The sequence below is a fragment of the Micromonospora sp. NPDC005194 genome, from assembly GCF_040608335.1.
Lineage (GTDB): Bacteria > Actinomycetota > Actinomycetes > Mycobacteriales > Micromonosporaceae > Micromonospora.
On record NZ_JBEXIA010000013.1, the window covers coordinates 57672 to 111470 of the forward strand.

61 protein-coding genes and 1 tRNA gene (2 of these 62 running past the window's edge) are annotated in these 53799 nt (G+C 71.7%); 29 read left to right on the plus strand and 33 right to left on the minus strand.

Features of this window, described 5'->3' with window-relative positions; translation table 11 throughout:
* Positions 1 to 144 carry the 5' end (the start) of an ROK family transcriptional regulator gene (locus ABZU53_RS13940; protein WP_354857006.1) on the minus strand. It extends 1095 nt beyond the left edge of the window, so the window shows 144 of its 1239 coding nt (coding positions 1–144); its start codon is at positions 142 to 144; its stop codon lies off the left edge, out of view.
* Positions 145 to 222: 78 nt separating this feature from the next.
* Here ABZU53_RS13940 and xylA point away from each other — a divergent pair, with 78 nt between their 5' ends.
* From xylA to ABZU53_RS13955, 3 genes are all read left to right on the plus strand, one after another.
* Positions 223 to 1410 (plus strand): xylose isomerase, encoded by a 1188-nt coding sequence (gene xylA, locus ABZU53_RS13945; protein WP_355066082.1) that lies wholly within the window; start codon positions 223 to 225, stop codon positions 1408 to 1410.
* A 9-nt stretch (positions 1411 to 1419) separates the two neighbouring features.
* On the plus strand, positions 1420 to 2844 hold the full coding sequence (gene xylB, locus ABZU53_RS13950; RefSeq protein WP_355066084.1) for a xylulokinase: 1425 nt from the start codon (positions 1420 to 1422) through the stop codon (positions 2842 to 2844).
* An 83-nt stretch (positions 2845 to 2927) separates the two neighbouring features.
* Positions 2928 to 4361, plus strand: a complete 1434-nt coding sequence (locus ABZU53_RS13955) for an MFS transporter (protein WP_355066086.1) — start codon at positions 2928 to 2930, stop codon at positions 4359 to 4361.
* A gap of 323 nt (positions 4362 to 4684) precedes the next feature.
* On the opposite strand, the gene ABZU53_RS13960 is transcribed toward ABZU53_RS13955, so the two are convergent.
* From ABZU53_RS13960 to ABZU53_RS13980, 5 genes are all read right to left on the minus strand, one after another.
* Positions 4685 to 6355 (minus strand): glycoside hydrolase family 13 protein, encoded by a 1671-nt coding sequence (locus ABZU53_RS13960; protein WP_355066216.1) that lies wholly within the window; start codon positions 6353 to 6355, stop codon positions 4685 to 4687.
* Between the two features lie 95 nt (positions 6356 to 6450).
* Positions 6451 to 7497 (minus strand): LacI family DNA-binding transcriptional regulator, encoded by a 1047-nt coding sequence (locus ABZU53_RS13965; RefSeq protein WP_354863137.1) that lies wholly within the window; start codon positions 7495 to 7497, stop codon positions 6451 to 6453.
* Between the two features lie 67 nt (positions 7498 to 7564).
* Complete coding sequence (locus tag ABZU53_RS13970; protein ID WP_354863136.1) at positions 7565 to 8533, minus strand: carbohydrate ABC transporter permease; 969 nt, start codon at positions 8531 to 8533, stop codon at positions 7565 to 7567.
* Between the two features lies 1 nt (position 8534).
* A complete protein-coding gene (locus ABZU53_RS13975; RefSeq protein WP_355066088.1) occupies positions 8535 to 9581 on the minus strand; it encodes a sugar ABC transporter permease in 1047 nt (348 codons plus the stop codon).
* Positions 9582 to 9651: 70 nt separating this feature from the next.
* On the minus strand, positions 9652 to 10998 hold the full coding sequence (locus ABZU53_RS13980; RefSeq protein WP_354860934.1) for an ABC transporter substrate-binding protein: 1347 nt from the start codon (positions 10996 to 10998) through the stop codon (positions 9652 to 9654).
* Between the two features lie 250 nt (positions 10999 to 11248).
* On the opposite strand from ABZU53_RS13980, the gene ABZU53_RS13985 reads away from it, so the two are divergent.
* A complete protein-coding gene (locus ABZU53_RS13985) occupies positions 11249 to 12022 on the plus strand; it encodes a peptidoglycan DD-metalloendopeptidase family protein (protein ID WP_355066090.1) in 774 nt (257 codons plus the stop codon).
* Positions 12023 to 12074: 52 nt separating this feature from the next.
* Here the strand turns inward: ABZU53_RS13985 and ABZU53_RS13990 are convergent, their stop codons facing one another.
* The 5 genes from ABZU53_RS13990 to ABZU53_RS14010 form a co-directional block, all read right to left on the minus strand.
* Positions 12075 to 12569 (minus strand): TspO/MBR family protein, encoded by a 495-nt coding sequence (locus tag ABZU53_RS13990; protein WP_355066092.1) that lies wholly within the window; start codon positions 12567 to 12569, stop codon positions 12075 to 12077.
* A 151-nt stretch (positions 12570 to 12720) separates the two neighbouring features.
* Positions 12721 to 12864 (minus strand): GPGG-motif small membrane protein, encoded by a 144-nt coding sequence (locus ABZU53_RS13995; RefSeq protein ID WP_165947907.1) that lies wholly within the window; start codon positions 12862 to 12864, stop codon positions 12721 to 12723.
* Entirely contained in the window at positions 12855 to 13631 is a 777-nt protein-coding gene (locus ABZU53_RS14000; RefSeq protein WP_354860928.1) for a metallophosphoesterase, read from the minus strand. Before ABZU53_RS14000 ends, ABZU53_RS13995 begins: the two co-directional genes overlap by 10 nt.
* Positions 13632 to 13641: 10 nt before the next feature.
* Positions 13642 to 13917, minus strand: coding sequence for a hypothetical protein (locus tag ABZU53_RS14005; RefSeq protein ID WP_354860927.1), 276 nt, complete (start codon positions 13915 to 13917; stop codon positions 13642 to 13644).
* Complete coding sequence (locus ABZU53_RS14010; RefSeq protein WP_354860937.1) at positions 13914 to 14561, minus strand: nucleotidyltransferase; 648 nt, start codon at positions 14559 to 14561, stop codon at positions 13914 to 13916. Before ABZU53_RS14010 ends, ABZU53_RS14005 begins: the two co-directional genes overlap by 4 nt.
* Before the next feature lie 50 nt (positions 14562 to 14611).
* On the opposite strand from ABZU53_RS14010, the gene ABZU53_RS14015 reads away from it, so the two are divergent.
* Complete coding sequence (locus ABZU53_RS14015; RefSeq protein ID WP_355066094.1) at positions 14612 to 15460, plus strand: thymidylate kinase; 849 nt, start codon at positions 14612 to 14614, stop codon at positions 15458 to 15460.
* Here the strand turns inward: ABZU53_RS14015 and ABZU53_RS14020 are convergent.
* Positions 15445 to 16137 carry an SDR family NAD(P)-dependent oxidoreductase gene (locus tag ABZU53_RS14020; RefSeq protein ID WP_355066096.1) on the minus strand — a complete coding sequence of 231 codons (693 nt, stop codon included), beginning with the start codon at positions 16135 to 16137 and terminating at the stop codon, positions 15445 to 15447. The genes ABZU53_RS14015 and ABZU53_RS14020 overlap by 16 nt on opposite strands.
* Before the next feature lie 104 nt (positions 16138 to 16241).
* Between ABZU53_RS14020 and ABZU53_RS14025 the strand changes: the two genes are divergently transcribed.
* The 4 genes from ABZU53_RS14025 (at position 16242) to ABZU53_RS14040 (ending at position 20591) form a co-directional block, all read left to right on the plus strand.
* Positions 16242 to 17258 carry an NAD-dependent epimerase/dehydratase family protein gene (locus ABZU53_RS14025; protein ID WP_355066097.1) on the plus strand — a complete coding sequence of 339 codons (1017 nt, stop codon included), beginning with the start codon at positions 16242 to 16244 and terminating at the stop codon, positions 17256 to 17258.
* A 75-nt stretch (positions 17259 to 17333) separates the two neighbouring features.
* Positions 17334 to 18248 (plus strand): MurR/RpiR family transcriptional regulator, encoded by a 915-nt coding sequence (locus ABZU53_RS14030; RefSeq protein WP_354860921.1) that lies wholly within the window; start codon positions 17334 to 17336, stop codon positions 18246 to 18248.
* Positions 18245 to 19201 carry an N-acetylmuramic acid 6-phosphate etherase gene (gene murQ / locus ABZU53_RS14035; RefSeq protein WP_355066099.1) on the plus strand — a complete coding sequence of 319 codons (957 nt, stop codon included), beginning with the start codon at positions 18245 to 18247 and terminating at the stop codon, positions 19199 to 19201. Before ABZU53_RS14030 ends, murQ begins: the two co-directional genes overlap by 4 nt.
* 400 nt (positions 19202 to 19601) lie before the next feature.
* Positions 19602 to 20591 (plus strand): sigma-70 family RNA polymerase sigma factor, encoded by a 990-nt coding sequence (locus ABZU53_RS14040; RefSeq protein WP_354860919.1) that lies wholly within the window; start codon positions 19602 to 19604, stop codon positions 20589 to 20591.
* A gap of 71 nt (positions 20592 to 20662) precedes the next feature.
* On the opposite strand, the gene ABZU53_RS14045 is transcribed toward ABZU53_RS14040, so the two are convergent.
* Positions 20663 to 21595: an NlpC/P60 family protein gene (locus tag ABZU53_RS14045; protein ID WP_354860935.1), complete on the minus strand. Its 933-nt coding sequence runs from the start codon at positions 21593 to 21595 to the stop codon at positions 20663 to 20665.
* Between the two features lie 582 nt (positions 21596 to 22177).
* Between ABZU53_RS14045 and ABZU53_RS14050 the strand changes: the two genes are divergently transcribed.
* Complete coding sequence (locus ABZU53_RS14050; RefSeq protein ID WP_354860918.1) at positions 22178 to 22660, plus strand: DUF6232 family protein; 483 nt, start codon at positions 22178 to 22180, stop codon at positions 22658 to 22660.
* Between the two features lie 21 nt (positions 22661 to 22681).
* Here ABZU53_RS14050 and ABZU53_RS14055 read toward each other — a convergent pair whose 3' ends face one another.
* Positions 22682 to 23008, minus strand: a complete 327-nt coding sequence (locus ABZU53_RS14055) for a DUF3817 domain-containing protein (protein WP_266245607.1) — start codon at positions 23006 to 23008, stop codon at positions 22682 to 22684.
* A gap of 25 nt (positions 23009 to 23033) precedes the next feature.
* The gene (locus tag ABZU53_RS14060; RefSeq protein WP_355066102.1) at positions 23034 to 23468 is read right to left on the minus strand and encodes a hypothetical protein; all 435 of its coding nucleotides are present in this window, start codon (positions 23466 to 23468) and stop codon (positions 23034 to 23036) included.
* Positions 23469 to 23598: 130 nt separating this feature from the next.
* Between ABZU53_RS14060 and ABZU53_RS14065 the strand changes: the two genes are divergently transcribed.
* From ABZU53_RS14065 to ABZU53_RS14075, 3 genes are read left to right on the plus strand one after another with little or no spacing between them, the layout of a single operon-like run.
* Positions 23599 to 23937 carry a DUF6158 family protein gene (locus ABZU53_RS14065; RefSeq protein WP_354860915.1) on the plus strand — a complete coding sequence of 113 codons (339 nt, stop codon included), beginning with the start codon at positions 23599 to 23601 and terminating at the stop codon, positions 23935 to 23937.
* On the plus strand, positions 23937 to 24263 hold the full coding sequence (locus ABZU53_RS14070) for a hypothetical protein (protein WP_354860914.1): 327 nt from the start codon (positions 23937 to 23939) through the stop codon (positions 24261 to 24263). The genes ABZU53_RS14065 and ABZU53_RS14070 overlap by 1 nt, the downstream gene beginning before the upstream one ends.
* A 50-nt stretch (positions 24264 to 24313) precedes the next feature.
* Positions 24314 to 24853, plus strand: a complete 540-nt coding sequence (locus ABZU53_RS14075) for a DUF1360 domain-containing protein (RefSeq protein WP_354860912.1) — start codon at positions 24314 to 24316, stop codon at positions 24851 to 24853.
* A gap of 57 nt (positions 24854 to 24910) precedes the next feature.
* On the opposite strand, the gene ABZU53_RS14080 is transcribed toward ABZU53_RS14075, so the two are convergent.
* The 3 genes from ABZU53_RS14080 to ABZU53_RS14090 form a co-directional block, all read right to left on the minus strand.
* On the minus strand, positions 24911 to 25105 hold the full coding sequence (locus tag ABZU53_RS14080) for a hypothetical protein (protein WP_354860911.1): 195 nt from the start codon (positions 25103 to 25105) through the stop codon (positions 24911 to 24913).
* Positions 25106 to 25128: 23 nt separating this feature from the next.
* The gene (locus tag ABZU53_RS14085; RefSeq protein WP_354860909.1) at positions 25129 to 25353 is read right to left on the minus strand and encodes a hypothetical protein; all 225 of its coding nucleotides are present in this window, start codon (positions 25351 to 25353) and stop codon (positions 25129 to 25131) included.
* Positions 25354 to 25766: 413 nt separating this feature from the next.
* Positions 25767 to 26861 (minus strand): 3-deoxy-7-phosphoheptulonate synthase, encoded by a 1095-nt coding sequence (locus ABZU53_RS14090; protein ID WP_355066103.1) that lies wholly within the window; start codon positions 26859 to 26861, stop codon positions 25767 to 25769.
* Between the two features lie 274 nt (positions 26862 to 27135).
* On the opposite strand from ABZU53_RS14090, the gene ABZU53_RS14095 reads away from it, so the two are divergent.
* The gene (locus tag ABZU53_RS14095; RefSeq protein WP_354860907.1) at positions 27136 to 27351 is read left to right on the plus strand and encodes a hypothetical protein; all 216 of its coding nucleotides are present in this window, start codon (positions 27136 to 27138) and stop codon (positions 27349 to 27351) included.
* Here the strand turns inward: ABZU53_RS14095 and ABZU53_RS14100 are convergent.
* Complete coding sequence (locus tag ABZU53_RS14100) at positions 27321 to 28076, minus strand: phosphodiesterase (RefSeq protein WP_355066105.1); 756 nt, start codon at positions 28074 to 28076, stop codon at positions 27321 to 27323. The two genes, ABZU53_RS14095 and ABZU53_RS14100, sit on opposite strands and share 31 nt — an antisense overlap.
* 101 nt (positions 28077 to 28177) lie before the next feature.
* Here ABZU53_RS14100 and ABZU53_RS14105 point away from each other — a divergent pair, with 101 nt between their 5' ends.
* The 4 genes from ABZU53_RS14105 to ABZU53_RS14120 all read left to right on the plus strand — a co-directional run bounded on the left by ABZU53_RS14105 (position 28178) and on the right by ABZU53_RS14120 (position 32601).
* The gene (locus tag ABZU53_RS14105) at positions 28178 to 29470 is read left to right on the plus strand and encodes a pitrilysin family protein (RefSeq protein ID WP_355066107.1); all 1293 of its coding nucleotides are present in this window, start codon (positions 28178 to 28180) and stop codon (positions 29468 to 29470) included.
* Positions 29467 to 30804 carry a pitrilysin family protein gene (locus ABZU53_RS14110; RefSeq protein WP_355066108.1) on the plus strand — a complete coding sequence of 446 codons (1338 nt, stop codon included), beginning with the start codon at positions 29467 to 29469 and terminating at the stop codon, positions 30802 to 30804. The genes ABZU53_RS14105 and ABZU53_RS14110 overlap by 4 nt, the downstream gene beginning before the upstream one ends.
* Before the next feature lie 195 nt (positions 30805 to 30999).
* The gene (locus tag ABZU53_RS14115; protein WP_354860901.1) at positions 31000 to 32025 is read left to right on the plus strand and encodes an aspartate-semialdehyde dehydrogenase; all 1026 of its coding nucleotides are present in this window, start codon (positions 31000 to 31002) and stop codon (positions 32023 to 32025) included.
* Positions 32026 to 32160: 135 nt separating this feature from the next.
* Positions 32161 to 32601 carry a PPOX class F420-dependent oxidoreductase gene (locus ABZU53_RS14120; RefSeq protein ID WP_355066110.1) on the plus strand — a complete coding sequence of 147 codons (441 nt, stop codon included), beginning with the start codon at positions 32161 to 32163 and terminating at the stop codon, positions 32599 to 32601.
* Positions 32602 to 32679: 78 nt separating this feature from the next.
* Here ABZU53_RS14120 and ABZU53_RS14125 read toward each other — a convergent pair whose 3' ends face one another.
* Positions 32680 to 33261: a nucleotidyltransferase family protein gene (locus tag ABZU53_RS14125; protein ID WP_355066112.1), complete on the minus strand. Its 582-nt coding sequence runs from the start codon at positions 33259 to 33261 to the stop codon at positions 32680 to 32682.
* Positions 33262 to 33477: 216 nt separating this feature from the next.
* Between ABZU53_RS14125 and ABZU53_RS14130 the strand changes: the two genes are divergently transcribed.
* The 4 genes from ABZU53_RS14130 (at position 33478) to ABZU53_RS14145 (ending at position 37484) form a co-directional block, all read left to right on the plus strand.
* Positions 33478 to 33894, plus strand: a complete 417-nt coding sequence (locus ABZU53_RS14130; protein ID WP_355066114.1) for a CBS domain-containing protein — start codon at positions 33478 to 33480, stop codon at positions 33892 to 33894.
* 304 nt (positions 33895 to 34198) lie between these two features.
* The gene (locus ABZU53_RS14135; protein WP_355066115.1) at positions 34199 to 34570 is read left to right on the plus strand and encodes an SCP2 sterol-binding domain-containing protein; all 372 of its coding nucleotides are present in this window, start codon (positions 34199 to 34201) and stop codon (positions 34568 to 34570) included.
* On the plus strand, positions 34570 to 36630 hold the full coding sequence (locus ABZU53_RS14140; RefSeq protein WP_354858745.1) for a glycogen debranching N-terminal domain-containing protein: 2061 nt from the start codon (positions 34570 to 34572) through the stop codon (positions 36628 to 36630). Before ABZU53_RS14135 ends, ABZU53_RS14140 begins: the two co-directional genes overlap by 1 nt.
* A gap of 101 nt (positions 36631 to 36731) precedes the next feature.
* Positions 36732 to 37484 (plus strand): lysophospholipid acyltransferase family protein, encoded by a 753-nt coding sequence (locus ABZU53_RS14145; RefSeq protein WP_354858746.1) that lies wholly within the window; start codon positions 36732 to 36734, stop codon positions 37482 to 37484.
* 31 nt (positions 37485 to 37515) lie between these two features.
* Here ABZU53_RS14145 and ABZU53_RS14150 read toward each other — a convergent pair whose 3' ends face one another.
* The 5 genes from ABZU53_RS14150 to ABZU53_RS14170 form a co-directional block, all read right to left on the minus strand.
* Entirely contained in the window at positions 37516 to 38229 is a 714-nt protein-coding gene (locus ABZU53_RS14150) for a hypothetical protein (protein ID WP_355066117.1), read from the minus strand.
* 71 nt (positions 38230 to 38300) lie between these two features.
* The gene (locus tag ABZU53_RS14155) at positions 38301 to 39014 is read right to left on the minus strand and encodes a response regulator transcription factor (protein ID WP_354858750.1); all 714 of its coding nucleotides are present in this window, start codon (positions 39012 to 39014) and stop codon (positions 38301 to 38303) included.
* Positions 38987 to 40096 (minus strand): hypothetical protein, encoded by a 1110-nt coding sequence (locus ABZU53_RS14160; RefSeq protein WP_355066218.1) that lies wholly within the window; start codon positions 40094 to 40096, stop codon positions 38987 to 38989. The genes ABZU53_RS14155 and ABZU53_RS14160 overlap by 28 nt, the downstream gene beginning before the upstream one ends.
* A 97-nt stretch (positions 40097 to 40193) precedes the next feature.
* Positions 40194 to 41372 (minus strand): ATP-binding protein, encoded by a 1179-nt coding sequence (locus ABZU53_RS14165; protein ID WP_355066119.1) that lies wholly within the window; start codon positions 41370 to 41372, stop codon positions 40194 to 40196.
* A 118-nt stretch (positions 41373 to 41490) separates the two neighbouring features.
* Complete coding sequence (locus tag ABZU53_RS14170) at positions 41491 to 41886, minus strand: VOC family protein (RefSeq protein WP_355066121.1); 396 nt, start codon at positions 41884 to 41886, stop codon at positions 41491 to 41493.
* Positions 41887 to 42010: 124 nt separating this feature from the next.
* Here ABZU53_RS14170 and ABZU53_RS14175 point away from each other — a divergent pair, with 124 nt between their 5' ends.
* Complete coding sequence (locus tag ABZU53_RS14175; RefSeq protein WP_355066123.1) at positions 42011 to 43030, plus strand: hypothetical protein; 1020 nt, start codon at positions 42011 to 42013, stop codon at positions 43028 to 43030.
* 24 nt (positions 43031 to 43054) lie between these two features.
* Here the strand turns inward: ABZU53_RS14175 and ABZU53_RS14180 are convergent, their stop codons facing one another.
* Positions 43055 to 43948, minus strand: coding sequence for a septum formation family protein (locus ABZU53_RS14180; RefSeq protein ID WP_355066125.1), 894 nt, complete (start codon positions 43946 to 43948; stop codon positions 43055 to 43057).
* A gap of 150 nt (positions 43949 to 44098) precedes the next feature.
* On the opposite strand from ABZU53_RS14180, the gene ABZU53_RS14185 reads away from it, so the two are divergent.
* A complete protein-coding gene (locus ABZU53_RS14185) occupies positions 44099 to 44536 on the plus strand; it encodes a VOC family protein (protein ID WP_355066127.1) in 438 nt (145 codons plus the stop codon).
* 56 nt (positions 44537 to 44592) lie between these two features.
* On the opposite strand, the gene ABZU53_RS14190 is transcribed toward ABZU53_RS14185, so the two are convergent.
* A complete protein-coding gene (locus tag ABZU53_RS14190) occupies positions 44593 to 45531 on the minus strand; it encodes a superoxide dismutase (protein ID WP_355066129.1) in 939 nt (312 codons plus the stop codon).
* Between the two features lie 221 nt (positions 45532 to 45752).
* Positions 45753 to 46133: a VOC family protein gene (locus tag ABZU53_RS14195; RefSeq protein ID WP_355066220.1), complete on the minus strand. Its 381-nt coding sequence runs from the start codon at positions 46131 to 46133 to the stop codon at positions 45753 to 45755.
* A 278-nt stretch (positions 46134 to 46411) separates the two neighbouring features.
* Here ABZU53_RS14195 and ABZU53_RS14200 point away from each other — a divergent pair, with 278 nt between their 5' ends.
* Positions 46412 to 47002, plus strand: a complete 591-nt coding sequence (locus ABZU53_RS14200) for an alpha/beta fold hydrolase (RefSeq protein ID WP_355066131.1) — start codon at positions 46412 to 46414, stop codon at positions 47000 to 47002.
* Positions 47003 to 47022: 20 nt separating this feature from the next.
* On the opposite strand, the gene ABZU53_RS14205 is transcribed toward ABZU53_RS14200, so the two are convergent.
* On the minus strand, positions 47023 to 47553 hold the full coding sequence (locus ABZU53_RS14205) for a hypothetical protein (RefSeq protein WP_355066132.1): 531 nt from the start codon (positions 47551 to 47553) through the stop codon (positions 47023 to 47025).
* Positions 47554 to 47800: 247 nt separating this feature from the next.
* Here ABZU53_RS14205 and ABZU53_RS14210 point away from each other — a divergent pair, with 247 nt between their 5' ends.
* Entirely contained in the window at positions 47801 to 49078 is a 1278-nt protein-coding gene (locus tag ABZU53_RS14210; protein ID WP_355066134.1) for a hypothetical protein, read from the plus strand.
* Here ABZU53_RS14210 and ABZU53_RS14215 read toward each other — a convergent pair.
* Positions 49058 to 50092: an NAD-dependent epimerase/dehydratase family protein gene (locus tag ABZU53_RS14215; RefSeq protein WP_355066136.1), complete on the minus strand. Its 1035-nt coding sequence runs from the start codon at positions 50090 to 50092 to the stop codon at positions 49058 to 49060. The genes ABZU53_RS14210 and ABZU53_RS14215 overlap by 21 nt on opposite strands.
* A gap of 158 nt (positions 50093 to 50250) precedes the next feature.
* On the opposite strand from ABZU53_RS14215, the gene ABZU53_RS14220 reads away from it, so the two are divergent.
* Positions 50251 to 50874 (plus strand): hypothetical protein, encoded by a 624-nt coding sequence (locus ABZU53_RS14220; protein WP_355066138.1) that lies wholly within the window; start codon positions 50251 to 50253, stop codon positions 50872 to 50874.
* A gap of 59 nt (positions 50875 to 50933) precedes the next feature.
* Here ABZU53_RS14220 and ABZU53_RS14225 read toward each other — a convergent pair whose 3' ends face one another.
* The gene (locus ABZU53_RS14225; RefSeq protein ID WP_355066140.1) at positions 50934 to 51119 is read right to left on the minus strand and encodes a hypothetical protein; all 186 of its coding nucleotides are present in this window, start codon (positions 51117 to 51119) and stop codon (positions 50934 to 50936) included.
* A gap of 146 nt (positions 51120 to 51265) precedes the next feature.
* Here ABZU53_RS14225 and ABZU53_RS14230 point away from each other — a divergent pair, with 146 nt between their 5' ends.
* Positions 51266 to 52051, plus strand: a complete 786-nt coding sequence (locus tag ABZU53_RS14230) for a hypothetical protein (RefSeq protein ID WP_355066142.1) — start codon at positions 51266 to 51268, stop codon at positions 52049 to 52051.
* 156 nt (positions 52052 to 52207) lie between these two features.
* Here the strand turns inward: ABZU53_RS14230 and ABZU53_RS14235 are convergent.
* Positions 52208 to 52280 (minus strand) — tRNA-Arg (locus ABZU53_RS14235).
* Positions 52281 to 52438: 158 nt separating this feature from the next.
* Here ABZU53_RS14235 and ABZU53_RS14240 point away from each other — a divergent pair.
* On the plus strand, positions 52439 to 53134 hold the full coding sequence (locus tag ABZU53_RS14240) for a hypothetical protein (RefSeq protein ID WP_355066144.1): 696 nt from the start codon (positions 52439 to 52441) through the stop codon (positions 53132 to 53134).
* 25 nt (positions 53135 to 53159) lie between these two features.
* Here ABZU53_RS14240 and ABZU53_RS14245 read toward each other — a convergent pair whose 3' ends face one another.
* Positions 53160 to 53799 carry the 3' portion of an alpha/beta hydrolase gene (locus ABZU53_RS14245; protein WP_355066146.1) on the minus strand. 413 nt of this gene lie beyond the right edge of the window, so the window shows 640 of its 1053 coding nt (coding positions 414–1053); its start codon lies beyond the right edge, outside the window; it ends in the stop codon at positions 53160 to 53162.

Consider the following 53799-nt stretch of genomic DNA (forward strand, 5'->3'; position numbering starts at 1 on the left):
GCGGGTCAGGCCGGTGGCGGTTGCCAGGTCGGCCCGGGACGGGGGACGCTCGGCGGCGGCGATCCGGCCGAGAACCAGGGCGAGGTTGAGCTCGCGGAGGCTGCCCTGACGGGCTGCGCCGGCCGGGGCGTGGGTGGGGCTCACCCCTTGACAGTGCCATAGGGCGGGCAAATAATTCAATCGCTGAACAAATACCTGACACCACCACCCCGGAGGTTGCTCATGGCACCCCGTCCCACCCCCGCCGACAAGTTCTCCTTCGGGCTCTGGACCGTGGGCTGGCAGGCCCGCGACCCGTTCGGCGACGCGACCCGTCCCGAGCTGGACGCCGTCGAGGCGGTGCACCGGCTCGCCGAGCTGGGCGCGTACGGCATCACCTTCCACGACGACGACCTGATCCCGTTCGGGGCCGACGCCGCCACCCGCGACCAGCGCATCGCGCGGTTCCGCAAGGCGCTCGACGAGACCGGCCTCGTGGTGCCGATGGTCACCACCAACCTCTTCACCCACCCGATCTTCAAGGACGGCGGCTTCACCAGCAACGACCGCGACGTCCGCCGGTTCGCGCTGCGCAAGGTGCTGCGCCAGGTCGACCTGGCCGCCGAGCTGGGCGCCATCACCTTCGTGATGTGGGGTGGTCGCGAGGGCTCCGAGTACGACGTCGCCAAGGACGTCCGCGCCGCCCTGGACCGTTACCGCGAGGCGGTGGACCTGCTCACCCAGTACGTCATCGACAAGGGCTACACCATGCGGTTCGCCCTGGAGCCCAAGCCCAACGAGCCGCGCGGCGACATCCTGCTGCCCACCATCGGGCACGCGCTCGGCTTCATCTCCCAGCTGGCCCACCCGGAGATGGTCGGTCTCAACCCGGAGGTCGGCCACGAGCAGATGGCCGGGCTCAACTACGCCCACGGCATCGCCCAGGCGCTCTGGCAGGGCAAGCTGTTCCACCTGGACCTCAACGGCCAGCGCGGCATCAAGTACGACCAGGACCTGGTCTTCGGCCACGGTGACCTGATGAACGCGTTCGCCCTGGTGGACCTTTTGGAGAACGGCAGCCCGAACGGCGGGCCGATTTACGACGGCCCCCGGCACTTCGACTACAAGCCCTCCCGCACCGAGGACATGGACGGTGTCTGGGCCTCCGCGGCGGCCAACATGAGCACCTACCTGCTGCTCAAGGAGCGGGCCGCGGCGTTCCGCGCCGACCCCGAGGTCGTCGAGGCGCTCGCCGCCAGCAAGGTCGACGAGCTGAACACGCCGACGCTCGGCGACGGTGAGGGCTACGAGGAGTTCCTGGCCGACCGGTCCGCGTTCGAGGACGTCGACGTGGACGCGGTGGCCGCGCGGGGCTTCGCCTTCGTCCAGCTCAACCAGCTCGCCGTCGAGCACCTGCTCGGCGCTCGCTGAGGCCCCGCCATGCCGTTGGTCGCGGGCGTTGACTCGTCCACCCAGTCCTGCAAGGTGGTCATCCGGGACGCGGAGACCGGCGCCCTGCTCCGGCAGGGCCGGGCACCGCACCCGGACGGCACCGAGGTCGACCCGGAAGCCTGGTGGCAGGCGCTGCGCAGCGCCGCCGACGAGGCCGGCGGGCTGGCCGACGTCGCGGCGGTCTCCGTCGCCGGCCAGCAGCACGGCATGGTCTGCCTCGACGAGGCGGGCCGGGTGGTGCGCCCGGCCCTGCTGTGGAACGACACCCGCTCCGCCGACGCCGCCGCCGACCTCATCGAGGAGGCCGGCGGCGGCTCGGAAGGGCGGCGGTTCTGGGCCGAGGCCACCGGCAGCGTGCCGGTGGCGAGCTTCACCATCACCAAGCTGCGCTGGCTGGCCCGGCACGAGCCGGATCTGGCCGCACGGGTGGCGGCCGTCTGCCTGCCGCACGACTGGCTGACCTGGCGGCTGGCCGGTGCGCCGGGGCTGGCGGGGCTGCGGACCGACCGGGGTGACGCCAGCGGCACCGGCTACTGGTCCCCGTCCACCGGTTCCTACCGTCCGGACCTGCTGGAACGGGCCTTCGGTCGGCAGCTCGTGGTGCCCGAGGTGCTGGGCCCGGCCGAGTCGGCCGGCACGCTGGCCGACGAGCTGGGTGGGGGCGGCGCGCTGCTCGGCGCGGGCACCGGCGACAACGCCGCCGCCGCGTTCGGCGTCGGCGCCGGTCCCGGTGACGTGGTCGTCTCGATCGGCACCTCCGGCACGGTGTTCAGCGTGGCCGACGTGCCGGCCGCCGACGAGAGCGGCGCGGTGGCCGGCTTCGCCGACGCGTCGGGCCGCTTCCTGCCGCTGGTCTGCACGCTCAACGCCGCCCGGGTGCTGGACGCCGCCGCCACGATGCTGGGCGTCGACCTGGACGAGCTGGCCGAGCTGGCGCTCTCCGCGCCGGCCGGCGCGGACGGGCTGGTCATGGTGCCCTACCTGGAGGGTGAGCGGACGCCCAACCGTCCGCTGGCCACCGGCGCGGTGCACGGGCTGACCCTGCGCACGTCGACCCCCGCGCACCTGGCCCGGGCCGCCGTGGAGGGCATGCTCTGCGCGCTCGCCGACGGCCTGGACGCGCTTACCGCGCAGGGCGCCACCGTCCGCCGGGTCATCCTCGTCGGCGGCGGGGCACGCTCGGCCGCGGTCCGCCGGATCGCACCGCAGGTCTTCGGCTGCCCGGTGGTCGTTCCGCCCGCCGGGGAGTACGTCGCCGACGGCGCCGCCCGCCAGGCCGCCTGGGTCGCCCTCGGCGGTCCGACCCCGCCGCAGTGGGAGGTCAAGGGCACCGAGGAGTACGCGGCGGAGCCCGTCCCCGCCGTCCGTGACCAGTACGCCGCCGCCCGCGGGTTGGTCCTCGACCGCCGCTGACCGTCGGAGTCGACGCGGGTGGGAGCCGACCGGCACCCACCCGCGTCGCGACTTGCGTACCGGAGTCTGGTTGGCTGCCCGTCATGAGCGTGACCAGTGGCGGGCCCGGCCAGCGCCGGAGTGGCCGGGGCGGCGGCCGGGCGCACCGGCTGTACAGCGTCGTGGTGTTCGTGCTGCTCGCCTCGCTCGACAACGTGGCGATCGGGCTCGTCCCACCGCTCTACAAGCCGATCGCCGGCGCGTTCGACGTGTCGGGGCGGCTGCTCGGGCTGGTCACCGCCGTCAGCTTTCTGGTCAGCGCGGTGGCCGCGGTCGGCTGGGCGTACGTCGGGGACCGGAGCAACCGCAAACCGCTGCTCATGGTGGGCACACTGCTCTGGGCGGCGGGCACCGGCGGCAGCGCGCTCGCCGGCGGGTACCTCACGTTCCTGGCCGCCCAGCTCGTCGCGGCGGTCGGTCTCGGTGCGGTCGGCTCGGTGGGCTTCTCGGTGGTCACCGACCTGATCTCGCCGACCCGGCGCGGGCTGGTGATGAGCTTCTGGGGGCTCTCCCAGGGCGTCGGCACGCTCGCCGGCACGCTGTTCGGCGGGCTGCTCGGCGCGGCCGACTGGCGGCGGCCGTTCCTGCTGCTGACCGGGGTGGGCCTGGCCGCCACCCTGGCGTACCTGTTCACCTACGACGTCCGGCGCGGCCAGAGCGAACCGGAGCTGGCCGACGCATTGGACGCCGGCGCGGACTACGACTACCGGATCAGTCGGGCCGACGTGCCGAGGATCCTGGCCCGGCGTACCAACCGGTGGCTGATCCTGCAGGGCCTGACCGCGCAGGCGGCGTTCGGCTCGCTGGTCTGGCTGCCGGTGCTGTTCGCCGAACGGGCCGAGGCCCAGGGCTACTCGGAGTCGACCGCGGTGGTGGTGGGCAGCGTCTTCGCCACGCTGTTCCAGCTCGGTGGGGTGCTCTCCATCGTGGGTGGGCTGGTCGGCGACGCGGTGCAGCGGCGTACCCCTGGCGGTCGGGCCCTGGTCGCGGCGGTCGGCATCCTCGCCGCGCTGCCGTTCTACCTGGTGCTGTTCTTCGTGCCGGTGACCATCGACGTGCCCGACGGCGGCAGCGCCGGCGCGGTGGTCGGCGCGGTGCTGTCCAGCGTGGTCACCGAGCCGTCGGTCGGACTCAGCCTGCTCACCGCCGTGGTGGCGCTCGCGTTGACCTCGGCGAACTCGCCGAACTGGTTCGCGCTGATCGCCGACGTGAACCCGCCGGAGCACCGGGGGACCGTCTACAGCCTCGGCAACCTGGTCAACGGGGTGGGCCGGTCGGCCGGCAACGGGCTGGTCGGGGTCGCCTTCCAGGGTCTTCGCGCGGCCTTCCCGCCACCGCTGAACTTCGCCGTCGGGCTGGCCGCGTTCCAGCTCTTCTTCATTCCCACCGGCATTATGTACTGGCTCGCCTCGCGTACCTCACCGGCGGACATCGACAACGTGCACGACCTGCTGCACACCCGAGCCGACCGCCTCTGACGGGCCCTCGCACCGTACCCGCGCCGGCTCGTTGGCTGGTTGTTCCGGAGCGGCCTGGACCTCCTTCTCATCACCCGATCATCGGGCGGCCGCCAGGTCCGCGTAGTGCCAGCGCCGCCTTTGCTCTGCTTCAACCCACGCAACACATAAGGGCACCGACTGTCGCCTCGGTTGAAGCAGAGCAAAGGACGTGATGCGCAGCGGTCCCCGTCCCCGACCCCCCCACCGGCCCGGCGCTGGAAAGCGGTGGGGCGGTGGGGCGGACTCCATTCAAACGGCAGCGGAGCAGGCCGCGGCGGCGGGAGAGGGCTCGACCGGACCGGTCAGCCGCGGAGCCAGACCGTGACGTCGGTCGGGACCGCGCCCTCGTCCAGCGGTGCGCTGGCGGCGAGCACCTCGGCGCCGGCCGGAACCGGCACCGGAGTGTCGCCGAAGTTGGTCAGCACCGTCAGCTCGCCGTTGCGGAAGGTCAGCACCTCGTCGTTGGAGGACAGCCACTCCAGCGTGCCCCGGCCCAGGCCGTGGGCACGGCGCAGACGCAGCGCCGTGCGGTACAGCTCGTACGTCGAGCCGGGCACGTCGCGCTGCCGGTCCAGCGCGTACTCCGCCCAGGACGGGGGTTGCGGCAGCCAGCTGGCATCGGTGGGCCCGAAGCCGTACGACGGGGCGTCGGCCTCCCACGGGATCGGCACCCGGCAGCCGTCGCGGCCCCGCTGGGTGTGCCCGCTGCGGGCCCAGGTCGGGTCCTGCCGGGCCTCGTCGGGCATCGTGGTGTGCTCGGGCAGGCCCAGCTCCTCGCCCTGGTAGAGGTACGCCGAGCCGGGCAGGGCGAGCATCAGCAGGGTGGCCGCCCGGGCCCGGCGCAGGCCGAGCGCGGCTTCCGGCTGCGGGTCGCCGATGCCGATGCCGTTGGGCCGGCCGCCGCCGATCGCCAGGCCGAGCCGGGAGGCGTGGCGTACGACGTCGTGGTTGGACAGCACCCAGGTCGTCGGCGCGCCCACCGAGTCGGTCGCCTCCAGGGAGCGGGTGATCACCGCGTACTGGGCCGGCGCGGTCCAGGCGGCGAGCAGGTACTCGAAGTTGAACGCCTGGTGCATCTCGTCCGGGCGGACGTAGCGGGCCAGCCGCTCGGCCGGCTCCACCCACGCCTCCGCGACCAGCACCCGCTCGCCGGGGTAGCTGTCCAGGACCCGCCGCCACTGCCGGTAGATCTCGTGCACGCCCTCCTGGTCCCACATCGGCGGGCGCGGCTTGTCGATCTCGTTGCCGGAGAGGATCTCCTGGGGCTCCTGCCAGTCGGCCAGGTCGGCCTGCTTGACGAGGCCGTGCGCCACGTCGACGCGGAAGCCGTCCACACCGCGGTCCAGCCAGAACCGCAGCACGTCCAGGAACTCCTCGTGCACCTCCGGGTTGTCCCAGTTGAGGTCGGGCTGGCCGGTGTCGAACAGGTGCAGGTACCACTGGCCGGGTCGGCCGTCCGGGTCGACCGTCCGGGTCCAGGCCGGACCGCCGAAGACGCTCTGCCAGTCGTTCGGCGGCTGGTCGCCGGCCGGGCCGAGGCCGTCGCGGAAGATGTACCGGGACCGCTCCGGGCTGCCCGGCGCGGCGGCCAGCGCGGCCTGGAACCAGCGGTGCGCCGACGAGGTGTGGTTCGGCACCAGGTCGACGATCACCCGCAGGCCGCGGGAGCGGGCCTCGGCGATCAGCTTGTCCGCGTCGGCGAGGGTGCCGAACAGCGGGTCGACGTCCCGGTAGTCGGCCACGTCGTAGCCCGCGTCGGCCTGCGGGGACGGATAGAACGGGGAGAGCCACACCGCGTCCACGCCCAGCTCGACCAGGTGGTCGAGGCGGGCGGTGATGCCCGGCAGGTCACCGATGCCGTCACCGTCGGAGTCGGCGAACGAGCGTGGGTAGATCTGGTAGATGGCGGCCTCGGTCCACCAGCCGGTGATCGGGTGACCGGAGGAGGTCTGCTGCGTCGGATCGGTGTTCAGGGTTGTCTCCCGTGTCGCGCGGTGGGTGGACTGCCGGCGGTGCTGCTGCCGGCCGCGTCGCCGCCAGCCGCCGGCCGGCGGCGGATGGTTGGGGTTCAGTGTGCCCGCGGCGGCGCGGTGGACTCTCGGACCACCAGCCGAGTGGGCAGGATCACCGATGTGTCGCCGCCGGCGGTTCGTTGACCGACGATCGGGCTCAGGTTGCGGGCCCCGAGCGGGTCGAGCAGCATCCGGGCGGCCAGCCGGCCCTGTTCGGCGGCCGGCTGGGCGATGGTGCTGAGCCCGAGCACGCCGGCGAGGTCGTGGTCGTCGATGCCGACCACGCTGACGTCCTGCGGTACGCGCAGCCCGGCGTCGCGCAGCGCGGTCATCGCGCCCATCGCCATCTCGTCGCAGGCGGCGACGATAGCGGTCGGCGGAACACCGCGGGCCAGCAGTTCGGCGGCGGCCCGGTTGCCGCCGTCGATGGTGAACGACGACTCGACGTCCAGGCTCGGATCGGGTCGCAGGCCGGCGGCCCGCAGCTCCGCCTGGTAGCCCCGGCGCCGGTCGAGGTGGGTGGTGAAGGCCAGCTCGTCGTCGGGGTCTCCGGAGATGTGCGCGATCCGCCGGTGGCCGAGGTCGAGCAGGTGGCGGGTGGCCATCCGCGCGGCGGCCACGTCGTCGATCCGTACGCACGGCCAGTTGGGCACCCTGCTCCCCGAGCTGATGGTCACGCCGGGCAGGTCCAGGGCGGCCAGCGCGGTCAGGTCCGCCGGGCGCAGCGGCGTGGCGACCAGCATCATGGCGTCGACCCGCTTGTGCAGGTTGGCGGTGCGCAGCACCCGCTGGCGGATCTGCTCCCGACCGCCCAGGTTGTAGAGCAGCAGGTCGTAGCCGGAGTGGTGCAGATACTCCTCGACCGCCTCGACGACCGTGCTGAAGAACCAGCGGGTGATCCGGGGTACGACCACCGCCACCGTGCCGGTGCGGCCACCGGCGAGCCGGGACGCGCTCGGCGAGACCGCGTAGTCGAGCTGCTCGGCGGCCGCGAGGACTCTGCGTCGGGTGGCGGCCGAGACCGTCGGCAGCCCGCGCAGGGCCCGCGAGACGGTTGCCGTGGAGACCCCGGCCAACCGGGCGACATCATCAATCTTCGTCATGCTTCCCCCGCTCGGTACCCGTCGCCCGCCGCCGCCCTCAGGGGCCAGGCGGCGGCGGGCAAGCGGGTCAGCCCTTGACGCTGCCGGCGAGCAGACCTCGCACGAAGAAGCGCTGCAGGGACAGGAATACGACGAGCGGTACAACGATCGAGACGAACGCGCCCGCGGTCAGCCGCTGCCACTCGTTGCCCCGGGTGCCGGCCATCTCGGCCAGCCGAACCGTGAGCGGGGCGGTCTCGTTGCCGCCACCGGCGAAGATCAGCGCGACCAGCAGGTCGTTCCAGACCCAGAGGAACTGGAAGATGCCGAACGCGGCCAGCGCCGGGGTGATCAGCGGCAGCACGATGGTGCGGAAGATCTTCGGGTGGGTGGCCCCGTCGACCCGGGCCGCCTCCATCAGGTCGCCGGGGAGCTGCGAGATGAAGTTGTGCAGCAGGAAGACCGCGAACGGAAGCGCGAAACAGGTGTGTGCGAACCACACCTGGGCGAACTTCTGCTCGTCGACCAGGTCCCATGCCGGCATCAGGGTGACGCCGCCGAGGGTGACGCCGGTGGAGAAGAACTTCAGCAGCGGCACCAGGGCCATCTGCAGCGGGACGATCTGCAACGCGAAGATCGCGATGTAGAGCCAGTCCCGCCCGCGGAAGTTGATCCACGCCAGCGCGTACGCGGCCAGGGCCGCGAAGGCGAGCGGGAAGAGCACCGACGGGATGGTGATCGCCAGCGAGTTGATGAAGTAGCTGGCGAGCTGCCCGGACGACGCCGACCGCCCGAAGAGGACCTGCTGGTAGTTCTCCAGGGTGAACTGCGGATTGGTGAAGGCCGTCCACCAGCCGGTGGTCTTGATCTCGTCCTCCGGACGGAGGGAGGAGACGAACAGGCCGAAGGTCGGGATGGTCCAGACCACCGCGATGACGATCGAGACGAGCGTGGCCGTACGGCTGTTGAGTCGCCGACGTACCCGCCCGGCGGCGGTGGACGCGGTGCCGTCGGTCTTCTGGACGCCGGCGGCGACGGTGGGCGTTGCGGTCGTCATCTCAGCCCTCCCGCTGTTGACGGAGGTTGCGGATCTGGTAGATCACGACCGGGATGACCAGGATGAAGAGGAAGACCGCGAGCGCGGAGCCCTGCCCGTTCTGGCCGTACCGGAACGCCTGGTTGTACATCTCGCTGGCGATGACGCTGGTGTCGTAGTTGCCGTTGGTCGAGGTCCGGACGATGTCGAAGACCTTGAGCGTGGCGATCGTGAGCGTCACCGCCACCACGATCAGGGCCGGCCGGATGCTCGGCATGGTGATCTGCCAGAACATCTGCCAGGGGCTGACCCCGTCGAGCCGGGCGGCCTCCACGATGTCGCCGGGGATCGCCTTGATCGCGGCGGAGAGCACCACCATGGCGAAGCCGGCCTGGATCCAGACCATGATGACGATCAGCAGCAGCGTGTTCAGGGGTGATTCCAGCAGCCACTGCTTGGGCTCGCCGCCGAGGCTGGTGACGATCTGGTTGAGCAGACCGATCTGGTCGCCCTCGCCGCGGTAGGCGTAGACGAACTTCCAGATGATGCTGGCGCCGACGAAGGAGATCGCCATCGGCAGGAAGATCAGCGACTTGGCCACGGCCTCGAACCGGGCCTTGTCCACCAGGACGGCGTAGATCAGGCCGAACGCGGTCGCCACCAGCGGGACCAGAACCACCCAGACCAGGGTGTTGATCAGGACCCGGAGCATCGAGTCGTCGGAGAACATCCAGCCGTAGTTGCGCAGCCCCACCCAGCTGGTGCTGCTCCCGTCCATCAGGGAGAGCAGCACGGTGCGAATGGCCGGCACGACCAGGCCGATGGTGAGGAGCAGCAGCGTGGGCAGCAGGAAGAAGAGCGCGAAGATCCCCTCCCGTTGCCGGGGGCGGCGGGGAAGTGGAGCTCCACTCACCGAGGCGGCCACGAGCTGCGCCTCCCGTCGCCGGGCAAACCAGGCCGGGACGACGTCGAGCAGCAGGAGCAGACCGCCCACCACCACCACGAAGGCGACCAGCCCGTACATCAGCATGAGGAGCTTCGGCTGCTCATCGGCGAAGTCGAACTCCATCAACCCTCCCTTCCGGGTCCGGTTCGGCCGGTGGCCCGGCCCGCGACCGCGGGCCGGGCCACCGCCGGGATCACTTGGGCCAGCTGCTCTCGATGCCCTGGAGCACCGGGGCGGTCGCCTTGCCGTTCAGCCAGTCGACCATGCCCTTCCAGAACGTTCCCGCGCCGACGGCGGCCGGCATCAGGTCGGATCCGTCGAAGCGGAAGACGCCGGTCTTGTCCTGCAGGATCTGGACGGAGAGCTTGTCGATCGGGCTGGCGACGTTGGCGATGTCGAGCTTGTTGTTCGCCGTGACCCAGTTGCCGAGCTTCGCGCGGCTGTTGACGTACTCGGCGGAGGCCAGGTAGGTCTGCACCGCCTGCACCTCGGGACGGTCGGCGTAGGCGACGACGAACTCGCCCGCGCCCAGCACCGGCTTGCCCTTGGCCGCGTCGATGGCCGGGAAGTAGAAGGCGAACGCGTCGCCGTCCTCGGCCACCTTGGTGCCCTCGGGGAACTGGTTGGCGTAGAAGGACGCCTGTCGGTGCATCGCGCACTTGCCGGTGGTCACCGGCAGGCCCGCCTCCTGGAAGGCGGTGGTGGTGATGCTCTTGACGCCGCCGAAGCCGCCGTTCATGTACTTCTCGTTCTTGAGGATCGTGCCGGCGCGGTCCACCGCGTCGACGACCCGCGGGTCGTTGAACGGGATCGCGTGGGTGGTCCACTGGTCGTAGACCTCGGCGCCCGCCGTACGCAGGAGGACGTCCTCGATCCAGTCGGTGGCCGGCCAGCCGGTGGCGTCACCGGACTCGACGCCCGCGCACCACGGCTTCATGCCACTGGCGGCGATCTTGTCGCTCAGGGCGATGAGCTGCTCCCAGGTGGTCGGGACCTCCCAGCCCTTCTCCTTGAACGTCTTCGGCGAGTACCACACGAAGGACTTGACGTTCGCGCCGAGCGGCACGCCGTAGAGCGTTCCGTTGACGGTGCCGTACTTCAGCCAGTCGGCCGGCATGTTCTGCTCGGCCAGGGCCTTGGTGTCGGCGCCGAGGGACTTCAGCTTGCCGGCGTCCGCGAACCGCTTCACGAGGCCCGGCTGGGGCACGAAGGCGATGTCGGGCGCGTTGCCGCCGTCGACCCGCACGGGGAGCTGGGCCTCGAACTCGCCGCTGCCCTCGTACGCGATCTCGATGCCGGTGCAGTCGGTGAACTGCGACCACGACCGCTCGAGCAGGTCGGCCTCGGCGTCACGGATGGACGCGTAGATGGAGACCTTCTTGCCGTCGTGGCCCTGGTACTTCTCGTATGGGGCGCACTCCGCGGAGCCCGCCTTGTCGCTCTTCTTGTCGTCACCGGTACCGCAAGCGGTGGCGCTGAGCGCCAGCCCGAGCACACCGGCGATCACGAAGGCCTGGCGTGGTCTGGTAAAGACCGCCATGCCGTCCTCCTTCCTAGCCGGCGTGGTCTCCGCTGGTGACCCTCGCCGGTCCGATTGGGCGTGCACACATGTAAGCGCTTGCATCCGGTCTGGTCCACCCCCTGTCAGACACGAGCGAGTAACAATCCCGAAACCTCGTGTCCGGCGGCTGGGCGCGCTCCCAGTCGTGGATCCCGGCTCTTTCGAAGAGTGGCGATATCTGTCAGGCTGAGGCCACTTCATCGAAGGTTTTGAACATAGGGGGAGCTGGATGCGTAAGCGGTGGATCAGCCTGCTGGTGACGGGCCTGCTCGTCGGGGGAGTCCTCGCACCGGCGAGCCCGGCGCTGGCCGCGCCGACCTTCAAGGTGCCGTTCCCGTGCGGCCAGTCCTGGTCGGGGCAGACCCGGTCGGACCACAGCCCGGCGTACGCGGTCGACTTCAACCGCACCGACGACCTCGGCGACCCGGTGGTGGCCAGCGCCCCCGGCACTGTCGACCGGGTCACCGACCTCGGCGGCACCAGTTACGGCAAGTACGTGCGGATCGACCACGGTGGCGGCTACACGACCTATTACGCCCACCTCAACGGCTTCAACGTCTCGGTGGGGCAGACCGTCGGCTACGGCAAGGTGCTCGGCTGGGTGGGCAGCACCGGCGGGTCCACCGGCCCCCACCTGCACTACGAACAGCGCCTCAACGGCAACGACATCCAGGTCAGGTTCAACGGCACCCTCGGCCTGTACTGGGGTAGCAAGACCTACACCAGCGACAACGGGTGCAGCTCGGGCGCCGGCAACGCCACGGTCGACACCAGTGGCACGCCGCTGACCGTCCGCTCCGGCCCGGGCACGGGGTACGCCTCGGTGGGCACCGTCGCCGACGGCACCCGGGTGACCATCGCCTGCCAGACCAGCGGCACCACGGTCACCGGCACGTACGGCACCAGCTCGATCTGGGACCGCATCGGCAGCGGCCGCTTCATCGCCGACGCGTACGTCTACACCGGTTACGACGGCTACATCCCGAACGTGCCCCGCTGCTGACGGGGCCTGGGTCCTCCGGCGGGGCCGCTTCCCGCCGGAGGACCGGCGCCGGTCAGGTGTTCAGTCGCCAGATCGACAGGTTGAGCGCGGCGGCGAACGTGACCCACGCCCAGTACGGCAGCAGCAGCGCGGTCGCGACCCGGGACACCCGGGCGAAGAGCGCCACGGTGAGGCCGATCGCCAGCCACATCACCACGATCTCGGCGAACGCCAGCCCGTACCGCCCCGCGCCGAAGAACAGTGGCGTCCAGATGGCGTTCAGGACGAGTTGGGCGGTCCACGCCCAGAGCGCGGGGGAGAAGCCGACCCGACGCCACACCAGCCAGCCGGCCAGGGCGATCAGCGCGTAGAGCACGGTCCAGACCGGGCCGAAGAGCCAGGAGGGCGGCGCCCAGCCCGGCTGGCGCAGGCTCGCGTACTCGTCGGCGGTGCCCTGCACGCCCAGCCCGCCGATCGCGGCCGCGACGAAGACCGCCGCCGCGAAGCCGGCGAGCGCCCAGCGCGACCGTCGGCCGGAGGCGGGCCGTGCCTCGCGAGATGTCTCCATGGTCGAGATATTGCCGCTGAACGTCGGGTGAAACCCACAAAAAAGCGCCGGGGCCGCTGCGGCCGGGGCTTCTGTCGGGAGGACGAAGCTCCGGTCGCGGCGACCCCGACGGGTCCCGGTGTTGTGATGAGTTGTCAGAAGGTGCGAACGGTCAATTGAAGATGCTGACACCACCCGGGCCGACCAACAGCCCGACGACGATGAGGACGACGCCCCACAGGATCTGCCGGCGGAACAGCGCGAGGATGCCGGCGACCACGAGTACGACTGCGAGAATCCAGAGAATCAGCTCCATGACCTCTGACTACCCGACCCTCCGATCGGGGAAACCTGGTCGGTGTCGAGTTGATCCCCGACATGGAAGACGCTGTACGCCTGCTTGATCACCGGGTGCGCCACGTTGCGGACGCGTACCCCTCCCGGGGTGGTGCCGCGCTCGGTGCCGGCGTGCGCGTGCCCGTGCAGGGCCAGCGCCGTGGGCGCCGAGTCGATCGCCTGCCCGAGCTGGTACGACCCCAGGAACGGGTAGATCTCCAGCGGCTCGCCGGCCAACGTGTCCGGAACTGGCGAGTAGTGGGTCAGCGCGACCAGCATGTCGCAGTCCAGCGAGCGCAGGGCCTTACCGAGGCGGTCCGCGCTCTCGTTGGTGGTCCGGACGAACGCCTTCATCTCCGGCTCGCCGAAGTCGCTCGCGCACCGGCCGGCGAAACCCCCGCCGAAGCCCTTGACGCCGGCGATGCCGAGCCGGCCGCCCGCGCAGTCCAGCACCACGCCGTCGCCCTCCAGCACGGTGATGCCCGCGTCCTCGAGCACCTTCACGACCTGCGGCACCTGGTCACACTGGTGGTCATGGTTGCCCAGCACGGTCACCACCGGCACGGCCAACCCGCCGAACTCCTGCGCCACGCAGCGCGCCTCAGCCTCGGTGCCGTGCCGGGTCAGGTCGCCGGCCAGCAGCAGCACGTCGGAGCACTCCGGCAGCTCCTCAAGCGCCGGGCGGAACCGGCCGACCACGTCCTCGTCCAGATGCACGTCGCCCACGGCGGCGATCCGGATCACCATGAAACCTCCCTCAGGGCAGTTGCTCGATCTCCGTGGGCGCCTGGGCGCGGATCACACCGATGTCGCTGGTGATCGGCACGTCGGGGAAGCGCTCCGACACCCGGCGCAGGATCTCCTCCCGCCGGTGCGGGCTCTCCACCTCGCCGTAGAGCACGAGGGCGCGTTCCCGCCGGACCACGGTGATCCCCTGTTCGGCGACTGCGGGATCCTCGGAGAGCAGCCGGTGGATCTCCGCCTCGACGTACTCGTCCGGCGGCCCCGCGCCACTGTCGCGATCGTGCGTCACGGTGTCTCCTCTCCTGGTTGGGTGCCGGTGTCCGGCACCACCTCCAGCCGATCCAGCAGCACCAGGAACGCCTCGGCGTACGGCGAGTGCTGCGTCTCCTTGCGTACCCGTTCCCAGTCGATCTGCTCCCGCAGCGACCGGGCCAGTGGCAGGCCGCGGGCGAAGTCGCAGTAGTGCTGGGAGAAGCTCAGCAGCTTGTGCACCATCAGCTGGGTGGCGGAGAGGACCGGCATGTGGATGGCGTCCACCGGCCGCACGACCGTGTCGGCGAACGTCTCCTCGGTCACCGGCGTCTCGATCGGCCGGTGGATCAGATCCACCATCCGCCCGTCGTCGAAGACCTTGACCAGCCAGTCCTCCGGCGGCCGCTCGGCGCGGAAGCCCGCAGCCACGAGCGCCTCCAGGGACCGCTCGACGTCGGCCTCGCGGATCAGGAAGTCGACGTCGTGGTCGCTTGAGTGGCCGCCGTGGGCGTAGACGGCGAAGCTGCCGCCCAGGGCGAACGGGATCTCGGACTGCTTGAGCACGGCGGCGACCTTCTTGAGGGTGTGCACCAGACTCTCGTCCCCGCGCTCAGCCATCTGGATCTCCCGTCGGTCGTGTTGGTGGACAGGCGGTTGGATTCGAACTCCCGTACCCGGCATTCCGGTCGCCCACACCTGGTGTCGTCGCGGTCGGGTGCCAACGGTGACAAATGGCAACAAACGTCACGGGGCGCAAGCACGGGTCGGATAACCTGTCGAGGGTGGCCAGATCATCGGGGACGCGACGCGGCCGAGCCCGATTGCGCACCGTCGCACTGATCGGCATCGACGGCTCGGGCAAGACCACGCAGGCACACCGGCTGGCCGACGCGCTGACCGCCGCCGGCCGCCCCGCGACGTACCGCCGCAACGCCAGCGGGCGTCGCTGGCTCGGCCGGCTCGCGCACCGGCTCGGCCTGCCGGACGCGCAACGACTCGTCGGGCGCGACGGCGTCCTGGCGGTGGAGTCCGTGCTTCGCTGGCTCGCCATCGCCGCGGCCCTGCTCAGCTGCCTGCTCACCGGCCGGACGGCGGTGATGGACCGCTACTCGGCCTGCCAGTACGCCAGCATCCGCGCGCACGGCGGGCACCGCTGGGAGCGTCTGGCCCGGGCCGGCTACCGGCTGTTCCCGACGCCCCAGGTGACCTTCCTGCTCGCCGTGGACCCGGCGGTGGCGTACCAGCGCATCGAGGAGCGCGGCACCGACCACGAGTCGATGGGCTGGCTCACCGCGGCGGACACCGCCTACCGGACCCTGCCCGAGTACCCGAGCTTCGTCCTCGTCGACGCGGGCCGCTCGGCCGAGGAGGTGACCGAGCAGATCCAGGCGCACCTGTCGACCTGGCTGCGGTCGGACGTCCGCCCCGACCCCACCCGGCCATCGGCGGAGGGGTCAGCGCCCCCCGAGGTGCCGCAGCCGACGCCCCCGCCCGCCCCGACACCCCCGCCCGCCGCGTCGGCGCAGGAGCGGGCCGGGCGCGGCGACATCGCGTCCCTGCTCGTTCAGGCGCGTCCGTAGACCGGAACGCTGGCCCCGGTGGTCGGCGCGGAGTCCGTCGCGGCCAGGAAGCGGATCACCGGCGCGATCTCGGCCGGCGTGACCCAGCGGGAGTGGTCGGCGTCGGGCTGCGCGGCCCGGTTCGCCGGGGTGTCGATGACGCTGGGCAGCACGGTGTTGCAGCGCACGTTGCGGGAGCGGTATTCGACCGCGACCGCGTTGGCGAAGGCCAGCACCGCCGCCTTGGCCGTGACGTAGCCGGCCGCGCCGGCGAACGGGGTGAGGGCCGCCCGGGCCGACACGCACACCACCGCGCCGCCGCCGGCCGCGACCAGGTGCGGCAGCGCGGCCTGGGTGACCAAATACGTGGGTCGCAGGTTGACGGTGAGCATCCGCTCGAACTCCTCGACCGGTGTCTCGTGCACCAGGCCGCCGCTCGCGTACCCGCCGACGAGGTTGACCACCGCCCGCAGCGGCGCCGCGGGGTCGCCGACGGCGGCGTCGACGACGCGGGCCGCGCCCGCCGGGTCGGTCAGGTCCGCGACGACCCGGACCAGCCCGTCCGCCGCCGGCTCCGACCCGGGCCGGGCTGCCCGCTGCGGTACGACCACCCGCCAGCCCGCGTCGACGAACGAGGCGACGACCGCCCCGCCGAGCCCACCCGTGCCTCCGGTCACCACCACGCTGCGCTCCGCCATGCGCCACACGCTAGCGTCCACCGCGCCGACCCATCGGGCGACCGGCGCTCTGCCGACAGCAGAGTGGTTGGCATGATCGGCCACCGGCGGCGCAGGATCGGCGGATGCGGATCCTGATTCTCGGTGGCACGCGGTTCCTCGGCCGGGCGGTGGCCCGGCTCGCCGTCGCGCAGGGCCACGACGTGACCTGCGCGGCCCGGGGCGTGTCCGGTGTCGTGCCGACCGGTGCGCGGTTCGTGCCGGTCGACCGCGACGACCCCGCGGCGCTGGTGTCGCTCGCCGGCGACGGCTTCGACGCGGTGGTGGACGTGACCCGCCAGGTCAGCCACGCCCGGCACGCGCTCGCCGCGCTGGCCGACCACGTCGGTCACTGGTCGTTCGTGTCCACGATCTCGGTGTACGCGGACAACACCACCCCGGGTCAGACCGCGGCGCACGCCCCGCTGCTGTCGCCTGCCCCGCCGGACGTGGACGCTCCGGTCGGTCCGGACCACCGCTGGTACGGCGAGTGCAAGGTCAGCATCGAGCGGCTGGTTCGCGAACTGATGGGTGCGCAGCGGTCGTTCATCTGCCGGGCGGGGCTGATCGTCGGCGCGGAGGACCCGAGCGACCGCTTCCCGTACTGGGTGCGACGGCTGGCGAACGGCGGGGAGGTTCTCGCGCCCGGACGGCCGACCGACCGGGTGCAGTTCGTGGACGTCGCCGACCTGGCCGGCTGGCTGCTGCACGCCGCCGACGCCCGCCTCGCTGGCACGTACGACGGCACCGGCCCGGCGATGTCCCGCGCCGATCTGCTGACCGGCGTGGCGGCCGGTCTGGGTGTCGCCGACCCGCACCTCACCTGGGTCGATCAGGACTTCCTGGTGGCGCGCGACGTCCGCGAATGGTCGGGGGAGCGGGCGTTGCCGCTCTGGGTGCGACTGCCGGAGGGGGCTGGCCTGATGGACCGGGATGCCCGGCCGGCGCTGGACGCGGGTCTGACGATCCGTCCGTTGTCCGACACCGTTCGGGCGACCGTGTCCTGGATGACAGCGCGGCCCGACGCCGTACGGCAGGGTGGACTCGACCCGGCGGATGAGGCGGCGATCCTGGGAGAGTGGCAGGCTGTGCGGAACGCGTGATCCGGGTCGTCGACACTTTTCCCACCACATACGGTCATGGTTGACGCTCACGCCTCGTGAAAGTAAGTTTCATCCGTGGCGAAGAGTCCGAAGATTTCTGCGAGTCACGAGCCTGGTGGGCTGATCGTCCACATCAGCGGGCTGTTGCCGTCGCTGTCGCCCGCCGAGCAGCGGGTCGCCCGCCTGGTCGTGTCCGACCCGGCCGCCGCCGCCCGGCGGACCATCACCGACCTCGCCACCGCAGCGGAGACGTCGGAGGCGACAGTCATCCGGTTCTGCCGATCGGTCGGCATGGACGGCTATCCACAGCTGCGCATCCGGCTGGCCGCCGAGGCCGCCCGCCGCATCGAGCCGCCGGACGCCCGGGTCGTCGGCGGTGACATCCCGCCCGGCGCCGACCTCGCCCAGATCATCGCCACCATCGCGTTCAACGACGCCCGAGCCGTCGAGGAGACCGCCGAGCAGCTCGACCCGGCCGTCTGCGAGCAGGTGGTCGAGGCGATCGCGAGCGCGGGCCGGATCGACATCTACGGCGCCGGCGCCAGCGGGTTCGTCGCCTCCGACTTCCAGCAGAAGCTGCACCGCATCGGCCGGATCGCCTTCTACTTCCCGGACGTGCACACCGCGTTGACCTCGGCCGCCCTGCTCGGCCGCGGTGACGTCGCGATCGGCATCTCGCACACCGGCACCACCTCCGACGTCATCGAGGTGCTGGAGCAGGCCCGGACGCGGGGCGCGGCCACCGTGGCGCTGACCAACTTCCCGCGCTCGCCGATCACCGAGGTCGCCGACTTCGTGCTGACGACCGCGGCCCGCGAGACCACCTACCGCTCCGGAGCGACGGCCAGCCGGCTCGCCCAGCTCACCGTCGTCGACTGCCTCTTCGTCGGGGTGGCCGCCCGCAACCGGTCCCGGGCCCGCAAGGCCCTGGAGGCGACCGCCGAGGCGGTCCAGTCGCACCGGGTGGGTGCCAGTCGGAGACGGGCATGACGCCCGGTTCGGTGGAGCCGGACGAGGACATGTCAGCACCGCCCGCCCGCCCGAGCGTCCGGGTGGGCGCACCCACCGAACGACGCAACCCCCTCAGCGCGGACCTCGACCTGATGTCGACCCGGGACGTGCTCACCGTGATCAACGAAGCCGACCGGCGGGTGCCGGCGGCGGTCGCCGCGGTGCTCGACGAGATCGCCACCACCGTCGACCTGGCGGTGGCGGCGTTGCGCGGCGGGCACCGGGTGCACTACTTCGGGGCCGGCACGTCCGGCCGGCTGGGCGTCCTCGACGCGGCCGAACTGGCTCCCACCTTCAACTCGCCCCGGCACTGGTTCTGTGCCCACCTGGCCGGCGGCCCGGACGCCATGTGGCGGGCCGTGGAGGACGCCGAGGACGACGACCGGAACGGGGCGGACGAGGCCGCCGGATGTGTGCGCGCCGGTGACCTGGTGGTCGGTCTGGCGGCCAGCGGACGCACCCCGTACGTCCTCGGGGCGCTCGCCGCGTCCCGCGCCGCAGGCGCCTCGACGGTGCTGCTGTGCGCCAATCCGGAGGCGGAGGCCGCCCGGTCGGTCGACGTGTTCATCGGGGTGGACACCGGACCCGAGGTGGTCACCGGGTCGACCCGGATGAAGGCGGGCACCGCGCAGAAACTGGTGCTGAACACGTTCTCGACCGCCGTCATGGTGCGCCTGGGTCGGGTCTACTCGAACCTCATGATCGATATGGTGGCCACCAACGCGAAGCTCCGGGGACGAATGATCTCGATCCTGGTGGAGGCGACCGGCTGCTCGGAGGAGGTCTCCCGACGCGCCCTCAGCGCGGCCGACGGCGACCTGAAGACGGCGCTGGTCTCGCTGGTCTCCGGAGCCGAGGTGGCCGCCGCCCGAGCCGCCCTGGAGCGCTCCGCCGACCAGGTCCGCGGGGCTCTAGCCCTGCTCGCCTCCTAGCCCGCACCGCCCGGGAAGCGAACGGGGCTCCGGATTGTTCACCGGGGCGGGGGGTAATAACACCCCCGTGGATGAACCGACCGCCCCATTGCTGCGTATCTGGCAGTGACCAGGATCGCAGCACGGAGGTGACCCGGGTCGCTGTGCCGGCGCGGGCGGCGGTGTTGCCATGGTGCGGGCGATCAGCGATTCGTCGACCCGCCAACCCGTCCGAGGCGCCCAGCGGCGAGCCACCCGACGGGTGCTGACAGCAAACATGGACCGTGCTCTCAGCAACTACTCAGGCATTCGTGACACTTTCGACTCACGACATGGAATCCCCGACACGTCTCATCTGTTGTGTAGGTGTCAGCGACGGCGGGCACAGCAGAAGTTACCAGGGGCTGACCGGACGTGGGGAATGGCAAGGAACCGGGCAACCGGCGCGAGCGAGGGGACCGTGGGCAACGTGGACAAGAAAATCGGCATGCGCACCGACGAGGTTGCCGAGGAGCGCGACCTGGTCGGCGTCTACCTGCACGAGATCTCCCGGACGCCACTGCTGGACGCCGCCAAGGAGGTCGATCTCTCCAAGGCGATCGAGGCTGGCCTCTACGCGGAGCACCTGCTCGGCGAAGACGCAGTTCCCGACGGTGTCGACCGGGCCGACCTGGAGCGGCTGGTCGTCGAGGGTGAGCGCGCGAAGGACCTCTTCATCCGCGCCAACCTGCGACTGGTCGTGTCGATCGCGCGTCGTTACGTGCGCTCGGGCATGCCCATGCTGGATCTGATCCAGGAGGGCAACACCGGCCTCGTCCGGGCGGTCGAGAAGTTCGACTACGAGCGTGGCTACAAGTTCTCCACCTACGCCACGTGGTGGATCCGCCAGGCCATCAGCCGGGCGATCGCTCAGCAGGAGCGCACCGTCCGTCTGCCGGTGCACCTGGTGGAGGACGTCAACCGGATGCGCAACGTCATCCGGCAGCTCACCCGTGAACTGGGCAGCGACCCCGAGCCGGAGCAGATCGCCGCATCGCTCGGTGTCACCGTCGAGCGGGTCAACGAGTTGCGCCGCTGGTCGCAGGACACCGTCTCGCTGGACACCCCGGTGGGCGACGACGGCGACACGAACCTCGGCGACCTGGTCGCCGACAGCGACGCGCCGTCGCCGGAGGACATCGTCCTCAGCGGCCTGGAGCGGCAGCGCATCGAGGGGCTGCTCAACCACCTCGACGACCGGTCGGCCGGCATCATGCGGGCCCGCTACGGGCTGGAGGACGGCCGCGAGCACTCGCTGACCGAGGTCGCGTCCCGCTTCTCGCTGTCCCGCGAGCGGATCCGGCAGCTGGAGATCCAGGCCCTCGGCCGGCTCCGCGAGCTGGCCCGGGCGGAGGGGCTGCAGGCAGCCTGACCTGGTAGTAATGACGGCGAACGGCCGGCGTCCGATAGGGGGACGCCGGCCGTTCGCCGTATCGGGTCGGGCTAGCGGACCCGGCCGTAGCCGTGGATGGACATCATGTTCATGCCGCGCTTGAGCACGTTGCGACCGGCGCTCGGCGCGTCGATGACCTGACCGTCGCCCACGTAGAGGGCGACGTGCCCGAGCCCGCTGTAGAAGATCAGGTCTCCCGGGCGCAGGTCACCCCGACCGATGTGGGCGACCGCTCCCCACTGCATCCGTGCGTTGTGCGGCAGCGACCTGCCGGCCGCCCGCCAGGCCGCGAGGGTCAGTCCGGAACAGTCGTAGCCGTTCGGCCCTTCACCGGCCCAGACGTACGGCTTGCCGACCGCCCCGAAGGCGTAGCGCACCGCAGCGCCGGCGTCCCCGGCCACGGCGGGCACGTTTGTGGCCTCGGCCTCCGCCGCCTTGGGCGCGGGTCGCTCGGTGGCGGCCCCGTACGCCTGCCGGCGCAGCTCGTACAGGTCGGCCAGGTCACTCTCGATGCGCTTCTTGCCCGCCGCCAGCTCGCGGGCCTGCGCGGCCTGCCGGGTCAGCGTGGCGTCCAGGCGTGTCTTCTCGTCGAGCAGCCGCCGCTGGTTCGCGGTGAAGCCGGAGATGCGCTCCTGGCGCTGGCGGGTCAGCTGATCGAGGGTGCCGAGCCGGTCGAGCAGAGCGACGGAGCCGCCGGGACGCAGCAGCGCGTCCATCGTCTGCAGGCCACCGCTCTTGTACGCGGTGTTGGCGAGTGCCGCGACGTCGGCCCGGCTCTGCTCGGCCTGCTGTTCCAGGGGGCCGATGCGGGCCTGTAATCGGGCCACCGCGGTCTTGTTGACCTTGATGTCTTCGGTGAGCTTGTTGTAGGACTCCACGATCCGTTCCAGCTCGGCCGAGGACGTCTCGATCCGGTGGGTCAGGTCGGCGGGGGACGGCTCGGCGTGGGCCACCGCCGTCGGGGCGATCAGTGCGGCCGACATGCCGGCCAGCACCGCGGTGCGCAGCAGGGTTCTCAGGGATGACAAGAGCGAAGGGCTCCTCTCCCACGGCCGCCGACGGGGCTGCTGACGCCCTCGGCGACACCGGCCGGGGCCATCCGGGTGGACGGCACTGGGCCGGACCGGCTCGCCCAACCTAACCCGGGACGGTTGTGCCGCGCAGTTGAAGCAGGGGCGAAAGTTGGCGAAGTGGCGCGAAGTGCCGCTGCTGTCGGTGACACCAGCGGGACTGCTGACGCGGGAGGGGGACCGCCCGCGAGCCCGGTTTCGCATCCGCTGACCGATATCTGACATTCGTCGTTCCGGGCGTATGCCGTCGGATGGCCTCCGCCAATATCCGATAAAACCTGAAATGGATGCTGTTTCGCGGCGATGTCCCCCGGTCGGGTGAGCAGGTCGGAATCGTAAATGCCCAGGTGGAGTGGCGGTGCCCCAACACAATGGAGCCGCAGCCGGGAATCCCGTCCCCGGGCAGCGATGCCCGGCCACGGACCGAACCCGGCAGACCGCCCCACGGGAGGAACCGTGAATCGTGAAGGCGCAAAGACGCGACCGCAACGAACGGTGCCCGGAGCCAGGTCCACGCTGCTGTACGCGCGACCCGGCATCATCGTCACCGTCGACCGGTTCACCGTCGGCCGCACCAGCTATCGCATCGTCGACCTGACCCACCTGCGCACCACCCGAGGCCCGCACGACCGGATCGCCGTCCGGGCGGTGGTGATCACCGCATCCATGATCGGCGTGGTCGGCCTGCTCCTCGGCTTCAGCGGCGGCCTGCAACGGTTGACCGCCGAGGCGTACCTCATCCTCGGGGCGGTGCTCCTGCTGCCGGCGGCACTCGCCCTGGTCGGCGACCGCTGGCGCCCACCGCCGTACGAGCTGTGGGGCTGGCACCGGGGCGCGGAGGTGCTGCTGTTCAGCGCCGACAACGAGCGGCAGTTCGGTCAGGTCACCCGGGCGCTGCTGCGCGCCCGGGAGGTCAACCGGTACGGCGGCTGGGTCGACCCCCTCGCCTCGGCGGACCCGTGGCGGCCCAGCCGCTGACCAGACCCACCGCCGGGCCGGTCAGCCGGCGACCGGCTCCGGCGTACGGGTGGCGGGCCGGTCCAGCCAGGCGGTGACGCGTCGCTCGGCGTAGAACGAGACGAACGGCACGGTGCCGGCGAGCATCACCAGGAGCATCCGCTTCAGCGGCCAGTCGGCCCGGCGGCTCAGGTCGAACGCGGCCACCAGGTAGATCATGTAGAGGAAGCCGTGCGCCGGGCCGACCGTCTCCACCACGACCGGGTTGTCGAACGCGTACTTCAGTGGCATGCCGACAACGACAAGCAGGATCAGCACCACGCCCACGATCCAGGCGATCACGCGGTACCGGGTAAGGGCTGCGCCCACCTTCGTCCGTCCTTCCGAGCCCGGCTCAGCCGGGATAGTCACCGGGCCGGGCGCCCGGATTGGCGTTCAACCATGACAGGTAGTCGTTGTAGGCGGCCAGGTCGGCGTCGTCGCCGGGCGTTGCGTTGACCGGCACCCGGGTCACCCGCACCGGTCGGCGTACCGCCGGTCGGGAGCCGATGGTCGCGGCCGGCGGCGGCTCGACGGCCGGTGGGTCGGCGGGGTCCGCCGGTGGCTGGGCGGCTGTTTCCGCGTTGTGGCGTGCCAGCCGCACCTCGCGCCACCAGACGTACACCACGAAGCCGGCGAAGATCGGCCACTCGACGGCGTACCCCCAGCTGAGGTTGTTGCCGGCCGTGGCCCGGCTGATCTGCCACCAGCCCAGCCCGAGGAAGCCCACGACCAGCACGACCATGGCCACGTGACGCGCGATCCACGCCGGGGTCCAGAGCCACCTCATGGCGTCGAGGGTACCGGGAACGGCGGCGCTCTCCGACACGGTGTCGTAGCTGCCACGCGGGCGGGATGGTTTGGCGTTCCCCGGTGTGGGCATCCGTCTAGACGCCAGCCCAAACGAGACCAGGGGGGCGATGATGACCGGATCGGTACGCGAGGACGGCTTTGGGTCCAGCGGCAGCACGGAGATGAGCCCTGAGCAGCGGGTGCCCGAGTGGGGCGGCGACCACCTCGCCGACTCCGGTGGCGCCGACCTCGACGGCGACGCGCTGGGCGTCGACCCGACGGAGCTGACCGACGACGATCTGATCCGCGAAATGCACAGCCTGCACCGCACCCGGCTGGACACCCTCCGGCACGCGGCAGACTCCGCGCTCGCCAACCACCTGCGACGCACGGCGGACCTGGAGACCGAGTACCTCGCCCGTCACCCGGGCCGGGAGGTCGACCCGAGCCGCCTGCGGGACGTCTGATGCCGGCGCGAGCCGTGCGCGGCATGTCCGCGCCACCCGAGGTGGTCTTCAACACGGCCACCGACCCGGCTCGGGCCTCGGCCTGGTTGCCGGCGCCGCTGCGCAACGACGGGAGCCCTCCCGCCGAGATCAGGGGCGAGGAGCTGCGGGCCCGCTGGAGCGACGCCGACTGGGCCGCCGAGATCCGGGTGGACCCGGCTGACTCCGGCGGCGCCCGGATCCAGCTCGACCTGACCGACGGCTCGGGCGCCGACCCGGACCAGTTGGCCGACGAGGCGCTGACCAACCTCGCCCGCGAGGTCGCCGACAACCTCCAGGCCGGCTGACACCGTCACCGACGGCCGCTTTCGCACCATGACGACATGTGAGGAGAACGGTGAGCGACACTGGCCTGCGACAGAAGGCGGCGCGGCTGCGCCGGGCGTACGCGCCGCACGAGCACCGGCCGCTCGGCGGCTACCTGGTGGCGATGGGCACCTACGCCGGGGTGACCGGGGCGCTGGCCGGCCTGGTCAAGGTGACCGGCCGCCCGGTGCCCGAACGCCCCGCCCCCGCCGACGTCGTGTTGCTCTCCATCGCCACGCACAAGCTCAGCCGGCTGCTGTCCAAGGACGCGATCACCAGCCCGCTGCGGGCACCGTTCACCCGCTATGACCGGCCGATCGGCAGCGGTGAGGTGATGGAGCAGGTCCGCGACTCGGGCAGTTCCACCCGGCACGCCATCGGCGAGCTGCTGAGCTGCCCGTTCTGCCTGGCGGTCTGGGTGGCCACGGGGCTGACCGGGGGCCTGGTGCTCGCCCCCCGCCTCACGCGTCTGGTGGCCACCGCGCTGACGGCGGTGGCCGCGTCCGACTTCCTCCAGATGGCGTACGCCACGGCGCAGCAGGCCGCCGAGGGTGGGCACGACGACGACTGACCCGACGACGAACGCGACGTGGGGGCCGGCATCAGCCGGCCCCCACTCTCGTACGCGTCAGCGCTGCATGCCGGACCAGCCGTGCGGCGATTCCGGCTCCCGTTCGTCCTCGTCGTCCCCGGTGATGATGTCCCGGTCCACCGCGGTGCGGTCGTGTTCGTTGGCGAAGTCCGGCTCGGGCGTGGTGTCCCTGCCCTTCGGTGGTTGGCCCAACGCCGGCACCTTCTCGTCGTGGTCCTCGTGGTGCGTCATGTCGGTGTCCCTTCTGGGGTCGCTCAGGCGACGGTGCCGCCCAGCAGGTCACTGGCCTCGTCCACCGCGTACTCGCCCTCGGGGAGCGCGTCGATCCGGGCGAGCAGATCCGGCGGTAGCTCGGCGGCCACCGCCCGGCGGTAGATATCCCCCTGGGTGACCCGCTCCTGACCTCGGAAGATGTCATCGAGCAGGTCATCGAGGGCGTGGGTGTCCGGCTCGTCGGCAACGGGTGCGTCGTCGGTCACGCCGATCAGCTACCCGGGGCGGAATCGGTCAAACGTCGCGCCGGTGGGCCCACCTGCCGAGAGGGTGACCCACGAGGCTTCCTTTGCTCTGCTTCAACCTACGCAACGGTTTTGGGCGCTGGCTGTTGCGTCCGTGGAAGCAGAGCAAAGGCGCGTTGGGAGCATGCTCTGCGTCGGTGGCGCGACGGTGCTCTTGTACAGACAGCGCCGCCCCCGAGCCTTGTGGGCCGGGGGCGGCGCTGGTGTCGGTGTGTAGGTCGCCTCTCGGCGAGTGGCGCGACGCGGCTCCAGCCGAACGGTATTCCGCGAGGGCTATTTAGGTGAGGCCCGGGGACACTGAGCACACCGACACCTCAGTCAACCAGGCCCCACCGTCTCGTGTTCCGCGCACCGCAGTGCCGGCCGTCACACCCTCACGCCGGGGTTGGCAGCGTGGCCCGACGGGCCCGTACGGCGGTGGCCAGGTGGTCGAGCACCTCGGCGGTGTCGTCCCAGCCGAGGCAGGCGTCGGTGACCGAACGGCCGTACACCAGCTCGCGGGTCGGGTCGAGATCCTGCCGGCCGGGCAGCAGGAACGACTCCAGCATCACACCGGTGATCCCGCGCTGGCCGGCGGCCATCTGCGCCGCCACGTCCGCGGCGACCAGCGGCTGGTTGCGGTGGTCCTTGCCGCTGTTGGCGTGGCTGGCGTCGATCACCAGGCGCTCCGGCAACCCGGCCGCCCGGAGCAGGTCGAGCGCGCCCGCCACCGACTCCGCGTCGTAGTTGGGCCGACCGCCACCACCGCGCAGCACCAGGTGCCCGTCGGTGTTGCCGCGGGTGTGCATGATCGCCGGGGTGCCGGAGAAGTCGATGCCCGGGAAGACGTGCGGCACCCCGGCGGCGCGGATCGCGTCCACGGCGGTGCCGATGCTGCCGTCGGGGCGGTTCTTCATGCCGATCGGCATCGACAGGCCGGAGGCGAGCTGCCGGTGCACCTGGCTCTCCACCGTGCGGGCGCCGATCGCACCCCACACCACCGTGTCCGCGATGTACTGCGGGGTGATCGGGTCGAGGAATTCGCAGCCCACCGGAAGGCCGAGACGCAGGACGTCGAGCAGCAGCGCCCGGGCCCGGCGCAGGCCGGTGTTGACGTCGCCGCTGCCGTCCAGCCCAGGGTCGTTGATCAGGCCCTTCCACCCGACGGTGGACCGCGGCTTCTCGAAGTAGACCCGCATGACGATCAGCAGGTCGTCGGCGAGCCGGTCGGCGGCGGCGCGCAGACGCTCGGCGTAGTCGAGGGCGGCGGCCGGGTCGTGCACCGAGCACGGGCCGACCACCACCAGCAGGCGGTCGTCCTCGCGGTCCAGCACGCGGCCCACCGCGCGTCGGCCGGTCAACACGGCGGCGGCGAGCGGGGCGTCCAGGGGCAACTCGTGGTGCAGCAGGGCGGGTGTGGTCAGCGGCACGACACGGTCGATCCGCTGATCGCTGACCCGATCGGTCTCCGGGGTCGTCACGGTGGGCATCCTTTCGCCGACCGTGCCCGGGGCCGGTGCCCGGGACGAGCCGGCTGCTCGTACGCAAAAGGGCAGGAACGACAGCTCCTGCCCAGCCGGCTCGGTCCGTGGTGACGTCAGTTCATGGTGAAGTCACCGGCGTGGGAGCCGGCTGCCTAAACCATCGATAGGAACGCGTCACGGGAGCCAGCCTACCCGACCGGGCGGGGGTGCCCGTGGCATCGTCCCAAGATGCGGGGTGAACATCGCGTGCCGAGTCCGGGCGGGGGGTAACAGGGGTCCCATGACTGACGAGCAGAGCGAGCAGGAGCGGGCGGAGTCCCGCGCGCACCACCTCCTTCCCGAGGAGGAGGCGGTGGGCAGCGACGACCCGCAGGCGCAGGCGGAGGCGATCCTCGCCGAGTCGGACATCCGCGAGGAGGACCAGAACGTGGCCCCGGACACGGTGCTGGAACGTCGTACCTCGGATCAGACGGTGGCCGTCGAACCGCCGGACTGAGCCCGCGCGCCGCGGGCCCGGCGTGAGCCCCGGTAGGTCTGCTCGCGCAGCCAGGCGAGTGGACCGGCCGCCCGCAGTTCGGGTGGCAGGTTGCGCACCGGGTCGAACGCGAGCGCGGCGTCCTCGGCGGCGTCGAGCGGGGCACCGATGCTGACCTGGCCGACCGGCCGCCACGGCCCGACGGCGGACGCGACCGCGAGCACCACGCGCGGCGCGTCCGCCCGGGCCGCGGCAGCGACGGCGGCCAGAGTGCGGCCGAGGTCGACCGAGTCCGGGTCGGCCAACGCGGCCAACCAGAGACGACGCCGGCCCAGGCGGTAACACGTGATCGTGCTGTACGTCCCGGTGAAGCCGCGGCGGGGCAGCGGCAGGTTCCGCAGCACCGGAGCGGCGCCGCTGGAGCTGACCAGCAGGTCGAACGGGCGGCCGGTGGGGGAGTGCACGCGTACCGCCAGGCCCAGCACGTCCGGCCAACCGCCGGGTGTGGGCGTACCCCTGGAGAGCCGGACCGTGGCCGCGTAGCGGCCGGGGTCGTCCAGCAGGGCGACCCCGGTGGGTGGTCCGGGCGTACCCCAGATCGTCACCTCGCCGGTGAACGACCGGCCGGCCGGATGCAGCAGCCGGCCGCGGCGCAGCCGGCCGAGCGCGGCGGTGGCGCGTTCGACGGTCCTGGCGGCCGGTCCGACGGTGCGGCGCGCGGGCGGAACGGGGGTCGGTGGGGTCATTGCTCCGCGGTACCCCGACCGGCGGAGTCGATGCCGGTCGGCCGGCTCGCCGACCGGCGGCACGTCACCTTTCCGCCCGCGAGATCGGATAGCGTCGTGCCATGCCCGACAGTGGTTACCCCTGGCCCATCGAGACGTCCCGACTGGACAACGGCCTGCGCGTGGTGGTGAGCGAGGATCGCACCGCACCCGCGGTGGCCGTCAATCTCTGGTACGACGTCGGATCCCGGCACGAGCCGGACGGGCAGACCGGTTTCGCCCACCTCTTCGAACACCTGATGTTCGAGGGCTCGGTGAACGTGGCGAAGACCGAGCACATGAAGCTGATCCAGGGCTCCGGTGGTTCGCTCAACGCCACCACCAACCCGGACCGGACGAACTACTTCGAGACGGTCCCGGCCGAGCACCTGGAGCTGGCGCTCTGGCTGGAGGCCGACCGGATGGGTGGGCTGGTCCCGGCGCTCACCCAGGAGACGCTGGACAACCAGCGCGACGTGGTGAAGAACGAGCGCCGGCAGCGCTACGAGAACGTCCCGTACGGGGATGCCTGGCTGCGGCTGCTGCCGCTGCTCTACCCGCCGGGGCACCCGTACCACCACTCGACGATCGGCTCGATGGCCGACCTGAACGCCGCCGATCTCGCCACCTTCCAGGCGTTCCACGAGATGTACTACGCGCCGAACAACGCGGTGCTCACAGTCGTCGGCGACGCCCAGGCCGCCGAGGTGTTCGCGCTGGCCGAGAAGTACTTCGGGGCGTTGCCCGCCCGCGACGACATCCCGCCCGCGCCGGACGGTCGCCGCGTCCCGGCGACCGGGAAGCCCGCCGTGGAGACGGTGATCGGGGACGTGCCGGCGCCCCGCGTCTACATCGCCCACCGTGGTCACCCGTTCGGCAGCCCCGGCTACGACGTGCTCACCGTGCTCGCCACAGTGCTCGGCAGCGGCCGGGGCAGCCGGCTCTACCAGCGGCTCGCCGACGGCGAGCGGATCGCACAACCCGATCTGGTCGGCGCGTACGGGGTGGACCTCGCGCACGCCCCGGCGCCGCTGATCGCCACCGCCACCGCCCGCCCCGGCGTGAGCGCCGAGCGGTTGGCCGAAGGGCTGGCCGAGGTCGTCGACGAGCTGGCCACCGTGCCGGTCACCGCCGCCGAGCTGGACCGGGCGAAGGCGTTGCTGAGCACCGCGTGGTGGCGGCAGATGTCGACGGTGGACGGCCGCGCGGACACGCTCGGGCGGTACACCACCCAGTTCGGTGACCCGGCCCGGGCCGCCGACCGGCTGCCCGCCTGGCTCGCGGTGACCGCCGAGCAGATCGCCGAGACCGCCGCCGAGGTGCTCGGCGCCGCCGACCGGGTGACCCTGACCTACCTGCCCGAGGAGACCGCATGACGCTGATCGCCGACCGTCCCGGCCCGGGTGCCGCTCGCCCGTACCGGTTCCCGCCGGTGGTCCGCCGCGCGGCGGGCGGCGGCCAGGTGGTCGCCGCGCACCTGCCCGGGCAGAACCTCGCCGTCGCGTTGCTGCTGCTCGACGCCGGCGCCGGCCGGGAGCTCACCGGCAAGGAAGGGCTGGGCGGCGTGCTCGCCAAGGCCCTGGAGGAGGGCACCGCGCAGCGGGACGCCACGGCGTACGCGCTGGCCATCGAGGCGCTCGGCACCGAGCTGGTGACCGGGCTGGACTGGGACTCGTTCCAGATCAGCGTGCAGGTCCCGGTGGATCGGCTGACCGCCGCGGTGCAACTCCTCGCCGAGGCCGTCCGGACGCCCCGGCTGGACCCGGCCGACGTCCGGCGCGTGCGCGACGACGAGGCCACCGCGCTGCGGATGGACTGGGCCAACCCCGGCCCGCGCGCCGACGCCGCGCTGCGCGCCGACCTGTTCGGCGCCGACACCCGCTGGGGACGACCGATGTACGGCGATCCGGACTCGGTGGCCGGCCTGGACGTGGAGGACATCACCGTCTTCCACTCCGAGTGGTTCCTGCGGCCCGGCACCCTGATCGTCGCCGGTGACCTGGACCGGATCGACCTGGACGCGTTGGCCGGGGCGGCGTTCGCCGGCACCGGGGGCGGTCCGGCCGAGCGGGGCGGCCCGATCGAGGTCCCGCTGCACACCGGCCGCCGGATCATCCTGGTGGACCGGCCCGGCTCGGTGCAGTCCACGCTGCGGCTGGGCCACCCGTCGCCGCACCGGGCGCACCCCGACCACGTGCCGATGACCCTCGCGGGCACGGTGCTCGGTGGGGCGTTCACCTCCCGGCTCAACCACCTGATCCGCGAGGTGCGCGGCTACACGTACGGCATCCGGGGCGAGTTCGCCTCGTCCCGCCGGTTCGGGCGGTTCGCGGTCAGCTCGGGCGTGCAGACCGCCGTCACCGCGCCGGCCCTGGTCGAGGCGGTGGGCGAGATCACCCGTACGCAGGCGGGAGGCGTGACCGAGGACGAGCTGGCGGTGGCCCGTTCCTGGCGGGCCGGGCAGCTGTCGGTCGAGTTGCAGAGCCCCCGGGCGATCGCTTCCGCGCTGACCACGCTGGTGGTGCACGACCTGCCGGACGACTACCACGCCCGGCTGCGCGAGGAACTGCTCAACGCCGACGTGGCCCAGGTCTCCGCGGCAGCGGCCACCCACCTGCACCCGGAAGCGCTGACCCTGGTCATCGAAGGCGACGCCGCCGTGATCCGCAACGACCTGGAAACCGCCGCCCTAGGAGACCTGCTCCCCTAACCCCGCCCCCCGCCCCGGGCCCCGCCTTCAGCCCGTTGATCATGAAGTTGTTGTCACTCGGCACGGCGTGTCGCGGCAATAACTTCATGATCGACGGGGGAGGAGGTGGGGCGGGGGAGGGGGTGGGTGTGAGGTGGGACCCGGGGGGTGGGAAAGGGGTCCCGGTTTCGGGGGTGGGGTGGGTAGCCTCCGGGCATGAGGATCGGCATTGTGGGGGCCACCGGCCAGGTCGGTGGCGTGATGCGGCAGGTGCTGGCGGAGCGGGAGTTCCCGGCGGAGCAGGTGCGGTTGTTCGCCTCGGCGCGGTCCGCCGGGCGGACGCTGCCGTGGCGCGACGGCGAGGTGACCGTCGAGGACGCCGCGACCGCGGACTACTCCGGGCTGGACATCGTGCTCTTCTCCGCCGGTAAGGGCACCGCCCGGGAGTTGGCTCCCCGGGTGGCCGAGGCCGGCGCCGTGGTGATCGACAACTCGTCGGCGTTCCGGATGGACCCGCTGGTGCCGCTGGTGGTCGCCGAGGTCAACCCGCACGCCGCCGCCGACCGCCCGAAGGGCATCATCGCCAACCCCAACTGCACCACGATGGCCGCGATGCCGGTGCTGCGCCCGCTGCACGCCGAGGCTGGTCTGGTCGGCCTGGTCGTCTCGACGTACCAGGCGGTCTCCGGCGCCGGCTTGGCTGGCGTCGCCGAGCTGGACGAGCAGGTCCGCAAGGTCGCCGAGCACGCCGCCGGGCTCGCCTTCGACGGGTCGGCCGTGGAGTTCCCCGCGCCGCGCTCGTTCGCCGAGCCGATCGCCTTCAACGTGCTGCCGCTGGCCGGCTCGATCGTCGACGACGGCTCGTTCGAGACCGACGAGGAGCAGAAGCTCCGCAACGAGAGCCGCAAGATCCTGGAAATCCCCGACCTCAAGGTCTCCGGCACCTGTGTCCGGGTTCCGGTCTTCACCGGCCACTCGCTCCAGATCAACGCCCGCTTCGCCCGCCCGATCACCCCGCAGCGTGCCCACGAACTGCTCGCCGACGCGCCCGGGGTCGCGCTGACCGCCGTGCCGACGCCGCTGCAGGCCGCCGGGCAGGACCCGACCTACGTGGGCCGCATCCGCGCCGACGAGACCGTCGAGTACGGGCTGGCGCTGTTCTGCTCCAACGACAACCTGCGCAAGGGCGCCGCCCTCAACGCCGTACAGCTCGCCGAGCTGGTGGCCGCCGAGCGACGCTGACCGTTGCGATCACTGCGGGCTCCCGCCGGTCTCGGTGGGGGCCCGCAGTCCGTGGCGGGCGGCGGTGCATCGGGGGCGGGAGCACGCCGGTCATGTTTGGATGGACGTAGCCGACCGCGCCACCTGGAGGAAACCGTGCCGGAGGACCCCACCCAGCAGGCGTTGACCGACCTGATCGCCGGCCGCTCGATGGGCGTGCTGGCCACCCTCAAACGCGACGGGCGACCCCAGCTGTCCACAGTGGTCTACTCGTTCGACCGCGCGGCCGGCCTGATCCGGGTGTCCGTCACCGACGGCCGAGCTAAGACCGCCAACCTTCGTCGGGACCCGCGGGCCAGCTTCCACGTCGGCAGCGAGGACGGCTGGGCGTACGCGGTGGTCGAGGGGCGGGCCGAGCTGACCACTCCGGCGGCCGACGTCGACGACGCCACGGTCGAGGAGCTGGTGGGGCTCTACCGGGCGCTTCGCGGCGAGCACCCGGACTGGGCCGACTATCGCAACACCATGGTCGCCGACCGGCGGCTGGTGCTGCGCCTGCACGTGGAGCGGATCTACGGAATGCCGCCCCGCGCCTGAGAGGGTCGCGAACCACGCCCGTGCCTGCGGGGCCCCGGACCGCGACTGACGACTGACCCCTGGGCGACCACTTCCGGCTCAGCCGGGCTCGATCACTGTCACGCCGGGCCAGCGTTGCGCGGGCCGGTGGCGAGCAAGTCGCTGCCGGGACAGCGTGACGCCCACCCGGGCCGGGTTGTGCCGCCACACCCCGCCCAGCAGATCCGCCAGGCCGTACGGGGCGCAGACCTCCAGCTCACCGGTCGGGCGCAGCCGCACGGCGACGGCGGTCGCGTACTCCGGCCAGGTGGCCACCGCCTCGGCGACGCTGCGGTACGGGGCGATCGGATCGCCGCCGAACTTCGACGCGTACCAGGTGTGCACCGCCGCCTGGTTGCGTGCCTCCCACGGCGGCGCCGGCCAGGCCGCGGCGAGTCGGGCGGTGGCCCGGTGGTCGTCGTCGCGGGACAGTCTCGTCGGGTCGAAGAAGACCACGTCCACGTCGCGGACCGTCGCCGGGTCGAACCCGTCGCCGTACCGCTCGCTCCAGACGAGGTCGCGGACGGCGCCCGCGCCGATCCAGGCGTCCGGTAGGCCGGAGTCGCGAACCACGGTCAGAGCCCGGGTCAGCCAGGCGTTGCCGGCGACGAGGTCTCTCAGCTCCCGCTTGCCCGTCAGCACCCCACCCACGCTAGGCGGTGCTGCCCTCGGCCAGTTGGTGGGGTCTGTACCACTATCTCGCCCGGCGTCACGACCTTGTCGATCAGGCGGTGTCGCGGAACGGCCGCGGGCCGCGGTCGCGACAGCCGCCTGCCCCGGACAGCGGCCCGGCCGTCGGCGTTACCCCCTCCCGTGCGGCGGGTAGACGGGCCGTGCCGACACCGAGAGGGGAGCACCATGACAACGGTCGGAGAGTTCATGACGACCCGGTTGGTGACGATGGACGGCAACGAGACGCTCATCGCCGCCGCGCAGGAGATGCGCGACAGCGCGATTGGTGACGTGGTGGTGACCGATGGCAACGGTGTCGTCGGTATCGTCACGGACCGGGACATCACGGTCCGTGGTGTCGCGGAGAACATGGACCCGGGCTCGACCCGGCTGAACCAGATCACCACCCGCAATGTGATTACCGTGAGCCAGTACGACGACGCGGTGGCCGCCGCGGACCTGATGCGCACCTATGCCGTACGCCGGCTGCCGGTGATCGACGACGGGCGCCTGGTGGGTCTCGTCTCGATGGGTGACCTCGCGGTCGAGCGCGAACCGCAGTCGGTGCTGGCCGACATCAGCGCCGACGATCCGAACAACTGACGACCCGCCGCCAACGCGCCGGCCCTCCCCTGCCGGGGGAGGGCCGGCGCCGCCGTGCCCCACCCACCCTCGGTGATCAAGAGGTTCGCGTCACGACACGCCGGACGCGGTGACGCAAACCTCTTGATCACCGGGGCAGGGGGGTGGGGGATGGGGTGGGGTGGGTGGGGTCACCCGATTCGGGCGAGGTTGGGCTTGGGTGGCAGGGGGACCCGTGCGGGGACGTGCAACGCCGGCCGTGCGCGCGACGCGGGCGCGCCGGGTGGGATCCCGGGCCCGGCCAACTGGGGGAGGAGTGGACCCGATGGTGGACGCGACCACGAGGTTCTTCGAGGACCTGGACCGGCGGGGGTACGAGCCTCTGCTGGCGAAGACCTCCGGGACACTGCGGATCGATCTGCACGAGGGGGCGCAGACCCGGCACTGGCTGCTCGCGATCGACCACGGGCGACTGAACGTGAGCCAGGAGGACCGGGAGGCCGACACGGTGATCGGCGCGAGCCCGATGCTGTTCGACGAGATCGCGGCCGGCCGTGAGCACGGTCTGGCCGCCCTGTTGCGCGGGGACATGACGGTGTCGGGGGACGCCCGGCTGGTGGTGCAGGTGGAGCGAATCTTCCCCGGGTCGCCGGACGCCCGTGGGCCGCGTCGCCGCTTCGCGGGGGAGGCGCGCTGATGGGCCAGAGCAACACGATCCGGATCCTGGACGGCAACACGTTCGTCGTCTGTGAGGACACCGGTGACATCGAGGCGACGCCGAGTGAGCCGACCGGGCTCTTCTCCATCGACACCCGGTTCCTGTCCACGTGGGTGCTGAGCGTGAACGGCGAACGCCTCAACTCGCTGTCGTACGACGACCTGCAGTACTTCGAGTCGCGGTTCTTCCTGGTGCCGGGGATGGCCACGCACTACGTGGACGCGAAGTTGTCGATCATCCGGGAGCGTGCGGTCGGCGGCAGCTTCCGGGAGCAGCTCACCATCCTCAACCACGACGAGAAGCCGGTCGACCTCGAAGTCCGGATGGACGCGGCGTCGGACTTCGCCGACCTGTTCCAGGTCAAGGACGAGATCCTGAACAAGAAGGGCGAGATCTACACCGAGGTGGAGTCGGACAAGCTGCGCCTGGGCTACCGCCGGGGCAACTTCCGGCGCGAGACGATCATTTCCTCGTCGATATCGGCGCGGTACGACAGCCGGGGCTTCGCGTACACCGTCCACCTGGAGCCCAACGAGCAGTGGGAAGCGGCGATCGACGTGCAGACGCACGCCGTCGGCCCCGGCGGCCGGGACCTGCGTCTCGGGCTACGAGTGCACGGCGGCGAGCGGCTGGCCCTGCAACATGACCTGGAGCAGTGGATCGCGGAAGCACCGAAGGTCAACAGTCAGCACGGCCGGGTGGCCAGCACGTACCGGCGCAGCCTGATCGACCTGGCGGCGCTGCGCTTCTCGCCGCTGTCGCTGGGCGGCGCCACCCTGCCGGCCGCCGGCCTGCCCTGGTTCATGACCATGTTCGGCCGGGACAGCATCCTCACCTGCCTGCAGACCCTGCCGTTCACCCCGCAGTTGTCGAAGACGACGCTGCGCATCCTGGCGTCGCTGCAGGGCAGCCGGTTCGACGACTTCCGGGACGAGGACCCGGGGCGGATCCTGCACGAGATGCGCTACGGCGAGACCGCGGCCTTCGAGGAGCAGCCGCACTCGCCGTACTACGGCTCGGTGGACGCGACGCCGCTGTTTCTCGTGCTGCTCGACGAGTACGAGCGGTGGAGCGGGGACGTCGCGCTGGTCAAGGAGTTGGAGCAGGAGTCCCGGGCGGCGCTGCGGTGGATCGACAGCTACGCCGACCTGGTCGGCAACGGCTACATCTGGTACGAGCGGCGCAACACCGAGACCGGCCTGGAGAACCAGTGCTGGAAGGACTCCTGGGACTCGATCTCCTACTCCGACGGCACCCTGCCGCCGTTCCCGCGGGCGACCTGCGAGGTGCAGGGGTATGCGTACGACGCGAAGGTCCGCGCGGCGCGGATGGCCCGCGAGTTCTGGGGTGACCCGGAGTTCGCCAACCAGTTGGAGCGGGAGGCGGCGGAGCTGAAGGAGCGGTTCAACCGGGACTGGTGGGTGGCCGACGGCGAGTACTACGCGCTGGCCCTGGACCCGGACGGCCGCCAGTGCGACGTCCTCAGCTCCAACATCGGCCATCTGCTCTGGAGCGGGATCGTCCTCCCCGAGCGCGCGGAGAAGGTGGCGGCGCACCTGGTCGGGCCGCGACTGTTCTCCGGCTGGGGGGTGCGGACCCTCGCCGAGGGGGAGACGCGGTACAACCCGATCGGCTACCACAACGGCACGATCTGGCCGTTCGACAACTCCTTCATCGCCTGGGGCCTGCGCCGGTACGGCTTCGCCGAGGAGGCCGCCACCATCGCCAACGGCATCCTGGACGCGGCCACCTACTTCGACGGGCGGCTACCGGAGGCGTTCGGCGGCTACCCGCGGGAGCTGACGAAGTTCCCGGTGGAGTATCCGACGGCGTGCAGCCCGCAGGCCTGGTCGACGGGTACGCCGCTGCTGTTGCTGCGCACCATGCTCGGCCTCGAACCGCACGAGGGGCACCTGGCGGTGGAACCACGGTTGCCGGTCGGGATGGGCCGGATCGAGGTGCTGGACATCCCGGGTCGTTGGGGTCGGGTGGACGCCTTCGCCCGCGGCCGGCTCGATCTGAACAGCCTCGCCGACTGAGCCAGGACCGGCGGACCGGCGGACCGGCGGCGGCGCGCCACCCGCGTCGCCGCCGGGCCGCCGCCCAGGCGATCCCCAGCCGGGCAGGGTAGATTCTGCGGATGCCGGAGCTCGTTTACCCGCCCGTTATCGCCGCCGCCAAGACAATGTTCCGGGTCCTCGACCTGAAGATCACCATCGAGGGCGCTCACCACGTACCCCGCACCGGCGGGGCGGTGTTGGCCAGCAACCACGTCAGCTACCTCGACTTCATCTTCGCCGGGCTGGGTGCGAACGCGTCGGGTCGGCTGGTGCGGTTCATGGCCAAGCAGTCGGTCTTCACGCACCGGATCTCCGGCCCGCTGATGCGCGGCATGCGCCACATCCCGGTGGACCGGCAGGCCGGCGCCGCCTCGTTCCGCTCGGCGGTCGACGCGCTCAAGCGCGGCGAGGTGGTGGGCGTCTTCCCGGAGGCCACGATCAGCCGGTCGTTCACGGTCAAGGAACTCAAGAGCGGCACCGTGCGGATGGCCCGTTCGGCGAAGGTGCCGGTGCTGCCGGTCGCGCTGTGGGGCACCCAGCGGCTCTGGACGAAGGGCCGCCCGCGCACCCTCACCCGCCGGCACACACCCATCACCATCCTGATCGGCGAGCCGATCCACCCGGCGGACTTCCCGGACCCGAACGTGCTGGCCGCCGAGCTGACCACCCGGCTGAGCGCGCTCGTCGAGCGGGCCCAGCGCGAGTACCCGGACGCGCCGGCCGGCCCGGAGGACACCTGGTGGCTCCCGGCGCACCTCGGTGGCACCGCGCCGACCCCGGAGGAGGCCGCCGCGCTGGACGCCGTCGGCGAGGAGCGCACCCCGAGCGTCTGAGAATGATCAAGACCGGCCGCGCGGACCGGCTTCACCAACGCCCGGACGCCGCGCCGCCTGCGAAACCGTCCCAGGAGGTCGGCTCCGGTCCCGAGCGGTAGTAGTCGTCGCGGGAGCGGAACTCCACCGGCAGCGAGCCGGGCAGGGTGATCCGGGTTTCCCCGGCGGCCAGCGCGGGGCCGGCCCGCAGCAGCAGAACGTCGCGCTCCTGTGCGGAGAGGTCCACGAGTTGCGGGCGGGTGAGCCGGAACATGGCCGCCGCCCGGCGCACCTGCCGGGCCAGCGCGATGATCTCACCCGGTGACCCGCCGAGGGCCAGCGCCGGCTGCTGGATGGTGCGCAACGCGTCGCAGACGATCATGAGCTGCGCCGGATCGGTGCGAGGAAGCTCCAGCCGGGACGGCCACTGCCAGCGGATCTGGCCGGTCATCAGACCGGTCAGCCGCCCCGCCGGCCGGGACCGCGGGGTGTCGTCGTCGACCAGGGACAGCTGCGAGCCGGTGCCCACCCAGCAGATCCGCTGGTCGGTGACGGTCACCGAGACCGGCCCGGGAAGCTGCCAGCCGCGTCGTGTCTCGGTCGGCCCGAGCAGGTAGCCAGCGACGAGCAGCCGGTGTCTGCCGAGCACCTTCTCGCCGGGCAGCGGGCGCATGTCGTAACGCCGGTCGAGGGTCGGGCCCACGTCGTCGTCCGGCGCGTCGAACCGGTGTGGGCCGATGAAAAAGGGGGACGCGTCGGCGTGCATCGTCACGACCTCCCGGTCAGCTGGCTGTGGGTTGAGCCTCGCCGATGCGCCGGCCGCTGTCATGACGCCCGTTAGGGGGTCGGCCGGTCGTGCGTCGCCTGTGACCGGTAGATGCCGATCTCCTCCGGGCGGACGAGCCCGTCCTCGATCGCACGGGCGAGCAGAGCGGCCTTTGTGGCTGCCGGCCGCCCCGCCCGGGTGTACTTGATCCGCGCGCGGTCCACATACTGCTTCACGGTGTGCTCGCTGATCTGCATGCGACGGGCCACCGACGCCTTCGACATCGACTGGAACCAGAGCAGCAGCGCCTCTCGCTCCTTGTCGGACAGCATCGGCCGGTCCGGCCTCGGGTCGCCGACCATCGCGCCGGCGAGCGCCGGCGGCACGTACGGGCGGTCGCTCGCCGCGGCCAACACGGTCGCCACGCAGTGCTCCCGGCCCTCGTGCTTGGCCAGGAAAGCCACCGCCCCGGCGTCCAGCGCGGCGAGCATCGTCTCCGGGTCGGTGTGTTCCGAGTAGACCACCACCCGTCGCCCGGTGGCACTCAACTCGGCCAGCTTGTCCAGCGCCATCCGGCCGTGCAGCCGCAGGTCGAGCAGGACGACGTCGGCGTCCGGCGCGGCGCGCAGCACCTCGTCCGGGTCGTCCCCGGTGGCCAGCACGGTCAGTCGCGGCTCGCTGGCGAGCCAGGCGCGCACTCCCTCGACGACCACCGGGTGGTCGTCGACGATCGACACCCCGACCAGCCGGTCACCGGTCACCCCAACCACCGGGTCTGCGCCCATCTGATGTCCCCGTCCCGTTCGTAGAGGTGCTGCACCGGCCCGTCCTCGTGCTTCCCGGGCGGAGGGCCGGTCGCGTCCGGCCCCTCCCGGTCCGGCGTGACCAGACTGACCACCACCTCGCCGGGGCCGGACACCACGGTCAGACGCGCCCACCCCCGGGCGTCGGCGAGCAGGCCGGTGAGCGGGTCGGCCAGCCGGCGGCGGATCTGGACCGGCAGCGGCGGTGGGGTGCCGATGGCGATCAGGTCGATCGGCAGCCCGTTGCGTTCGGCCAGGTCGGCGGCGGCCCGCAGCTCGTGCAGCAACGGGTCGGGCACGTCGTCGGACTCGGCGATCAGGCGGCGCAGCCGGGCCGCGGCCAGCACGCAGCGGCGCTGCGCCTCCGGGTCGTCCGGGGCGATCTCGCCGGCGGCCAGCTCGCCGAGCACCCGTCCGGCCGCCGCGCCGACCAGGGCGAGCCGGTTACGGCGTTCCTGCCGGCCCCGCTCGGCGGCCGCCCGCTCGGCGGAGAGCGTGTGCAGCGTGGCAGCCGCGGCGGCCCGGTCCCGGGCCAGGCCGACGATCACCGCGCTGCCGACGAAGACCGCCACCGGCAGCGAGAAGGTGCCGTAGACGTACATGGTGTAGCGGGCCAGGTCGGCCGGGCCGGGGCCGTGCGCGAGGACGGCGGCGAGCGCGATCAACGCGTGCGTGGTCAGCAGCGCGACCAGACCGCTGACCCGCCGACCCCACAGCGCCAGCACGAAGAACCAGCCGAGCGTGCCCCACACCCAGTTCGCGGCGGCGAACAGTTGCCGTTCGCCGACCGCGGCGAAGACGGCCGCGTCGACGGCGAGCAGCAGCCCGGCGAGCGGCCAGGGCGGCAGCGGCGCGCCCCGCAGCAGCCGGACGCCGGCCACCGCCCCGGTCACGGCGACCAGGATCCAACCGCCGAGCACCACCGTCGGCGCGGTGAACTGGGTCCGCGTCGCCAGCACCGCCGGCAGTCCGATCGCGACATGCCAGGCCAGCGCGATGGCGACGGCGACGATCCGGGCACCCCGGTCGGAGGCGTGCGCCACCGCGGCCGGCGCGGCGAGCACCGCGGGCTCGGGCGGCGTGGGCCCGTCGGCCGGGCCGGGCGGCGGCCCCGGGATGAGCGCCTCGCGGGTGCGGGTGCGCTCCGCCGAGGCGCCGAGGTCAGCCGACACCGGGCCACTCCAGTCGGATCCGGGTGCCCGCACCGGGCGCGGAGCGCACCTCGGCCCGCCCGCCGACCGCCGCCATCCGACCGTGGATCGACTCGCGCAGCCCGTACCGGTGCGCGGGGACGGTGTCCGGATCGAAGCCGGGGCCGTCGTCGACCACCTCGACCACGACGGAGACCGCGTCGCGGGTCAGCCGCAGTGTGGCCCGCGCGCCCGGCGCGTGCCGGACCACGTTGGACAGTGCCGCGTAGGCGCTCTCGGTGATCGCGTCGGCCACCCCGGCGGGCACCGCGCAGGAGGCCAGCTCCAGGCCCACCGCCAGTTCGGGCAGCCGGTCGGGCACCGTCCGCAACCGACCGTCGAGGGGAACCGGGCCGTCGCCGGGCACCGGGCCGAGGTCGGTCAACGCGACGAGGGTACGCAGGTCGGCGGCGCACCGGTCGCGGAACGCGGCCGACGGGCCGGCCACCGCGCCGAGCCCCACCATGGTCAGCGTGCCGAGCACGGTGTCGTGCAGGTCCCGATTCTGCTGGCGCTCCGCCTCCCGGGCGGCCCGGGCGACCAACGCCTCCCGGGTCAACCGCTGGTGCTCGGCGAACGCCCGGTCGGCCCGCCCGATCCGGCGGCGCATCACCGCCGTCATCATCGCCGTGCAGGCCGTCTGCACCAGCAGGGTGGCGGCGTGCGCCCGGGCCTCGGCGGGGTTGCCGGCCGCCTGCGTGCCCACCACGTAGGTGGCGGTGACCAGCAGCCCGGCCGGGACGGACCAGCGGGCCGGTGCGGTGGCCTGCGCGTTGATCACCGTGGTGCTGGCGAGCACCGCGATCCAACTGCCCTCGCCGGGCAGCACCTCGGGCGCCACCAGGCGAGGGATGAGCAGGCAGGCCAGCGCGGTGAGCCCGACGTCACCGGCGACCAGTGCCGGGGTGATCCCGTGGCGCACCGCGCGGCCGGCGTACCAGAGCGACCAGCCGGTGAGCGCGGCCACGCCGGGCAGCAGCAGGGCCTCATCGACCGGCGGGGTACGCACCGACAGCGCCACCGCGGCGCCGACCAACCCGCACGTCAGCCGCAGCAGCGCCGGAAATGTGGTGAAGATGAGACTCAATGCCCCGCCGGCCGGGCTGTCCAGGACGGGCGGTGGCACGGTCGGGGCGGCAGTCGCCGGCATCGGGAGCTGTCCTTCCGACAACGACCCGGTCCGGGTCCGCGCGGCATAGATCGACATCGGAGAATAGCATGGCGGACGGTGAGCGTTCACCCACCGTGCGCATGGTGTCGCCTTCTCGTCACTCTGCGCTGCGGGGCTGGATCAGGTCCCACCGATTGCCGTACAGATCGACGAAGACCGCCACCGAGCCGTACGCCTCGTGCCGTGGCTCCTCCAGGAACCGCACCCCGGCCGCGACCATCCGGGCGTGGTCCCGGGCGAAGTCCTCGGTGTGCAGGAACAGCCCGACCCTGCCGCCGGTCTGGTCGCCCACCCGCGCCTGCTGCTCGGCGCTGCTCGGTCGGGCCAGCAGCAGCGCCGTCTCCCGGGCCCCCACCGGGCGCACCACCACCCAGCGCGAGCCGTCCGGGCGGGCCGTGTCCTCCACCAGCTCGAAGCCGAGGCCGCCCACGTAGAAGTCGATCGCCTCGTCGTACTCGCGTACCAGTACCGCGACCAGTCCCAGATGTGCCATCGGGCCATCATGCCGACGGATGCGCCGACCCGGCGGGCGGCGTCGCCCATGGTCGGCGACGTCACGCGGGAACCCCGCCGGACGGCCGCCCGTCTCATCCGGCGGTAGAGAGGTGGTGAGCGGGATGCGCTCGGGCGGAACGACACTGGTGGCGGCGCTGCTCGGCCTGGGGTTGTGCGGGCTGGTAATGGCAGGCTGCGCGGGCACGGTCAACACGCCGAAGGATCCCGGCCCGGCCGAGATCGTCGAGAAGTGGACCTCCTGCGCCCAGGTCGCGCCGCAGGCAGGCGTCGTGCTGCCCGTACCGCCAGGGTCGGACGGGCCCGCGGCGCCGACGCCGGCCGGGGTCGAGCCGCGCGTCGGACGGATCGACCCGGCGTTCACCCCGGTCGCCGCAGTGCTGTGCGGCCGCGACGTCGTGCCGGGGGCCGCTGGTGGCCGGGAGGAGGTCGCCACCGAGCGCCGCGCCGGCGACATCGGCCCGCTGGTCGCCGCGCTGGGACTGGCCGACGAGGAACGGGGTCGGGGGGACATCGCCTGCACGGCCGACATGCTCGTCCCACCCTGGCTGGCGCTGCTCGACGACCGGGGCCGCTGGCTGCGGCCGTACCTGCCGACGGACGTCTGCGGCAAGCCGCGCCCGGAGGTGCGCGCGGCGTTGGACGGTCTGCGCCTGACCACTGTCGACACCCGTACCGTCGGGCAGGTCGAATCGTCGGCGGCCGAGACCGCCGGCTGCGAGCAGCGGTGGTCCGACATGGTGTGGGTGGAGACCACCCTCGGACGTCCCGGACGTGTCGTGCCCGCCACGAGTCCGAAGGCCGGGCCGCTGCGCCTCTGCGTCTACGAGGTGCCCCCGTCCGAGCGGGGCGGCGGCAAACCGGCCGGTGACTTCGTGTACGGCGGGCCGCTGCCGCCCGAGCGGCAGGCAACGGCGCTCCGCGCGCTGGCCGCCACCAGGCCGGCGGCCGACTGTGCCACCCCGGCGTCCCGCTTCGCGGTGCTCCGGTCCCTGGATGGCGGTGGGCCCGAGTGGTACGTCGAACTCGACGCCTGCCGGCGCTTCCTGGTCGTGGCACCACCCGGTGGGACGCAACTCGGGCAGGGTGACGCGGCGTTGGCGGCGCTGTTGGGACCGGTCTGAGCGCGCGCCGATCTTCGGTGGGGCTCAGCCCACCGGCAGCGCCTTCGTGCCGCCGCCGGCGATCGACCGCTTGACGGCGGCGCCGCCCGACCAGAAGTAGCAGCGCACACCCCGGTCGCCGCGCGCCCACAGCTCCTGCGAGGGGAAGCGGTACGCGGTGCCGGTGCGGTAGCGCAGGCTGGCGTCGACGGGCACCTTGGCGTAGCGGGCGACCAGCGTACGGCAGGCGGGGTGGACCGCGTCCTCGTCGCGCACGGCGTCGGCGTAGGAGCGATCCGGGGCGGTCCAGACGCCGACGAACTCGTACTGGTGCCCGGCCGTGCAGGCGGCCGGCCGCAGTCGGCCCCACTCGTCCTCGTTCATGCAGCCGTACGTCAGCGGCGAACGGCTGCCGACCGCGTTGCGCAGCGTCCCGGACCGGTGGATGGCCCGGTCGGAGTCGCCGTTGGCGCCGTCCACCTCGTCCAGCTCGAAGATGTCGCACCGGTAGGAGCGGCTGCCACCCGCCCACCCGTCCGGCGAGGTCGGCGCGACCTGGACGGAGAGCCGCGCGGTGCGCCAGTCCCCGCCGACGAACTCCTTGGCCCGGGTGTCGCAGTCGGCGAAGACGCCACGCATGGCCGCCGACTCCACGGTGGGTGGGGTGCTGCGCGCGGCCAGGGCGCCGGTGAAGGTGCCGACGTGGAACGTCTCGACCAGGTGGGTCTTCGCGCAGTCGACGGGGGAGTAGCTGCTCAGGTACGAGCTCGCCTCGGGGATGACGTGGCACTCGCCAGCCTTCGGGGTGAACTGCTGCGCCGCCGCCATCGGTCGCCAGTCGTCGGACAGGTCACCGTCCGTGCCGGCCGGCGTGCCGCAGCCCGCCAATGCCACCGTGAGGAACGCAGCCGCGAGCGCTGCCCTGCCGTACCGTCGCATGTGTTTCTCCCCGTGGCCCCCGTGTGGACGCGCGCAGCATATGGCACCGGTGCGACGGGTCGGCACCCGCTTCCGGCCGGACCCGGTGCTACCCGTGGAAGACGCCCGCAACCCGGTCGGATGGTCGGAGGGCTACCGTACGGTCGCGCCATGGCAGCCAGCATTGACCTGACGCTCGACTCCACCGCCGCCCCGATACTCGCCGCGTTCTGGAAGACGGCCCTGGGCTACATCGACGAGCCGCCACCGCCACCCTTCACGACCCGCGCCGAGTGGCTCGCGCAGTTCGATCCGCCGGAGGACGACGTTGCCGACGACGGCGCGTGGCTGTGCGACCCCGACGGCACCGGCCCCCGCCTGTCCATCCTCAACGTCCCCGAGCCCAAGACGGCGAAGAACCGGCTGCACATCGACATCCGGGTGCCCGGTCACGGCACCCCCGACGAGCGGTGGGCGCGGATCACGGCGGAGGCCGCTCGCCTCGTGCGGGCCGGCGGAAGTGTCCTGGAGGAGGCCGACCGGCACCACGTGGTGATGGCCGATCCGGAGGGCAACGAGTTCTGCGTCGCCGCCGCAGCGGCCGCCTGACGTCGTCGTGATCCCCGGCCGAGGGGCACGCGCGGTGCGCGTACCCCTCGGGCTTCTCAGCGGGCGCGGACCGCGACGGCCGTGTACGGCGTGGTCGGGGTCGGTGGCGTGGTGAAGCGGGCGTTGGGCAGGTACAGCCGGCCGAGGGCCTTGGCAACTGTGGTGGGCACGTCGAAGTTCGGGTCGGTGATCGTGCCGGTGACGGTTCCGGCGGTGCCGGCGCGGTTCAGCGTGACCACCGCGATCTGGTTGAGGCTGTTCTGCACGACGTAGAGGGTGCGGCCGAGCAGCAGCAGGCCGTCACCGTTGGTGAAGGTGTAGCCGGGCACGGCCACGACGGTGGTCGCACCGGTCACCGGGTCGACCCGGAACAGTGTTCCCGTGTTGGACTGGACGACGATCAGCGCCCTGCCGTCCGGTGTGGTGGCGATGCCGTTGAGGTTCACGCCGGTGCCGACCTGCTCGTATGCGCCGGTCAGCGCGATGGTCGTGAAGCCGTCGGCAGGCGGCAGCGCGCCACCGCGACCGAGTGGCAGCCGGTAGAGCACCGGCCGGTTGGAGTCGGTGACGTACGCGGCGTCGCGGGTCAGGACGACGTCGTTGACGAATGTCGGGGCGGTGGCGAACTGGTAGCGCGCCAGCACTTCGCCCGTGCGGGTGTCGAGCACGCGAGCGTCGCCGGCCGTGCCGCCGGCGACGAACAACCGGCCGCGCGGGTCGACCTTGAGCCCGAGCGACGGGGTACCGGTGGGTGCTCCGATCGTCGTGCCCCGGCCGGTCACCAGGTCGGCGCGGTAGATCTCGCCGGTCGCGCGGGAGCCGAAGTACGCGTACCGGCCGGCGGTGGCGATGCCCTCGGGCTGGAACCCGTCCGGCAGGGCGACAACTGCCGGCGGTCGGCCCCCGGCTTGCGCGTGGGCGGGCGCGACGGCGACGGAGGTCAGGAGGGTGGCGGTCAGGGCGACGCCGAGCGCGGTCCTGAGGGGTCGGATCACTGTGCTCCTTCCGGGCGGGCTGAAAAGGACACACCCGCCGCGATCACTGGGGCCAGGACCTTCCCCACTGTACGACCGGTGGAGGTCCGCTCCGGCGCCACAATCGTCAAGGCCGCGCACCAGCCGCTCGGCAGTGACCCCCCCGCCCGGTCGGACATGTAGGCCGTGCCGGGCACGCCGTCGGCACGCAGGCGGCGGGTCGGTGCGCCCAGGCGGAGTCGTCAGAGCTGTTGGACGATCTGGATCGGGTTGCCGTCGGGGTCGGCCGTCCAGGCGATCAGCAGGCGGTCGAGCCACCGGTGCGGCGCAGCCAGGGAGGGTGCGCCGTTCGCGGTGAGGGCGGCGTACGCGCCAGCGGTGTCGTCGGTCCAGAGGACCACCGCGGCCCGCTGCCCCTGCGGCACGGGGTCGAGGCCGTGGTCGTCGCGCGTGGAGGCCACCGAGGCGATGCCGATCTTGTAGCCGTCGAGCGCGAGATCGATGTGGATCGGCTCGCCCTCGGTCGGCACCCGGAAGGTCTCGGTGAAGCCCAGGCCGGCGTAGAACTCGGCGGCTCGGCGGACGTCCTCGCTGAAGAGGATCACCTGAGGAGTCCGGAACATCGACACGCGGCGACGCTATCAGCGCAGCCGCTGCCCGCGAGCCCGTCCGGGTCACCGCCGTGGTCGGCGACGGTCTGCACCCACCTGATCATCCCGCTCAGCGTGTCCGCCATTGTCGAGTGGGCGCTCGGAGGCAGGCACTGCTGTACGGATGGCTGCACAGCCCTCAGGATGCGATTGTGCTCGCCGAACCAACGATGCTTCTCGTCCACAGCCCGCTTCTCACCGCAGCGACATGGGATGCCCTGCGTCCGCATCTCGAAGCGGCGGGGTGGCGTGTGGAAGTGCTGGACCTTCGCCCCCTCGTCGAGTCGACGTCCTTTCATGCGGCGGTCTGCACGGCGGCTGCCACCGTCACTCCTGGTGCGCACACCGTCGTCGTCGGCCACAGCCGCGCGGGCGCGTACCTGCCGGGCATCGCCGACGCGGTCGGCAGTGACCAGCTCGACGTCGTCTTCATGGATGCCCGCCTGCCACACCCGGGCACGAGCTGGATCGGATCACTGCCGGCGGAACGGGCCACCTGGCTGCGGGAGATGGCGGCGTCCGGCCGGCTGCCACGGTGGGACACCTGGTTCCCCACGGCCTCCCTGGCCGATCTCCTGCCCGACCCCGAACAGCGGCGGCGGGTGCTGGACGGCATACCTGAACTGCCGTGGCAGGTCGTCTCCGAGGTGCTGCCTACGCCGGGCAAGGCATGGCACTCCGCCCGACACATCTACCTTCAGCTGAGCGCCGCGTACCAGTCCACGGCAGAGCAGGCCGAAAAACGTGGGTACCGGGTCCGGAGCCTGGACGCCCATCACCTGGCGATGGTCACGCACCCCGCAGTGGTGGCGGATCTGCTTGTGTCGGCATTGCAACCGTAGGACGCGATTGCTCAACCTCATCATTGTCGACCTGTTATGTGGTGGGTGCGCCGCCCGGCCCTGGTCAGGTCGAGCAGATTGGCCAGGCGGTACCGCAACACCCGCGTCTGCCGGACCGAGAGAAGCAGCCGGGTTGCCGCGCTGTCCTCCAGGCGCACCATCGGCTCAGCAGCCTCGTGCAGGGCCTGTACCAGGACCGCTTGCACGGTGATCGCCTCCGGCCGGTCGGTCTCCACGCCGAGGATGCGGGAGTGGTGCTGACCCCGACTCTCACAATCGTCCCGGTCGCACCAGCGTGGATGCGTCAGACCGGCCGGGGCATCGGCAAGGGTGCCGGTCGGGAAGACGAACATATGGCCGCAGGACCGTACGACGTCCGGTGCCATGCCGATCAGGTGGGCCTCCAAACCGGCGCGGGCAATGGCAGCGGTTGCGCGGATGGTGTGGTCAACACAGGTGTACGCGCAAGCGTCCAGGGAGTCCGCCGAGTACAGCTCGATGCGGATCGTCGCGGGTTCTGGACAGGCGGGCAGGGTGGGTAGGGTGCTCACGGGTCGCCTCCTTGCTAGGCGATCAAGGCCCTCGATCGGCGTGGCTGCGCTGGTCGAGGGCCGCCTTCATATTGGCTGTGACAACGCGCTCGATCCCGGCTCGGGCCGTGTCTTGAAGCTGGTAACCCCATGTCCTCTGGTGCTTCTATCGGCTTGCTGAGTCCAGTGAAGTCGAAGTCGGACGATGCGCCCATGCAAAGCTGGTGCAACGAGCGGCAATCCGATGCAACGCATCACGGGAGGCGCGATGGCGAGGGTGGATCAGTGGACTGGACGCCTGGCCTGTGTGCTGCAAGCTGCCGCCGGGATGACGAACGAAGGGTTCGCGGCCTGGCTGGGCATCGCGGTCAGAACCGTTGCGTACTGGCACAGTCGGCCGGAGACGGTGCCCGGCAGCGCGAACCAAGAGTTGCTGGACGCAGCAGTCGGCCGGCTTTCGGACTCGGTCAGATCGCGGTTCCTACAAGACATCGACGACGTCGCCAGGAAGCACAGAGGCGCTGGTAGCGGCACTGATCTCGGCGATGTCGTGAGTGATGCCGCAGACGCAGTCGCCCATGACTCGCTGCTGTCGAGCGCAGGGGTGCCGCATGACTCGATCGAGGCAATGCAGCAGGACATGGCCGTGCTGGCGCGGTCTGTTGGAATGGCTGCCTTCGACACGTTCTCAACTGCACGGCGGCTGCGTGACGAGGCGCGAGCGTTGGCCGACCGCACGCGGCGGCCGGGGGACTTGGTCGATCTCTTCGTGGCCATCGGCCAGGGCGCATCACTCATGGCCTCCACCGCTTTCGACCTCGGACACTGGACCGAGTCGGCCGCCCTTGCCCGGGCGGCTACCCAGTACGCAGACCTTGCCGGCCACGCGTCCTTGAAGGCGTGGACGTATGGGCTGCAAATGACGTTGGCGAACTGGCGCAACGAGCCTGATGCCGCTCTCAGCTACTACGGCCGAGCGATGCGTGTGGCCCCCGACGGTGAACCGAAGCTGAGGCTCCGCTACATCGCCGCTCGCTCCTACGCCCTTCTCGATGACCCCGCCTCAGTGGCTGCCGTTCTGGACGCTGCCCAACAAGACAGGGAGGCGGCAGAGGGTCGGCCCGACGAGCTGGCTACGGCGACCGGTGGTGAGTTCGCCTTCGGAGACGCACGCGCCGCAGCCTGCGCCGCCGCTGCCTGGCTCGACCTCCGCAACGGCGAGCAGGCTGCGAGGTACGCCCTCGATGCGCTGCGCGTTTATCAGGCGCTGCCGACAGCGCGGCGGCCATACTCACAGATCAACGGCACGAACATCGACATGGCCGCTGCTCACCTACACATGCGAGATCCGGACGGGGCTGCTGAGGCGCTGCGTACGGTGCTGGCTCTGCCGCCGCAAAGGCGCAACGTCTCGCTAACCGGTCGGCTCGCTCGGATAGGACGTCTGCTGAACGAGGCACGGGGAAGCGGCGATGCCGACGCACGGCGGCTCGCCGACCAGATCGCGGTGTGGCTGTCGGAGACCTCATCTCGACCGCTCGTTTGAGCGGCGCCAGGCGGCCAAAACCTGCGCTTCCCTCGCTCGGCTGATGCCGATTTCGGCGGCGCGGTCGTGGTTGCTGACGTCCCCGCTCTCGACCAACCACCGCCAGGTGTCCCGGACGGTCAATTCGAGTGGGCGGGCGCGGAGACCGGCGGCTTGCGCGGCAGTGGTGTCGACGTTCCACACCCCGTCGAAGGTGCGCCAGAGCGGCAGTTCGGACCACTGCCGGATGCCCTGTGCCAGCAGAAAGTCGTCGGGCACCCAGGTGAAGGAGGTTTCGGTGTGCGTCGAGTGAGCGCAGTGCGCGAGCAGTTCTCCGAAGGTCCCGCTACCCACCGGAGCGCAGACGTTGAACGTGCCGGCCAAGTCGTCAGTGATGGTGCGCAATGCGAACGCGGCCAGATCGCGTACGTCGATCGGCTGGATTGCCCGGTCAGGCGAGCCTGGCGCTAGTACCTCGCCGCCAGCGGCCACACGACGTAGCCACCAGGGCAGGCGGCCGACGTACTCACGTGGGCCGAGCACGACGCCGGCGCGCAGAATTGTGGTTCGGTCCGCTCCGAACGCGGCGAGTGCCGCTGCCTCGCAACCGGCCTTCTGGTAGCCGTAGCGGGTCGGTCCGTCCTCGGTGTCGGTGCCGTAGTCCGGGCCCGCGTCCGGCGGGCAGTGAAGCACCTCGGATTGCTCGCTCAGCGGCTTGACCGGCCAGTCCCGGTAAACGCTGAGCGTGGATACGAAGACGTAGCGACTGGCGACGGGAGCGAGCGCGCCTGCCACGTCGAGGACGTTCCTGGGCACGTAGCCAGAGGTGTCGACAACGGCATCCCAAGGCCCGGCGGCAGCGAGAGCGGCGACGTCCTCAGGCCGAGTCCGGTCGCCTCGGATGTGCCGTACCGCTTTAGAGAAGGGAGCTGACGTGCCGCGGTTGAATGTTGTCACCTCCCAGCCGGCATCGATCCCAGTCGTGACGACGGAGTATCCAACGAACCAGGTTCCGCCAAGCACCAGCAACCGCATGGGCTCATCCTGCCGACCCGGCCGACGCGCCCCGACCGTGGGCAGCCGCAGGTGCTACGGCTGCACGATCTGCGGCGCGCCTGCGCGCCGTTCCTCACGAGGCGGTTGCACGCTGAGTGATCGTCCGATTGGTTGCGCGGGCGAGAGACCATTGTCGGATGGGTTCTAGCGCTCCCTCGTGGATGGTCCTTGTTGCTGCCGCTCTGGCGGTCGTGGGCACGCTCGCCGCCGCGCTTATCACCCAAGTGGCCAGCGGGGTGCGCGAGCGCCGACAGTGGAGATGGCAACGGGAGCAGGAGCTTCTTCGCTGGCGGCACGAGCGTGAGCAGGAGGAGGGGCGCTGGGAGCGAGAGAAGGCCGAGCGCCAGGAGCAGTGGGAGCGCGAGGATATCGCCCGCTCGCGCCAGGAACGCCTAGCCTCGTACAGCGAACTGCTCCAGCAGTTGGACAGCTTCAGAAGTGCTATTTCAAGCCGCCTCCCTGTTGATGGCTCCGGCCCCAAGAAGATCGACGCAGCATGGCGCAGCGAGGTTATGACGCTCGCCAACGCCTTGGAGTTGACGCGGGCCAAGGTCAGGCTCTTCGCGTCCGTGGAGACGGACAAGGCCTGCGGAGAAGTGTTTGTTCGTGTGCGCCGCTGTTGGGCCTCATTCAGCGGCGGGATGCTGGACAGGCAGGAGCGCATTGATGTGCTCCGTAGCGACCTCTGGAACCTCGGCGCACTATCTGCTGAGCTTCTAAAGGCGATTCGCTGGGAGCTTGGGTTGGATGTCGCTCAATGAGAGCGGCGTGATCCGGCTGCCGGCTCCAGGGTTGGAGCCAGGTGCTGGATGAGCGTCGGTCAGCTGCCCGTGGTGTCGCCCTGTGTCATGTCGATGAGCCGGCCGGTACTGGCATCCTGCGTGAGGGTCCAGAGGTTCGCCGGCAAGGCCTGCTCGTGGCAGAGCGTCTTGATGATGAGTCCCGGTCCGGACCTGTGCACGATCAACTTGTCAGCCACGAGGGTAAGATCAATGCGGGTTGCCACGATCTACCTTCTTCGTTGAGGCTACCGGCGAGCACCGACCCCGCCAGCCGCTGTAGTTGGACGTGCTGTACCGGCATGGGCAAGCCGATGCATCGTCGGACGGTGCCGATGTAGCCTGGCCTTGGCCAGAAAGGGGGTGCCGGCCCGTGGCGTACAGCTACGTGTGTGAATCGTGCCGCCGGGCGTTGAATCTTCCTGCCGAACGCTCCTACCTGAACAAGATCAAGAAGCGGGCCGCCGCTCCAAGTCCCGAGATCGTGCAACGGGACGCCACCGGCAAGCCCTGGCTCCTTGGACGGCAGCTCTCAGGGTGCTATGAGATGTCGCCCGCTGCGTGCGTCTGCGTATGCGTGCCGAGCGGCCACGACGCGCTGCAATGCTCGGAAGAGGGTGACTTTAAGGTCGGAGGTCGCCCCGGGTCCGGCTTTGTCGATCACCTCGCCAAGGAGTTGGGCCGCGAACCCATACCGGAGCTGGCGATCGCACGCGACGATGAGTGTCAGGTCCTAGTCCGGGCCATCCTCGCCTGGTTGTGCAGCTCGACGGACGACGAGCAGCCGGCCAGGGAAGCGGAGCTGGAGGGCATGCGATACGAGGACCAAGTGAAGCTCCTGCGGGACTTCATCACCGAGATGCGCGCTGACCTTCTACAGGAGCGGTCGTACCGCGACCTCAAGATGAACCTGATGAAGCTCACCCGGTTCCGCAACACGGTCGCGCACTCTCGACCAGTCGGAGGCGACCACCTCAACCGGGTCAAGCGTGAGAAGGGCAAAGACATCTGGATCTCCGTCACCCCAGAAGAGCTAGCGGCGTACCTCGATCTGTCGATGCAGCTGCAATCACAGCTCTCTTCTCTGCCGGCTCATCTCACCAGCAGACCGAGCACCGTCGCGCTCGGCCCGCCTCACTCGGCGACGACTGTACGGTGATCCGAACCGTTCCGAACGGAGCGGGGATTAGCGACCCTCTGCCTCTAACTACCCTTCGGGGTACCTGGCTTCGCTGCGCTGCCGTAACTCCACGCGGACTCGGGCGGACTCTGGATCTTCCGGCCGTCGATACCCGTGCTGGCCAACTAGGAGTTGTGCGCCCGGCAGGATTCGAACCTGCGGCCTTGGGATTAGAAGTCCCCTGCTCTATCCGCTGAGCTACGGGCGCGTGGCGTGGGTGTCGCGCCCAGAGGGTACCGCCGTCCGGCTGCCCGACGACGAAAAGGGTGCCCGCGTCCACGTTGCCGAGCAGGGTCTCACGGAGTGCACCCGCCCGGCATCCGGGTTCCCACGAAGAGGCCGAGCGTCGGCCCGTACCCTCGGCTGGTGTTGCTGGACCCCGACGCCGAGAGCGGCGTCGCCTACGAGCTGTGCCAGGTCGTCGGCCGCGCCATCCTGCCCTACCGGACGGCCGACGCCTACGGCACCGCCTTCTTCTTCCAAGGCGGCGACGACCCGGTGGGGGAGGCGCTGCTGACGGCGGCCGACCTCGTCGGCCCTGCCGGCGGTGAGCTGGGCCTGCGGGCGAGCGTCACCGAGCCGGCCGGCGTCGCCCCGGACGTCATCGCGGAGGGCGAGATCGTGCCCGGTTGGGCGCGCTTTCCGGGCGACGGGGTCGCGGTGCTGCCGACCGCCGGCCTGCACCGGTACGCCGGCGACGGCGGCTGGCGGTGGCGCGTGCAGCCGGTGCCGGCGGGGATCGCCGCCGGGCCCGAGGCCGTCGCCCGCCTCGGCGCCGACGCCAGTTCCGCTTTCGTGCTGGCCCATGGGGTACGCGAGGACGACTCCCGCCCTCTGGAGGTGGCGATCGAGCGCGTGGTCCGCGACGGGGACGACGTGCGGATCACCGGCGAACTGCCACCGGGGTACGTCGGGGCGCCCGTCTTCGTCGTGCAGCCCGACGCCACCGGGGACGTGGCGCTGTATTGCCTGGGCCTGGTGCTGCCCGGCGTCGACGGTCACCCGGTGGCGACCTTCGATCGGATCCGGGCCGTCTTGTCGGCCGCGCACGGCGACGCCTGAACCCGGCTCGCCTCGCTGGGACGGGTCAGTCGCCGAGCGCTGTCGCCTCGGCGCGATCGGTCGTCGGAGGCCGGCTCTGCGGCAACCCGGGCGCGTCGGTGGCGGGGACGGATTCGGCCGGGGCGGTGGGGCCGGCGGCCAGGAACGCCTCGGCCCAGCGGCCGACCTCGTCGAAAACCTTTGCGCGTACGGCGGGGCCGGAGAGCGTGAGGTCGTGCAACCCGCCGTCGAAGCGGGCCAGGGTGACGTGCCGGCCGAGGCGGGGCGCGTACCGCACCATGTGTTCGACGTCCAGCACGGCGTCGGCCAGGGTCGCGTTGTCGTGCCACTTGGTGCCCCGGAAGGAGCGGGTCGAGCAGGCCAGCAGCACCGGCACCGGGATGTCCAGGCCGGCGCGCAGCCGGCGTTGACCGGCGCGGATCGCGTTCAGCCAGCCGGCGCGCACCGGGAACCCGGCCAGCGGCTTCCACGCCAGGTCGTAGGTCCACTCGCCGCGGTGGTCGGCGTGCAGGCTCTCGCCGTACACCGTGCCCAGGCCGAACGGCAGGATGCGGTGCGGCGCCCTGCGGCCCAGCCGGGAGACGGCGGCCGCGAGGGGTCGACGGACCGCCCAGGGGGCGTTGAGGTCGAAGAAGGGGCTGTTGAGGACCAGGCCGTCGACGGTG

Coding starts and splice junctions, on each gene's coding strand:
- xylA (WP_355066082.1), top strand. CDS start 223: ATGGCACCCCGTCCCACCCCCGCCGACAAGTTCTCCTTCGGGCTCTGG.
- xylB (WP_355066084.1), top strand. CDS start 1,420: ATGCCGTTGGTCGCGGGCGTTGACTCGTCCACCCAGTCCTGCAAGGTG.
- ABZU53_RS13955 (WP_355066086.1), top strand. CDS start 2,928: ATGAGCGTGACCAGTGGCGGGCCCGGCCAGCGCCGGAGTGGCCGGGGC.
- ABZU53_RS13965 (WP_354863137.1), bottom strand. CDS start 7,497: ATGACGAAGATTGATGATGTCGCCCGGTTGGCCGGGGTCTCCACGGCA.
- ABZU53_RS13970 (WP_354863136.1), bottom strand. CDS start 8,533: ATGACGACCGCAACGCCCACCGTCGCCGCCGGCGTCCAGAAGACCGAC.
- ABZU53_RS13975 (WP_355066088.1), bottom strand. CDS start 9,581: ATGGAGTTCGACTTCGCCGATGAGCAGCCGAAGCTCCTCATGCTGATG.
- ABZU53_RS13980 (WP_354860934.1), bottom strand. CDS start 10,998: ATGGCGGTCTTTACCAGACCACGCCAGGCCTTCGTGATCGCCGGTGTG.
- ABZU53_RS13985 (WP_355066090.1), top strand. CDS start 11,249: ATGCGTAAGCGGTGGATCAGCCTGCTGGTGACGGGCCTGCTCGTCGGG.
- ABZU53_RS13990 (WP_355066092.1), bottom strand. CDS start 12,569: ATGGAGACATCTCGCGAGGCACGGCCCGCCTCCGGCCGACGGTCGCGC.
- ABZU53_RS13995 (WP_165947907.1), bottom strand. CDS start 12,864: ATGGAGCTGATTCTCTGGATTCTCGCAGTCGTACTCGTGGTCGCCGGC.
- ABZU53_RS14000 (WP_354860928.1), bottom strand. CDS start 13,631: ATGGTGATCCGGATCGCCGCCGTGGGCGACGTGCATCTGGACGAGGAC.
- ABZU53_RS14010 (WP_354860937.1), bottom strand. CDS start 14,561: ATGCCGGGTACGGGAGTTCGAATCCAACCGCCTGTCCACCAACACGAC.
- ABZU53_RS14015 (WP_355066094.1), top strand. CDS start 14,612: ATGGCAACAAACGTCACGGGGCGCAAGCACGGGTCGGATAACCTGTCG.
- ABZU53_RS14020 (WP_355066096.1), bottom strand. CDS start 16,137: ATGGCGGAGCGCAGCGTGGTGGTGACCGGAGGCACGGGTGGGCTCGGC.
- ABZU53_RS14025 (WP_355066097.1), top strand. CDS start 16,242: ATGCGGATCCTGATTCTCGGTGGCACGCGGTTCCTCGGCCGGGCGGTG.
- murQ (WP_355066099.1), top strand. CDS start 18,245: ATGACGCCCGGTTCGGTGGAGCCGGACGAGGACATGTCAGCACCGCCC.
- ABZU53_RS14040 (WP_354860919.1), top strand. CDS start 19,602: ATGGCAAGGAACCGGGCAACCGGCGCGAGCGAGGGGACCGTGGGCAAC.
- ABZU53_RS14045 (WP_354860935.1), bottom strand. CDS start 21,595: ATGTCGGCCGCACTGATCGCCCCGACGGCGGTGGCCCACGCCGAGCCG.
- ABZU53_RS14060 (WP_355066102.1), bottom strand. CDS start 23,468: ATGAGGTGGCTCTGGACCCCGGCGTGGATCGCGCGTCACGTGGCCATG.
- ABZU53_RS14065 (WP_354860915.1), top strand. CDS start 23,599: ATGATGACCGGATCGGTACGCGAGGACGGCTTTGGGTCCAGCGGCAGC.
- ABZU53_RS14070 (WP_354860914.1), top strand. CDS start 23,937: ATGCCGGCGCGAGCCGTGCGCGGCATGTCCGCGCCACCCGAGGTGGTC.
- ABZU53_RS14080 (WP_354860911.1), bottom strand. CDS start 25,105: ATGACGCACCACGAGGACCACGACGAGAAGGTGCCGGCGTTGGGCCAA.
- ABZU53_RS14090 (WP_355066103.1), bottom strand. CDS start 26,861: ATGCCCACCGTGACGACCCCGGAGACCGATCGGGTCAGCGATCAGCGG.
- ABZU53_RS14095 (WP_354860907.1), top strand. CDS start 27,136: ATGACTGACGAGCAGAGCGAGCAGGAGCGGGCGGAGTCCCGCGCGCAC.
- ABZU53_RS14100 (WP_355066105.1), bottom strand. CDS start 28,076: ATGACCCCACCGACCCCCGTTCCGCCCGCGCGCCGCACCGTCGGACCG.
- ABZU53_RS14105 (WP_355066107.1), top strand. CDS start 28,178: ATGCCCGACAGTGGTTACCCCTGGCCCATCGAGACGTCCCGACTGGAC.
- ABZU53_RS14110 (WP_355066108.1), top strand. CDS start 29,467: ATGACGCTGATCGCCGACCGTCCCGGCCCGGGTGCCGCTCGCCCGTAC.
- ABZU53_RS14115 (WP_354860901.1), top strand. CDS start 31,000: ATGAGGATCGGCATTGTGGGGGCCACCGGCCAGGTCGGTGGCGTGATG.
- ABZU53_RS14130 (WP_355066114.1), top strand. CDS start 33,478: ATGACAACGGTCGGAGAGTTCATGACGACCCGGTTGGTGACGATGGAC.
- ABZU53_RS14135 (WP_355066115.1), top strand. CDS start 34,199: ATGGTGGACGCGACCACGAGGTTCTTCGAGGACCTGGACCGGCGGGGG.
- ABZU53_RS14140 (WP_354858745.1), top strand. CDS start 34,570: ATGGGCCAGAGCAACACGATCCGGATCCTGGACGGCAACACGTTCGTC.
- ABZU53_RS14145 (WP_354858746.1), top strand. CDS start 36,732: ATGCCGGAGCTCGTTTACCCGCCCGTTATCGCCGCCGCCAAGACAATG.
- ABZU53_RS14150 (WP_355066117.1), bottom strand. CDS start 38,229: ATGCACGCCGACGCGTCCCCCTTTTTCATCGGCCCACACCGGTTCGAC.
- ABZU53_RS14155 (WP_354858750.1), bottom strand. CDS start 39,014: ATGGGCGCAGACCCGGTGGTTGGGGTGACCGGTGACCGGCTGGTCGGG.
- ABZU53_RS14165 (WP_355066119.1), bottom strand. CDS start 41,372: ATGCCGGCGACTGCCGCCCCGACCGTGCCACCGCCCGTCCTGGACAGC.
- ABZU53_RS14170 (WP_355066121.1), bottom strand. CDS start 41,886: ATGGCACATCTGGGACTGGTCGCGGTACTGGTACGCGAGTACGACGAG.
- ABZU53_RS14175 (WP_355066123.1), top strand. CDS start 42,011: ATGCGCTCGGGCGGAACGACACTGGTGGCGGCGCTGCTCGGCCTGGGG.
- ABZU53_RS14180 (WP_355066125.1), bottom strand. CDS start 43,948: ATGCGACGGTACGGCAGGGCAGCGCTCGCGGCTGCGTTCCTCACGGTG.
- ABZU53_RS14185 (WP_355066127.1), top strand. CDS start 44,099: ATGGCAGCCAGCATTGACCTGACGCTCGACTCCACCGCCGCCCCGATA.
- ABZU53_RS14195 (WP_355066220.1), bottom strand. CDS start 46,133: ATGTTCCGGACTCCTCAGGTGATCCTCTTCAGCGAGGACGTCCGCCGA.
- ABZU53_RS14210 (WP_355066134.1), top strand. CDS start 47,801: ATGGCGAGGGTGGATCAGTGGACTGGACGCCTGGCCTGTGTGCTGCAA.
- ABZU53_RS14215 (WP_355066136.1), bottom strand. CDS start 50,092: ATGCGGTTGCTGGTGCTTGGCGGAACCTGGTTCGTTGGATACTCCGTC.
- ABZU53_RS14220 (WP_355066138.1), top strand. CDS start 50,251: ATGGGTTCTAGCGCTCCCTCGTGGATGGTCCTTGTTGCTGCCGCTCTG.